This window comes from Bacillus crepusculi, assembly GCF_014764715.1.
Lineage (GTDB): Bacteria > Bacillota > Bacilli > Bacillales > Bacillaceae > Bacillus.
Genome location: NZ_JACXXE010000009.1, coordinates 57,672 through 98,242 on the forward strand (window position 1 = coordinate 57,672; position 40,571 = coordinate 98,242).

Below are 40,571 nucleotides of genomic sequence, written 5' to 3' on the forward strand. Positions count from 1 at the left end.
TCGTTCTGGTCTTATCATATCAAATGCTTTGCCGTTTTTCCTTCTTTACTATATGGAGGCGAGAAGCCCTGTATGTAATGGTGAAATAACATGTGCCGAAAAAGCATGTTATATCAATATGAAAAGTTGTAGGAATATCCCAAGCTTTCATTGAGTAAATCTGAAAGACATCAATTTTTCTTCGATCAATTTTGTCCAAATCGTCAGCGTTCGTCAAAATATTAGTGCTTTCGTCATGTTGACTGAAAATTCTGATGTTTTATAATGATGAAAAGGAGGCGAGATGATTGGGTAAAGGGAGAATTAGAGTGGAAGAACGTATTAAGGCCGAAACGGATGCTGAAATGTTTAAAGCGACTCTCCTTGATCAGGCTCAGAAGAAAAAGTAGTTTGCTGCCCGTCGATATGTCTCTAGCCAAAATTTCATAATTGAACAGCATGCCTCGGGATAGATCCCGAGGCTTTTTATGTAGAGGTCAGACATTTAAGAGAGGACATGAGCGAAGGTTATATTATAAACTAGAGAGGATTGTTTTAAAGGAGAGAGACAGACATGTTTACACAAAAATGGATGGATACATATTTTACAGTAGATATTGCGATCCAAATCGGTATTAGCCTTTGTATTTTATTGCTTTTTTTATTGCTTCGGAAAGTATTTACGAAGTACTTATTTCATCTTCTCTTTAGGCTAACGAACCGGTCTAAAACCGAGGTCATTAATCAAATTGTTGTGGCATTCGAAAAGCCAGCCAGATTGTTTTTTGTGGCACTTGGTTTATATTTTGCATTAAGACAGGCACCATACTTTGAGCATCATATGGATGTTATCATCAAGTTGTATAGATCCTCTATCATATTGTTGCTGACATGGGGGCTTTGTAATTTAACGGCTGCGTCTTCATTCTTATTTCAAAAGGTGAATTCGAAGTTTGAATTAGAAATGGATGATATTTTAGCGCCTTTTTTATCAAAGGTTCTCCGTTTCATGATTATTGCATTAAGTATTAGTGTCATTGCACAAGAATTTAATTATGATGTGAACGGGCTTGTAGCAGGACTTGGCCTAGGCGGTCTAGCCTTTGCGCTCGCTGCGCAGGATACAGTGGCGAACTTTTTTGGAGGGATTGTCATCATTACAGAGAAGCCGTTTACGATGGGCGACTTTGTGGAGACTCCAAGTGTACTTGGGACGGTAGAGGACATTACATTTAGAAGTACAAAGTTTAGAACACCTGCTGAAGCGGTAGTGACAGTTCCAAATTCCACGCTTTCAAAGGAGCCAATCACAAATTGGACGAGAATGAATAAACGCCAGATTACGTTCTCCGTTCGTGTGTCCTACAATACACCAAAGGAAAACATTGATCGGTGTATCAAACGGCTCAAACAAATGCTTCATGAGCATGATGGTGTTCATAAGGAAACCATTATGGTGAATCTTGATGTACTGGCAGACAGCTATTTGAACTTATTTTTCAACTTTTATACGAATACGACGTCTTGGGCTGAAAATCTCGATATTAAGCAAGATATTAACTATCGAATCATAGATATCTTCCATCAGGAAGGTGTAGAATTTGCTTTTCCTGGACAGACCATTTATATGAAACAAAAGGGTGAGAAACAGCTGGGGGAATAAAGGAGGAAGTGTGAGTGGATCAAACACAGGTGACAGCACTAAGAGAGAGATTAACGCAGGCCTCACATATTACAGTACTTTCGGGTGCTGGTATGAGCACAGAATCGGGAATTCCCGATTTTAGATCAACGGGTGGTTTGTGGACAGAAGATACCGCTCGTATGGAGGCGATGAGCCGGTCCTATTTTTTATCAAACCCTCATCAATTCTGGCCGAAATTCAAGGAATTGTTTCAGATGAAAATGAGTGGAGAGTATGAGCCAAATAGCGGACACACCTTTTTAGCCAGCCTTGAGAAACAAGGGAAGCATGTGGATATTTTCACTCAAAATATTGATGGCCTGCATAAAAAGGCGGGAAGCCAGCATGTTTATGAACTGCATGGGTCCATTCAAACAGCTACTTGCCCATCATGCCGAACGAAATATGAGCTGCCTTATTTATTAAAAGAAGAGGTGCCAATTTGTCAAAGGGTTTCCTCTGGCGGCCGCACGTGTGGACGTGTGCTGAAAACAGATGTTGTCCTTTTTGGAGATATGGTCAAGCATTTTGATCAAGTGGAGAGGTCGCTTCAGCAAACGGATCTGCTGCTCGTGATGGGAACTTCTCTAGAAGTGGCGCCAGCACGATACATTCCAGAAGATGCAGCTCATCATCCTACCATCTTTAAGGTGATGATGAACTTAAGTGAAACAGAATACGATCCACTTTTTGACCTTGTCTTTCACGAACGGATTGGCGATATCGTGAAAGCTCTATAAATCATCAAAAACCCCGCACTTTTTTAGATGCGGGGTTTTTCTTTATTGCTGCAGCGCCTTCATGGTTTCATCAAGGACTTCAAATGTATAGCCTTTGGCTTTTAGCTGTGTGATCAGACTGTTTAAATATTTTGCGGTGGCTGGCTGATCATGCATTAAAATGATTTTTGGTTCTTTCGGGTGCTTTGTCTCTAGCACTTGCAGCTGATTTAATACCTCTGGTACATATTTTGAGCTTTTATATTTCCAGTCAAGACTATCAATCGTCCAGTCCCAGTATACAAAGCCTTTTTGTTTTAAACGTGTCTTTTGCTGATCTGTTAAGTTTGGAGAACTGCCATAAGGTGTTCTCACAAGGTGTGTATATTCACCAGTGACAGAAGCCAATATGCGCTGATCTTCTTTCATCTCATTGACAGGAGAATCACTTTTTTGATAAAAGCGTTTCACATCATGAGTGATACCATGAAGTCCTAATTGATGCCCCTCTTGGTGAAGTCTTTTCACAGCTGCTGGGTGTTCTTTGATTTGCGGCCCAAGCATAAAAAAAGTGGCCTTCACTTGTTGCGTCTTTAGCACATCTAACAGCTGACTTGATGTAGCAGAAGGGCCGTCATCAAAGGTTAAAAAGATCGTTCGATCCGTTACATGTTTGTTTGGATTGATCTTAAAATGTGCATTTAGTGTTTTTGTAGAATCATCTTTTGCTTTCAGACTTGTGCTTGTGTCTCGGAATTGACTGCTCGCAGACATTTCAGCCGGCTGGTCTGCTGCCTGCATCTTGGTTTTGGACATATCCCAAATAAAAAAGAGGATCAGTGAAAGAATCACTAAACCAATCGCCTTTGAGAGCAGCATCGTGTTTGAAGGTATCTGTTTTTTCGTAACCCGTTGCATTACAATCGCTCCAATAAATCAAAAATTTGTGTCGAATCATGTAGTGGAATCTGTCTTTTTTCGCTGTTTTTTGTCGTGCTTATATGGAGTAAGTATACAGGAAAAAAGAGCCTATGAATATAGAAGATGCTAAAAAATTGGAATCTTTTTGGTTATGAATCTATATTTGTTAGAATGAAATGTTATCCTTTTATCATGATGTGAAATAATTCTGAATAATCATTGAAACGTACCCATTTATCCGCTAAGATAGCATCAGATTCAACCATTAATGCAAAGCGAAGGGGAGATTCCATATGAAAGTATTGTACAATGGAGATTTCATTGAAAAAAAGGATGCACATGTTGATATTGAGGACAGAGGCTATCAATTTGGCGACGGAGTCTATGAGGTCATCCGTGTATACAATGGTGCTTTATTTACATTAAAAGAGCATACAGAGCGTCTGTTCAAAAGTGCAAAGGAAATCGGTATTCATCTGCAAGGTACAGTATCAGATATGGAAGAAAAATTAAAACAGCTAGTTGCCCACAATCAATTAACAGATGGTGGTGTGTATATTCAAGTGACGCGAGGAGTCGCACCTCGTAAACATCAATATGCTGATTCCCTTACTCCTCAAATCACGGCCTATACATTCCAGGTGAAAAAGCCTGTTCAAGAGCAGACAAAGGGTGCAAAGGCCTTATTATCTGAGGACCTTCGCTGGTTAAGATGTGATATTAAAAGCTTAAATCTCTTATATAACGTCATGGAAAAGCAAAAAGCGTCTGAAGCCGGTGCGTTTGAAGCGATTCTCATTAGAGATGGTTTTGTAACCGAGGGTACTTCCTCGAATGTATATGCTGTCATAGAGGGTGTGATTCGCACTCACCCAGCAAACAATCTTATTTTAAACGGTATTACCCGTAGAAAGTTGCTAGAGGTATGCGAGGAAGAAGGATGCAGTGTCGAAGAAACCCGTATAACCAAAGAAGAGCTATTGCGTGCGCAGGAAATCTTCATCAGCTCGACAACTGCTGAAGTCATTCCAATTGTTGAGATAGATGGCCAGCGAGTAGGGGAAGGCGTTCCAGGAGAGATCACGAAGCGTGTACTAGAAGGCTTCCAGAAAAAAATTCTACATGAAAGTGAAGCGTCCATTTCTTCATAAAGAAAAAGGCTGTAAACCAACGTTTACAGCCTTTTTGATGCATTTATTTCACAATAAGCACAGGTATATCTGATTTTGATGATAGTTTTTCACTTACACTGCCAAATAGCATTTTTTTTAATCTGCTTTGGTCACGTGCTCCCATGACAATGAGGTCTGCTGATATCTCTTCCGCATATGCGATAATCGCTTCTGCTGGTTCTCCCTCAACAATTTCAATGGCAGCTTCAAACTGCTCCTCATTTAAAAGCATTCTCGCTTCCGCAACGACCTCTTCTGTATGGTCTTCAAAAATGATGGGACTTTGCTGTTCATCATGAGGTACATACACAGGGGGTGTTTGAAGATCTGCCGTGCCGCCGCCGATATAAGCCCCGCCAGTCATTGGGCGCGGTGCATCAAACACCTGTCTGCTTGATTTGCCATCATGTGCATAGGCAACGGTCAGCTTGGCATGCAAGGTTTTGGCCAAAGCGATTGCCTTTTTTAATGCCTTCTTACTGTCTTCATGTCCATCAAACGCAACGACCATCCGATCAGCTTGAAACAATGTCCTCATTCCTTTCAAAAGGAGTCTTTACATTCATGATATACCCGTTATCAAGAAAAGATACACATGAAGGCGATTGCCTTTTTGTTAGAAAATTTCATTTATTGAAAAATATTTATTGACAAAATGGTGACAGCCACTATAAGATAAAAAAAGATTCAAGAGCCAAAAGGAGGAAATGTCATGTGCAACATTGGAAGAATGAAATCAAACTGCATGAATGGGTTGATTCACGTGACAATTACACCTTCATTGGTCATTGAAAAGGAACTCGTATGTTCCAATTGATCGGATGAATCAAGGCGTATGTTGCGTATTTGTCAACATGCGCCTTTTTATCATGTATAAAAGAGGCGTACCAGTCAGCTGGTTGCCTCTTTTTTTGTTGTATTCATTTCGCATCTCGAAATAAAGGGATGGATATCAGCAAATAAATGAAGAGGAGTGAAAGCATGTGAACATGCCAAAAGCAAGACAAATGACAAAAGCTCAAAAGAAGAAACAAGGTGACAGCCAGGAAAATATAGAAAGCGGCTAGCTTTAAAAGGAGAGACAAACATGTTTTCAGTATTTGCGAAATTAGGCTGGTTCTTTAAACAAGAGTGGAGGCGTTATACGATCGCCATTACGCTCCTGCTCATTGTGAATGTGCTTGAAATGCTACCGCCAAGATATCTTGGGCAGGCAGTTGATGACATTCGTTCTGGTCAATTTACAACATCCAGTATTATGTTTTATGTGACTATTTTTTGTGTACTCGGTGTCTTGGTTTATACGCTGACGTATTTTTGGATGTATCAGTTATTTGGCGGAGCGAATGTCATGGAGCGTGTAATGCGCGGGAAACTGATGCGCCACTTACTTAAGATGACCCCCACCTTTTATGAAAAGAAAAAAACCGGTAACTTAATGGCTTTAGGTACTAACGATTTGAATGCTGTTGCCTTAACGACAGGTTTTGGCGTTTTGACATTGGTTGATTCCACTGCTTATATGCTGATGATCTTTTTTACGATGGGGCTGACGATTAGCTGGAAATTAACTTTAATGGCGATTATCCCTATGCCGCTGATGGCGCTCTTGATTGCGTTTTATGGCAGCAAGATTCATGAACGCTTTACAGTTGCTCAAGATGCATTTGGTGATATGAACGACCGCGTCCTAGAATCAGTTGCCGGTGTTCGCGTCATTCGGTCTTTTGTACAGGAAAAACAAGATGTCGAACGTTTTCGCCAAATGACAGATGATGTATTCCAAAAAAATATGCGAGTGGCGATCATTGATTCGTTGTTTGAACCGACAGTGAAATTGCTTGTCGGCGTCAGCTACTTAATTGGAATCGGTTACGGAGCATATCTCGTGTTCCAAAGTGATTTAACCATTGGTGAGCTTGTCGCATTTAACGTCTATCTTGGGATGATGATCTGGCCAATGTTTGCAATCGGTGAGTTAATTAATATTATGCAAAGAGGAAATGCGTCGCTAGATCGGTTGAATCGTACCCTCAGCTACAAGCCGGATGTAACAGATTCAGTTCAGCCAAAAACGTTACAAGAGCCTGGTGATATTCAATTTGATCATGTGACGTTCAGATACCCCACTTCGTCTAAAGATAATTTAGTCGATGTGTCCTTTACTGTGCGAAAAGGCCAGACGATTGGCATTACAGGAAAAACAGGAAGCGGCAAGACAACTATTGTGAAGCAGCTCCTGCGGCAGTACCCGCCAGGTGATGGGCAAATACTGCTATCAGGTGTTCCGATCCAGGAGATTGAATTGGATCAGCTATTTCAATGGATCGGTTATGTACCGCAAGACCATATCCTTTTCTCAAAAAGTGTAGAAGAGAATATGCGCTTTGGTCATATGGAAGCGAAACAAAATGAATTAGCACAAGCAATCAAAGACGCTTATTTTGAAAAGGATTTACGCCTGCTCCCAGAGGGCCTCGAAACCATGGTTGGGGAAAAGGGCGTGGCGCTGTCAGGCGGACAAAAGCAGCGAATTTCCATCGCACGTGCTTTATTAATTGATCCCGATATTTTGATTTTAGATGACTCGCTATCTGCGGTTGATGCGAAAACAGAAACCGCTATTTTAGAAAATTTAAGACAAAATCGGCATGGGAAAACGACGTTTATTACAACCCATCGCCTATCAGCTGTTGAGCATGCGGATCTCATTCTTGTCATGGAAGAAGGACGTATTGTTCAAAAGGGAACCCACCAGGAGCTTATTCAGCAAGATGGATGGTATAAAGAACAATTTCTTCGTCAGCAGCTGACAAATCAGCTGGAAGGAGGGGATGAGGCATGACAACAGGAAGAAGACTCCTTGCCTATGCACTCCTATATAAGAAAGTACTGTCTGTTGCCTTGATCTTTCTCATCATAGCGGTTGGTGCTGAGCTGACAGGTCCATTTATTGGGAAGAAAATGATTGATGATCATATCCTAGGTGTCGAAAAACCGTATGTCGAGGTTAATGAAGAATCAGATGAAACGGTTTATTACCAGGGAAATAACTATATACGAAGCGATCGATTAAAGAATAAAAATGAAGCCGGAAAACAAATTAATGTGGTGCAGGTCGGATTCGGTTACTACTTTGTAAATGAGCCAATTCGTTTTGATGGAAACCGGACGATATCGGGAAATCAGCTCACCATTGATAATGGGAATGAGCACGAAACTTATGATGTAAAGCGTTTATCTAAAGAGGAAATTTTCGCTTTTTATCAGCCTGAAATTAGCGGTTTGGTGCAGCTTGTTTTATTTTATCTAGGGCTGCTCGTCATTGCGATCTTCTTTCAGTATGGGCAGCATTATTTGCTCCAGCGGATTGCAAATCGTATTATCCAAAAAATGAGGGTAGACATATTTGAGCATATTCAAACGCTGCCCATCAAGTATTTTGATAATTTACCGGCTGGAAAAGTAGTGGCACGGATCACAAATGACACGGAAACCATCCGTGATTTATATGTGACAGTGCTTGCTAATTTCGTGACAAGTGCCATTTACATGATTGGAATTTATATCGCCATGTTTTTATTAAATGTGAAACTGGCACTCATTTGTTTGGTAGCTGTTCCAATTATTTTCCTATGGTCGATGACTTACCGAAAGTTCGCTTCGGTATACAATCACCGCATTCGTTCTATTATTAGTGAAATCAATGCGAAGCTAAATGAAGCAATTCAAGGGATGACAATTATTCAAGCGTTTCGCCATGAAAAAGCGACGAAAGAGGAATTTGATGAGTTGAATAACAATCACTTTCGATATCAGCGAAAGATGCTTCATTTAAATTCACTCCTTTCACATAACTTGGTGAACCTGCTGCGTAATTTAGCGTATGTTGCGCTCATTTGTTACTTTGGCGGCGCGTCATTAAGCACGTCTGGTATTGTATCTATTGGCGTACTCTATGCATTTGTCGATTATTTAAATCGATTGTTCCAGCCGATTACAGGCATTGTGAACCAATTTTCGAGATTGGAATTAGCAAGGGTTTCTTCTGAAAGAGTTTTCCGATTATTAGATGAGCCAGGCACAAAAGTAGAAGAACCTGATCAGAAGAAAATGGAGGGACACGTTCAATTTCAAGATGTTACCTTCGCTTATAATGAAGGGAATAACGTATTAAAGAACATTACGTTTGAAGCGAAAAAAGGTCAAACGGTTGCACTTGTAGGGCATACAGGTTCAGGAAAAAGCTCGATCATGAATTTGCTGCTGCGTTTTTATGACATCCAACAGGGAGATATTCTTATTGATGGAGAAAGTATTTATCATCAGTCGCGCCAAACGTTGCGTAAGCAAATGGGCATTGTTCTGCAAGATCCATATTTATTCTCTGGAACAATTGCATCCAATGTCAGCTTAGGGAATGAAGACATCAAAAGAGAAACGATCGAGTCCTCATTAAAGCAAGTAGGCGCAGCAGAGTTATTGAAGCACCTTCCAGAAGGCTTTGATGAACCAGTGGTTGAAAAGGGGAGTACTCTTTCATCTGGGGAACGTCAGTTGATTTCATTTGCTCGTGCACTGGCGTATGATCCAGCGATCTTAATTTTAGATGAAGCCACCGCCAACATTGATACAGAAACTGAAGCGATCATTCAGCGGGCGCTTGATGTAGTCAAAGAAGGACGAACGACCTTTGTTATTGCACACCGATTATCGACCATTAAGAAAGCCGATATGATTTTAGTGTTAGAAAAAGGTGAAATTGTCGAGCGAGGCAATCATGAACAACTCATGCAGCAAGATGGGCTGTATGCACAAATGTATGAACTGCAAAAAGGTGCTGTTGCAAGCAGCTAAACCGAAAGAAGTAGAAAAAGAGCCTCTTTCATATGAAAGAGGCTCTTTGGATTGGCATGAAAAAAGCCGAGAATTTATTTCATTACCTCGACTTTTTACCGGTTGTATATGGTTTGCACGGGCTACATGATTAATAAGCGATGCCGACGCGTTGATGCACAAATTCCTTTGAATTTAACTGTTGATATAAAAAATGTGCGGTATCTTCAACTGAAATTTTCTTTCCATCAATAGGGAGAAAATCTTTCTCATAGCGATATGACCGTGTCACTTCTCCATCTGGTAAATAGGTTGGACAAATAATGGTCCAATCTAGATCAGTCGATTGAAGGATTTCAAACGCTTTGGCGTGCTCTTTAGCTGCTCGGGAAGTGGTTCGCCTTGATTCATTTGTTTCAAAGCGATAAAGCTCGGGCTGCTGCCTTGCTTTTAAGATCCCTGCCGTGCCAATCGTAATAATTCTTGATGTATTTGTTTGCTTCATGGCTTGTACGATATGCTCCATTGAAACAGATAATGTATCATCTCCATCTGTAGATAGACAGCTCACAACAATATCTGCTCCTTTGATCGTTTCAAGTACATCTTCTTGATTTCTTGAATTACCGGTGACTTGAAACATACCCGCAAGCATTCCTTCCCGATTTGTCCGAATCAATGAACGAACCATGTAACGATCATCTACTTGAACGAAACGAAGAAATGCTTGTCCTACACGTCCATGAGCACCGAAAAGAGCTATTTTCATCTGTTCGATCCCTCCACTACATACTATAAGTGAAAAGAACCCAAATTGGTACAATTTTTATGTCATGCTTTTTTTGTAAAGGTGAAAGGACCGAATACTATGAGCATATTCACATAATAGAGAGATCCCTACAAATTGAAAAAGTTCAAAGTTCATACCGGAAATAATGTCCATGAAGATCCGCTCCTTTCTACTCCATGATATGAGCTGAAAAGGAGATTGGTGAGGGGTAAAAACAAAAGAAGACACCTTAAGAGGTGCCTTCTATCATCCAGATATGAAATTAAGCTTTTGTTCCGCCAAGGTTTTGTTGAGCGTAAGACACAAGACGTTTTGTGATTTCTCCACCAACTGAACCGTTAGCACGAGCTGTTGTTTCTGCTCCAAGGTTTACACCAAACTCAGAAGCGATTTCGTATTTCATTTGATCGACCGCTTGTGCAGCGCCTGGAACTAGTAATTGATTTGAACTGTTAGAATTTGCCATGATGTGAATCTCCTTTTTATATATGATTTGGTTTTTGGTTGGGTTTGCTGGAATCGCACCAGCGAAATGATCAAGTCATTTGCCACTTGGCGAAACCCAATGCAGTAACTGCTTTGTACTAAGTATTATGGTTATTTGTGAAGAAAACATACGAAAAAAGGACATGGTAAATGTTGCTTCAATCAACAAAACACCATCACCCAAAAATGAGTGATGGTGTTCAGTATCGTCTTATTCGGCTGAGCGAATGCGCAGCTCAGTATCAGTATCGAAGAAGTGTGCTTTGTTCATATCAATGGCAAGAGGTATAGACTGACCTGCCTGAATATCCGTCCGAGAATCAACACGTGCAATAAACGATTGACCTTCAAGAGAAGAATAAAGCATTGTTTCTGCTCCCATTAATTCAGCCACTTCTACGTTTGCAACAATTTTTGTTCCTTCAGACGCTTCTATAAACACAGGCTCATCATGGAAATCCTCTGGTCTGATGCCAAGAATGACATCCTTTCCGATATAGCCTTGACTTCGTAACACCTTCATCTTTCCTTCAGGTACACGGATGTGCGTTTTACCAACTGCAATGGCGCCGTCAGAGAGCTTTCCTGTAAAGAAATTCATCGCAGGAGAGCCAATGAATCCGCCTACAAACACATTCTCTGGGTTCTCATACACATCCTTTGGCGCACCCACCTGCTGGATAAAGCCATCCTTCATAACAACGAGTCGAGTAGCCATTGTCATGGCTTCAGTCTGATCATGTGTGACATAGATAAATGTCGTTTGCAAACGCTGGTGTAGCTTAGAAATTTCCGCACGCATCTGAACTCTGAGCTTTGCATCTAAATTTGAGAGCGGCTCATCTAAAAGAAAGACTTTTGCATCACGCACAATCGCTCTTCCAAGTGCAACACGCTGTCTTTGACCGCCAGACAATGCTTTTGGTTTTCTGTCTAAATATTGCTCAAGCCCTAATATTTTAGCGGCATTTCGAACCCGTTCATCAATTTCTGATTTAGGAAATTTTCTCAGCTTTAACCCAAAAGCCATATTATCGTACACATTCATGTGAGGATATAATGCGTAGTTTTGGAAAACCATCGCAATATCTCGGTCTTTTGGTGCTACATCATTCATCCGTTTACCGTCTAACAGAAAGTCTCCTTGTGAAATTTCTTCAAGACCCGCAATCATTCGAAGGGTTGTTGATTTTCCGCACCCTGAAGGACCAACAAACACAATAAATTCTTTATCTTCTATATGTAGATTAAAGTTGTCTACTGCTGTTACCTTGTTATCGTACACTTTATAAATTTGATTCAGCATCATTTCAGCCATTGATGATAGCCTCCCATTCCCCTTTTTGAAAGCGCTTTACTTGTAAATAAAGTGTATAAAATGGGGAAGGGTCTGTAAATGGACAACGTGCACAACATCTGATTTTTATTTTTGGGCAGGGTGCTCATGTCTCCGTTTTTTATGAAAGATCGAGAAGTGTCATCATCAAGTAGGCAGCTGATGCTTCTGAAAAATGTCGTATATCTAGACCTGTGCGTTCAATAAATTTATCGATCCGATATTGAAGACTGTTTCGGTGAACATATAAAGTTTTTGCTGCCTGCGATGCATTTAAGTTACATTGCATATAGGTCGTGAGGGTGCGGTAAACGTCCCGGTCAAAGACCGTTTCTTTAAATGCATCAGATATCGCATGAGAGAGGGCGGATGCATCATAACAAATGAGAGCTGGCAGGCATTGATAAAATGTGGCAACACCTGACCTAAGCTTGCCTTGCTGCATATGGTGCAAAAAGAGCTGCTGTTCATTTAACAATCTCATCTGTAAATGGTCATTTGGCAGATGCAACTGTCCCTGTAAAAAGACTGAGTCTGTTAAAAAATCACTTGTAATGGCCTGAGACAAATCATGTAGCTGATCTAATTGGCCATTTGCTGACGTGGCGTTTGTCTGAATGAGCATAGCTGTTTCAGCGCCTGTCCATATAAAATGAGTGCTTTCGAGGCTGCTATTCACAGCCTCTTTTATTTGCTGCCTTTGCTCTGCTTGATGGGCCATTTTAAAATAAGAAACACGGACTGGATGTTGGACGGTTAATGGTTTGTTTTCAAAAAGATAGTCGTACCATTTCTGTTCATCCTCCGTCTGCTGCGTATGAGTTAAATCAATGGGTGTAAGGAAAGAATTGAGAAGAAGTATTTCTCTTGCTGAAAGCTCCGTTTTGTCTACTCCAAATAATTCACCTTCGTCCGTTTGATACCAAAGAATCTGTTTGTCATTTGTAGGTGAACTGATGATATGTTGTCCGTAAACAAGCTTTAACTTTTCTAACATGGCGAGGCTCCTTAAACAGTTTAATCATAGACATGGAATAGCATTAATTCGTGGATTTCTTCTTTTATGGTTGGTTCGACTTCATGAGGCGGAAGCTGAGAGCCCCACTCAATATCACCCGTTTTGTGGTAGATGCCTTCATAATGCGCACCATTGTGAAAAAAGGATATTTTCCAGCCTGGCAATTGTGCTTTTTTAAAGAGGGGTTTCCATTGAAAATGAGAGATCATATCATCATTGCCTCCTTGCTTTTATTGATGAAACAATAAATAAACACGACAATACGGAAACAACCTTGAACTTGGTTTTATTGTATCTCATCTGATGTAAAGAGCATAGGAAAAGCACAGATTTTAGAACATCTTCACACGAAACGAAAAACAATCAGTAGACGTTCGCATGGTCTGTATTCGTGAGAGCGACTTGTGAAAGATAAGATGCGTAATCCACGATTCTTTTACCAATCAGCCATTCCGAGTTTTTCAAGGACGCATGCTGGAAAACCTCACGACCGGGGCGAGAATTCGCTTCAAACATCCAGATCTCATCTGTGTGGTCAATGCCTAAGTCAAAACCGATCTCACCGATGTGGCCGGGCATTTTTTCATCTATTACCTCGCTAAGCGTGATGGCAGTATGAGAAAGCTTTTGTAAAATCTGCAAACGTCTTTTCTCTTCGGGAAAGACATCATAGAGTGTTTTGACCGATCCTCCATGTAACTGATGGGTCGTGATTGTGTGATTTCCTGAGACTTTTGCCGCTGTTGCCGTGACTGTCCAATGACCGTACTTATTTTTATTCGTATGAACTCTGAAATCTAGCGGTTGATGATCGATATGCAAAAGCTCAATGCCTTGTTGGGCAATAAAGTCATGAATGACGCAATCTTTTCGCAGCTGTTTGACGAAATGATCTACTGAATCATATGAAATAGACTTCCCTTTATTTGATCGTACAGTGATTCCGTTTTCCGCATTCTTTAACTGATAAATGCCGTCCCCGTGACTTCCGTTTGTCGGTTTTAAGTAAATAACATGATGCAGATGGAGAAGTGTTTCTATTTTACTTAGAGCGTCCACAGGATCTAATTGAATGGAATGTGGCAGAAAGGACCTTGTTCTTTTATCTGTTAATAATTTTTCATGTATATGCCATTTATTAAAAAAATAAGGGTTGAACCAAGGGATTTCGTAGTCTTGAGTGAGTTTCCGCTGTGTTTCTTGAATGAATGCTGACTGAGCAGATTTTCTATTTGGAAGACGGTCGTAAACAACTGATGGCAGGGGCACTTCTTTTTTAATCCATCTGTGCTCTTGATAGAGCAGTCCTTCTACTGTGCCTTTTTCCCAATCAATAGAATGAGTACCAAAAAGATATGCAAAGCCACTATGCTGCTTGAAAGATTGCAGCAGCTTGATGAAAAAATCTGTTCTTGCTCCTAATGGCTGCGTACTATGTTCAAAACCTGCGGTGAAAATGCCGATGAGTGGCCCTATAAAAAGTGTATGGTCAACGATGATCACATCAGCTGTTGATTGGTAAGGAATCAGTAAATCTCTGTAGAGGTCATTTGATAATAAAATTTTATTTGTATGCTGATGATAGGAAATGGTGAAGCCCTCTACTAACCGAGACCCTAAAGCAAGAGAATAGAATGCATCCTGCTGTTTATAATGGGCGGGAAGATGAATTGTTTTTTCACTTGTGAGATGAGGGACGATGATGCAGCGATTTCTGTTCATCAGAAACCTCCTTCGGTTGAGCTCTTATAGATTTCGCATGTTCAAGAATAAATCGGATCAATTGATCTTCCTTTTCAGGATATGCCTTTAAAAGAGCCGATCGTCCTGGCTTTGATCTGATATTTGATATGAAAAGTCTGCCTTCACTTGTATGAAGTAGGTCTATAGCAAGCTCAAAGCATGGAGAAAAGGTTTTATCTACATATGCTGGGAGAGCTGACTGAATGGATGTAATATCATCTAAAAGGAGCTCTTTGACTTGCGGCTGCAATGAATGTAAGTAGTGGTCAAAGCCTACCACATGATTGGAATTTTGTGTATTGTTTAAAAGGCTATTTTCCGCAGGTGACTTTGTGAGAATCCCCATGCTATTCCATTGATTTTGTGAATCTTTCATAAGAAAAATCCTTATTTCATCGAATGAAAAATCTTTTTGGTCACTCGTGTTAAAAAATTGAAGGAAATATCGACCTACAAACTTTTTGCACCAGCGTTCAACCTCTGAGGGGCGATAAAATGTGATGACCTGCTTGGGACCTAGCTGAACAGTGAATGTTTTATCTACTAAGGAAATGAAGTAAGTAGATGTTGCATGCTGTTGAGAGAGCGGCTGCATTTTACAATATCCACCCCTTCTTACCATGTTGAGAAGGTCCGAAGGCTCTTTCAATAATGAGCAGACCGGCAAATATGGCTGTAAAGAGGGGAGGAGGCGAAGCTGTTCGAATAGCACCATTTTATTTGGGATTCCAGTATTCAAAAATTCTGTTTTTGGATACTTTTTTAGCCATTCCATGATCGGTTTTGCTTTTTTAGATTGTGCGTCATGCTGGTAAAGACATCGATCGTAAATCAAGTCTGGAATTTGAAATTCTCCGGCTACAAACCCTTGGTCAGTCGTATATGTTTGACCTTGTATCAAATTCGAAGCAGGCTTTAAATCAAGTGGTGTGAAACGAACAACCTCTAAATCAAAAGAAGAAGCAGCTTTGGCGATTTGATGTGTGAATGCCTCTTCATGCTGCGGAGAAAGGGTCACAATACCTAATGTTGCCGTCATGATAAAACACCTTCTTTTCAAGTTCATTTTTTACCTTCAGAAAAATACGTTTTCATGATTTTACAGAAACCTTACGCTCCTTTATCATTACGACAGATTGCTTGATCATATGTCTCGCTGCATGCTTCATTTGCTTGGGATCTTGCTAACCACTATAATACGTATAGATCAAAACAATAAACATCGGGTATTGTTTGAAAGGTAGATGACGACTTTGAATATATTCACAACGTTTATCTTTATGATTGTTATAGGAGCAGTCATAGGAGCAGCGACAAACCATCTTGCAATTAAAATGCTTTTTCGTCCTTATAAGCCATATTATTTATTTGGTAAACAGCTCCCATTTACACCAGGGCTCATTCCTAAAAGAAGAGACGAGGTAGCCAAGCAGGTTGGTGTCATGGTAATGGAGCATTTGCTTACGCCAGAAGGTATTCAAAAACGATTTGAATCATCTGAGGCAAAGCAAGAGATAATGCATGCCGTTCATCGATATATTGACAAAGGCGCTGAAATGGAGATCACGGTGCTATCCTTACTAGAAAGCTTCGGCGCATCACAGGCTGACGTAAAAGCAGATAAATGGCTCCATCAGTGGTCTGATCAAAAGCTCGATTCACTTCTTGAAAAATACGATCAGCAGACTTTATCTGAATTGCTCCCAACTGAAGTGGAAAATAAAATCTCCACAAAAATTCCAGATGCAGCAGATTATATTTTAAAGAGGGGGATCCATTACTTTGAAAGTGAAGAAGGTAAAGCAAGACTTGGCAATATGATTGATGATTTCTTAAAGGAACGAGGAATGCTTGGCAGTATGGTCCAAATGTTTCTTGGGAATACGAGCTTAATTGACCGTGTACATCCTGAAATCATCAAGTTTTTAAGAAATGCAGAAACCAAAAGGTTTTTGTCAGATTTGCTTGTTCAGGAATGGGACAAGGTAAAGCAGTTTTCACTTCATGAGCTTGATGAAAAATGGAATGTGAAAGAGCTTGTATTTAGTGTGAAAAGACAATTACTTTCCCATTTTTCTACAAAACTGATCTTAGACAGACCAGTTGGGGTTTATGTCAGTGCTGTAGCGGATGATCTCAAAACACAAATTGCGCCGGTATTGATTAATAAGGGAATCGAAGCGGCATCGAATGCTTTAGAGGGTCTGCTTGCCAAGCTTCAATTTGAAGAAATTATTCGTGAGCAAATTGAACTTTTCCCACTTGAAAAAATGGAGGAGCTTGTGGTCAGCATCTCTAATAAAGAGTTAAAGATGATCACCTTCCTAGGCGGCCTTTTAGGCGGAATGATTGGCGCGATCCAAGCTATTTTTGTCACGATATTTTAAGATCAGCTAGAGAAATTTTGATGAATTCATTGTATATATGTGAAACGAAAGCCATAGTTTGTTATAGTGGAGTGGTGTCCGCCGATCATATCGGTGATAACGGATAGAAAGGAGACATAACATGTCTGTAAATCTTTATGATGTTGCATATGACCTTGAAAAAGCACTGCGTCATAGCGAAGAATATTCAGCGTTAAGAAATCTTTATGATGAGGTAAACGGGGATGAGTCCTCTAAAAGAATGTTTGAGAACTTCCGTGACATTCAAGTAAACCTTCAACAAAAACAAATGACTGGTCAAGAGATTACACAAGAAGAAGTAGAGCAAGCGCAAAAAACGGTTGCACTTGTGCAGCAGCACGATAAAATCTCTCAGTTGATGGAAGCAGAGCAACGCGTGAGTGTTCTCATCGGCGAATTAAATAAAATTATCATGAAGCCTCTTGAAGAGCTTTATGGAAATACAGAAGAAAATTAATGGAAAGGGCGATAAAATTCGCCCTTTTTTTATTTCACATTTCCCCCGCATATCTTTTAAAAAAAGGTTGTCGAAGCTCATAAATTCTGCGATAATACTTATTGAAAGTGCTTTCAAAAGAGCACTCTCAAGGACAATTGGGTGCGTTTCACTTGGGATTTACGGCGGTGAGCCAAACGAGAGAGAAGCGCTTCTGGGAGAAACGCAAAGCATAAGGGGATCTGATATAAGCAATGCTTTGATGTGTGAAAGATAAGGGGATTATGGGGAGCTTCATCACTCCATTGTTACGCATCCAAACCATACATAAAAAAAAGCCTAGGGGTAGGCTTTTTTTATTTACCGTTGATTCATAAAGCAGGGATTGCAATCAACTGCATGTTCTAAAGCATCAAGCTAGGGCATATCCTCATCTTAAGTACAGTCATCAAGAAGGGGGATGCCTCAGTGTCAAAAAAACTACTTGCACTCAATATAGATGGAACATTACTTCGTTCCAATGGAAAAATCCATTCCGCTACAAAAGAAGCTGTGGAATATGTGAAGAAAAAAGGGGTTTACGTGACGGTTGTCACCAATCGGCATTTTCGGGCAGCTCAAAAAATTGCCAAGGCGTTGAAGATTCCAAATTCAACCCTTGTGACGCATAGTGGTGCTTTTATTGCTGATAAACTCGATGAGCCGCTTCATGTGAAGAAATTAACGGAAGAAAAAACATTCAATCTTGTGCAAATTCTTGAAAGTTTTGACTGTAATGTCCGCTTGTTGCATGAAAAATTCTCGATTGGCAATCGGAAAAAAACACAGTCTCAACTGATGGGAAAGACGTTGATTCATCCGTCTGATCCGATTTTTTATCCCGTTCAATTTGTAGAATCATTAAGTGATATGCTGATGGATGAACCGGTCAGCACACCAGTGATTGAAGTATATTCGACTGCAGAGCTTCAGCCTGAGATTCACAAGACCATTCAACAAGCATTCCCATCTGTCGATCTCATTAAGATCAGTGATGAGAAAATGAATATCGTATGCAAAGGGGTTTCTAAAGAAGCAGGACTTTCTCTTTTAACCTCGGCGCTAGGTTTTACTTTAGAGGATACGGTTGTCATCGGCCATGGACCAGATGACATCCCAATGCTGGAGTTAGCTGGCTTAGGCGTCGCTATGGGAAATGCACCTCATTCGGTCAAGCGTAAAGCCGATTGGGTGACGCGATCTAACGATGAACAGGGCGTCGCTTATATGATTAAAGAATACTTTAGAATGCAGCAAAGGGAAGGCTTTTTGCATCAATTCGATATTAAACGATAATATAGTGAAGGCCCTGTCCATCAAGAAATGGCAGGGTCTTCATCTGTTCCTTTCATTGCTTTTCCTAGATGAATTTTGTAAAATGAAACAAGTTTGAAGATAAAGGTGATACGATGCGAATTTTAATTAAAGGGCTATCAGATGAACGATTTCATCGCCCGCTTGTCAATATAGCAAACTTATTTGAAGAAGATAGTGAAGTGCTGTTTGATCCGGGTGAACGGGATGACGGTCTAGTGATGGTGTTTAGTTGGAAAGAAGAACGTGGAATGGTTGAAGCATCTGGCCACATCGCTGGTTCACACATCAACAGTCGTTTTACAAGAGATGTGCCAGAGGGCTTGAACGATAAGGAGCGCTGGAAGCAAATCAAAAACACAGTGCTGTCTGTTTATTTACACCTGCTTCAGGAGCATACAGGGATGACGCAAAAATGGGGGATTCTCACAGGGATACGCCCTACGAAATTACTTCATAAGATGCTAAGAGAAGGTATGACAAAGGAAGAAGCACATGCGGCGTTAAAGCGTGATTACTTGATTCATGAAGAAAAAATTGATTTGATGCAGGAGATTGTTGATCGCCAGCTTCAAGCAATTCCAGATCTGTATGACCTTCAGCAGGAAGTGAGTATTTATATAGGTATTCCTTTTTGCCCAACAAAATGTGCTTATTGCACGTTCCCTGCTTATGCCATTAAAGGACAAGCTAAAAGAGTGGGAACGTTTCTGTTTGGTCTGCATTATGAGATGCAAAAAATGGGTGCATGGTTAAAGGAACACGGGATCAAAGTGACGACCGTTTATTTTGGCGGAGGCACACCAACGAGTATCACAGCGGAAGAAATGGATTTGCTGTATGAAGAAATGTATCGCTCGTTCCCTGATGTGAAACATATTCGAGAGATTACGGTTGAAGCTGGACGTCCTGATACGATTTCGCCTGATAAGCTTGAGGTGCTAAATCGCTACAATATTGACCGGATTAGCATCAACCCGCAATCGTATGAGAATGAGACACTGAAAGCCATTGGCCGGCATCATAGTGTGGAAGAAACGATTGAAAAGTATCATTTATCAAGACAGTACGGCATGAATAATATTAACATGGACTTAATCATTGGTTTACCGGGTGAAGGACTAAAGGAATTTCAGCACTCCTTACAGAAGACGGAAGAGCTTAGACCAGAATCTTTAACCGTGCACACACTCTCCTTTAAAAGAGCGTCTGAGATGACGCGCAATAAAGAGAAATATCAAGTGGCAGACCGTGAAGAAATCATACGTATGATGGATGAAGCGGTCGCTTGGACGAAAAAACATGAATATCATCCATATTATTTATATAGACAAAAAAACATCTTAGGTAATCTTGAAAATGTCGGATATTCATTAGATGGACAGGAAAGTTTGTATAATATCATGATTATGGAAGAGGTCCAGACGATCATTGGCATTGGATGCGGCGCAGCCAGTAAATTCATTGATCCGCGAACAGGCAAAATAACGCAGTATGCCAATCCGAAAGATCCAAAATCGTATAATGATCGCTATGAGCACTATACGGAAGAAAAAATTCAATTCCTTGAATCATTATTTGTTTCTCATGTGTAAACACTGTGGTGACGCAGTGTTTTTTTCATTTATAAAAGGGTATATAGGTGATAAAAAGTTAAAGCAGGTGTACATATGATTGATGTGATCGGAATTGGGATTGGTCCCGCGAATTTAGGATTGGCCGCTTTATTAGAGGAGTATGAAGACGTCACATGCTGTTTTTTTGAACAGGAGGATGAGTTTGCTTGGCATCCTGGTATGCTGATCAAAGGAACGGATTTGCAAGTTTCCTTTCTAGCAGACCTTGTGACGATGGCGAATCCAAGAAGTAGGTATACATTTTTGAATTATTTACATGAATCAAACAGGCTTCACCGATTTTATACATTTGAACAATTTGATATACCTCGGAGAGAATTTAATGAGTATTTGTCATGGGTCGCAAATGAATTAGATAGTTGTCAGTTTGGAATGAAAGTAGAAGAAGTGACGGACTGTCAAGGTGGTTATCTTGTGAAAGTTCGGCGAATGAAAGACGGTTCGCTTTCTGAATATCGTGCAAAACATGTCGTACTTGGAACTGGAAGTAAGCCAATGATTCCTGTTGATGTGCCAGAAGCTGCATGGCCTTATGTGACCCATAGCAGCCGTTATTTAGATCAGCAGAAAGAACTTCACGAAGCTGAGTCGGTGACGGTAATCGGCTCCGGACAGAGTGCAGCCGAAATTTTCTTAGATCTCCTTCAGCATCAAAAGAAAGGACAGCAGCTTTCATGGTTTACGCGATCTAGTGAATTTAGAGAGCTGGAGACAGCAGAGCTTGGTCAGGAGCTATTTACGCCAAAGTATGTGGAATATTTTCATTCGCTTCCTTACGAAGAACGTATGAACACATTGCCTAGACTGACTGGATTAAGAAATGGCATAGATGCATCGACGCTCTCTCGCATTTATCAGGAATTGTACCATCGCTCTGTGTCAGGAGAAGAGCCATCTGTTGTTATTCAGCCGATGACCGAGCTTGAAGCGATTCATATGGAGAAGCATCAGCCTTTGGAGCTGCACCTTAGGCAGTGGCAGCTGAAGAAAGAAAAGAACATAACAGCAGATCATGTGGTATTGGCTACAGGATACACGCCGAATATTCCGGCATGGTTTAGCGCGTATGAACCTTTCATTGAATGGGAAAGTGATGAACATTTTAAAGTGACAGAAGATTTCAGGCTTGTGTTCAAAGACGAGCGCCCACATCATTTCTTTACATTCACGCACCTAGATCACTCTCACGGAACAGCGGCGACCAATTTAAAACTATCCATCTACCGAAACCAGAAAGTAATTCAAACCATTCGCGGGGTTAAAGAAGCGCCAGTGAAGCAAGAAACAGCATTTCAGCAATTTGAATAAGAAATGAAAAAGGGCCCCAGCATAGGGCCCTTTGCAATTAAACAGTTGTTTCTTTTTTCACTTTTGGTTTTTCTGTTTTCCATTTGAAGATTTTGTTTAGGATTTGATAGATTCGCTTAGATTCTTTCGTCACAAGGGGTCCTAGAATGGCAAGGATGAGGACGTACAGTGCAGCGAACGGCTTCAATGTAGCGGCAAGACCGCCTGCAATGCCAAGCTCGGCTACGATGATTGAAAATTCTCCTCTTGAGACGATGGTTAATCCAATATTAGAAGAGGCTTTATGAGAAAAGCCAGCTCTCCTTCCGGCAAACATCCCGGCAGTGAAGTTCCCAATTAAGGTGAGGATTACAGCGCCGATTGCAAGCCAAAAGGCATCCCCTAATGTAAATGGATCAATACTTAGACCGAAGCTGAAGAAGAACATCGCCCCAAAGAAATCTCTAAATGGAACAACGAGATGTTCGATGCGGTCTGAATGCTCTGTTTCTGAGAAAACGAGGCCAAGTAAGAGAGCGCCAATTGCTTCTGCTACATGGATCGTCTCTGAGAAACCAGCAACGAAGAACAAAGCGGCAAAAATCACAATGATGAACACTTCGTTCGAACGGATATCGAACAGCTTATTTAATAGTTTTGGCAGCCTACGCGCGATGATAAAGAAAAGCATCATATAACCAAAAGCGATTAAAATAGATAATAAGGCACCGCCAACGGATGTGGCATCTCCAAGGACAAGACCTGATACGACGGATAAATAAACGGCGAGGAAAATATCCTCGAACATAATAATCCCAAGAATTAACTCTGTTTCAGGGTTCGCTGTCCGTTTCAAATCGACAAGGACTTTGGCTACAATAGCGCTGGATGAAATGGTAATAACACCTGCCATAATGAGAACCTCAAGGAATCCAAATCCTGTGATAAAACCGTAAAGCAGTCCTAAGCTAAAGTTAATCAAAATATAAATAGATCCGCCGACTGCAATGGATTTACCCGATTTAATGAGTTTTCCGACAGAGAACTCAAGTCCAAGGTAGAAAAGGAGGAACAAGACACCCATTCGACCAAAAAACGAAATAATTTCGGTGCTTTCGATAAATTTCAAATCAATGATCCCGATGGTTGGAGCATGCGGCCCAACAATCATTCCAAGGACAATGAGAAAAGGGATGATAGAGAATTTAATTTTATTGGCGATTAAGCTGGCGATGGCAATGAGAATGAGCGCCGTCCCAACTTCAAAGACTAAATGATCCATTCATCACTCTCCCCCTCTAGAAAGAAAATCACGTATCAATCGCTTCAAGTGTTTTCTTTCGCCCGAAATGACCATCGTATCATTTGCTTGAATAATCGAATCGGCACCAGGGTTGAGTAATTTTTCATTTGTATGTTTAATGATCGCAATCACGGTGACTTCATAATTTTGTCTCACATCTAAATCACCGAGTGTATGTCCAACCGCTTTTGCACCTTTTTCCACCTTAAACCATTCAATGATCAAGTCATTGAAGGCCATTTCAATGGTTTCAAGTGCCTGAGGTTTATACACCATACCGCCGATAATAGCAGCGATTTGCCGGGATTCAGCATCATCGAGAGAAATCGTGGACAGAACTTCATCTGGATCATCATCGTCAAAGCGATAAATCTCCCGTCTGCCATCATCATGAATCACAATCGTCATCTTTTCTCTATTTCTCGTTTCAATTTCAAATTTCTTTCCGATCCCAGGAAGATCATTTTCTTTAATATTCATTTTATCCCTCCGAATATGATAGGTTGTGTTTTTTCATATAGTGAATATGGATGAAATAAAATGAATCAGTAGAGGTAATTTGATTGACACATAATGGGGATCGCACACTTCATTTCCAAAAAACATAGATCAATGGATAACGCAGCTAATGGAGCAAGCTTTGAAAGAAAAGCTTTTGAATCAACCATTGATATTCTGTCCTTTAACAAAATAGAGGAGGCATGTTTTTTTGAAAATGGAGGTATCTTCACGGCGTTTATTTCTTCATCATAGATAGATGGAGAAATAAGGCTGGGTGTGCTCGCTTCTGCCTGTGAAGCAAAAACGACATTTGAAAAGGGAGAAAACATGACGATGAAGCTAACCAATATGAGCATGGAACACCTTATCAAAAATCCTCCCCCTTTCAAAATGTTTTTCTTTCTTATTTTACTATATAAAAATATATTTCTTGTTTCAACAATTATGCTTATTTTAGTATCAATTGATCTTGAAAATTTTCATTCAGAGGAAAAGGAATTATTCGGGCGGAAAGGGAAGTAAGTCATGAGCTTTAAATGAAAAGGGGGATGGATGATGACATATATCAATTGTCAGTTAGACGGGGATGTTTTTGAAATCGTTTTCAATAGGCCAGAAGCTTATAATTCATTTCATGTGGACATGTTTGCTGAATTCAAAGAGGCGTGTGATACCGCGGGGGAAAGCGATGCAAAAATCGTTGTGATCAAGGGAATGGGAAAAGGGTTTTCAGCAGGCGGAGATATTGGAATGATGCTTAAGCAGGAAGGGGAAGAAGAGTTCCATCGTGTGATGGATTTAATCGAGGGAATTACACTTTCTCTAGCCAGTATGAAAAAAGTGACGATTGCCCTTGTCCACGGATCAGCAGCAGGCCTTGCTTTTAGCTTTGCTTTAAGCTGTGACTATTTATTTATGCATCAGGATGCAAAACTCGCTATGAATTTTAATGGAATAGGGTTAATTCCAGATGGCGGAGGGCATTTTTTCCTCACAAAAAGAGTCAGTGAACAAACTGCCAAACAATTGATTTGGAGCGGACAAAAGCTGCCGGCTGAAGAAGCGCTAAAGCTACGCCTCGCAGATGGTGTATTTCAAGATGAGGTCGATACGTATCAAAAAGTGTGTGTGAAGCCGTTTATCAACATGCCGCTTCAAGCATTTATTGAAACAAAGATGATCTATTTCCAGCAGTCAGAACCTCAGCTGCTAGCAGTTCTTCAAAAGGAGAGGGCAGCACAGGCAAGACTGAGGAAAAGTCATGATCATAAGGAAGGCATTCAGGCATTTTTAGAAAAAAGACGTCCTGTGTTTCAGCAAGTATAAGCGAATGTGAGGCCGGCTAGCGCCGGCTTTTTTAACGTTCAAATAAAAGGAGATTGCCTGCATCATCCACAAGCCGATGAGAGTGCTTTGTGTATTGTTGTTCGGTTAAGCGGTGACGCCCTAATTCCTTCGCCTTTTCATCACTATCTGCTGTGATTTTTTCATTTAATAAGGTCTCACCTGACCGGTCAAAGACGGTTAAAAAGTATACCTTCTCCATTTCTCATCTTCCTTTCCTCTGTTTTTTAATGTAATTAAACAAAGGATAAGACAAAACCTCTTTTTTAGTCCTTAAAAATGTGTTTTTTAGAATGAGAGCGATAGAACGTGCATTCGTAAAAATGACGTGATAAAATATGGACAATAACAGTATCGGACAAGGAGATAGACGTTTGACAAAGCTGACCTTTATTCATGCCGCAGATCTTCATTTAGACAGTCCATTTGCGGGAATGTCAAATTTACCAAGCCAAATATTTAAGCGGCTTAAAGAAAGCACATTTCAAAGTGCCAAGAACATGTTTGATCTTGCCATTGATCGAGCAGTAGACTTTGTGCTGCTGAGCGGAGATTTATTTGATGAATCAAATCGTAGCCTGAAAGCACAGCTTTTTTTAAGAAATCAGTTTCTAAAGCTGCAAACACACGGGATTGAAGTCTTTATGATTTACGGTAATCATGATCATTTAAGCGGTGAATGGACACCGATTGAGTGGCCAGAGAATGTGCACGTTTTTTCAAGCAGTACGCCAAGTGAGCAATCCTATTATAGAGGGGAGCAGTTTGTCGCAAGTATTTATGGATTTAGCTACAAAGAGCGGGCTGTCTATGAAAATATGACAGCTCATTATGTCAAAACGACAGATGCAGCCTATCACATTGCGATGCTTCACGGTACATTAGCCGGACAAGAAGGTCATGATGCGTATGCGCCATTTCAGCTTCAGCAGCTCCTTTCGCGAGATTTTGATTATTGGGCGCTCGGGCATATACATAAGAGAGCCCTTCTCCATGAAGCCCCATTTATTATTTACCCTGGCAACTTGCAGGGCAGACATATAAAAGAAACGGGAGAGAAAGGCTGTTACTTTGTTCACCTCTCCGGAGATTTTGAGACAGCGGAGTTTATTGGCTGTGCAGATGTCATTTTTGAGACATTGGCAATAGACATCACAGAAACGCTGCATATGACAGACCTTGTGACACTTGTAGAAAGAAAGATGAGTGAACTGAAAGGTCAGGGAGTTCCTCATTTTGTGAAAATTGAATTGACTGGTGACGCCCCTGCTTACTTTGAGGGCACGCAGCTTGAGGTGCTCGAGGAGCTGATGGCTGTCCTTCATGAGCAAGAAGAAGATGAAGATGTGTTCGTTTGGGTGACGTCGATTGACTGCCGCACAAACGAGGGTGTCGTCTATCCAGAAGATTCTTTTTTGAAGGAATTAACATCAGAAATTGCACAGTTTGAGGCATATGAAGAGCTGCTATCACCGATCAAGCGTCACCCCACCTATAGGAAGTCAGGGAAAACTTTCACAAAAGAGGATGAAATGGATATAAAAGAAGAAGCTCAAAGACTGCTGACAGAACAGCTGAAGCAATTATGAGAAAAGGAGAGGCAAAATGAAAATACGTTCACTCCATATAGCCAATTTCGGAAAGTTTTCAAATCGAACCTTTCACTTTTCTGATGACGGTTTTCAGCTAGTTTATGGCCTGAATGAATCGGGGAAAACGACATTAAAGGCGTTTATCGAATCGATGTTATTTGGTTTTTCGAAAAACAAGGTGTACAAGCCGAAACAGGGATCTTTTTATGGCGGCTCCCTCACTTGTGTAGATGAGGAGCTAGGCGTCATTCACATTGAAAGAACGTCTGATCGAGGCGGTCAAGCACAGGTGGCTTTACCGAATGGTGATGTGAAAGACGAAGCTTTTTTACGCACCATTTTAAAGGGAACGGACCGCAGATTATTCCAATCGATTTATTCATTTGATGTGTTTGGACTGCAAAATGTCCAAGCCTTAAACCAAGATCAAATCGGCGAATTTCTACTTTTCTCAAGTTTATTTGGCTCAGATGCGGCCTCAAAGATGGATAGCAGACTGCTAAAGCAGCAGGAGCAGCTATTTAAACCAAATGGACGCAAGCCAGAGCTAAACCAGCAGCTTGATCGTTTAAAAGAGCTGACAGGCCAGCTGAAACAAGCCAAATTGGTAGAAGGCCGTTATGCCGAAAAAAAACGGGAGCATTCTGAATTAACGGAGAGTATAGAGCAGCTTCAACATGAAATGAAACTTCTAGAAGAAAATATTCAACAGCTAACAGAACACATTCGCCTGTACCCCATGATAGAGAGCAAGGTGGAGCTAAAAATGGAATTGGCGCATTATCCAGAACGAGTCAAACGGTTTAAACAAGAAACCGTGCACGAACTTGATAAACTAGAATCACACCTTCACCCAAAACAGGCGCAATTGACGGCACTGAAGCAGAAATTAGATCACTTGCAAACCTCGCTGGCACAAGTTCAACCACTTTATAAAAATGACATGTTCATAGAGATGAAGCGTATCGTGGACGAATCAACTAAGGCTGAGCTTGTGATGAAACGCTTAGCGGAAGGTCAAGCAGAGCGTGATTCCTTGAAACAAAAGATAGAAGAAGCGACAGCGAAGCTGAGATGGCAGCGCCCAATGAAGCTGGATCAAATTGATGACTCACTTGATTTTGAGTGGAAATTAAAGGAGGCTGTCAGCCAATACGTTCGTCTCATGGAAAGAAAAGCGCAGCTCGATGATCGATTTGATCATGCAAGACATGAGCTAGAAGAAGCGGAAGCCGCTCTAAAAGGATTAAAGGAACAGCAGGCTAAGGAGCATGGCGCAGAGGAAGCCAGAGGAACAAGAACGAAAGAGAAGCAGGTTCATTCCCAGGCGTGGTTATTCCCTGCCATATTTATGTTTGATGCTGTGATCTTACTCGTATTATTCTTTTTAGCAGAGTGGTGGGTGACAGTACTCTTTGCAGGTTTTTCTGTTTTTGTCTTCATTGCCATTTATCCATTCATTCAACATTCTCAAATGAAGCAAGGAAATAGCGGAGAGACTGCTGATTCCTTTCAGATTCAAGCAGCTTCAGCTGAAACGCTTCTGAGGCAAAAGGAGCTTCTGTATGAAAGAATCATTCGGCAATATGAAGATTGGGAGCTAGAGCTAGAACCGGTCCAACAGCAAGTAGAGGAAATGAAAAGACAGCTGGGCTTATCCTCAGAGCTTTCTTTCCTCGTAGAAGCCTTCCATATTCTGAAACAATTAAAAACGAATACAGCGGCGTATGAGGAGCTTACCCGGGAAATAGGTGTGCTTGAAGGCCAGCAATCAATTTACGAGCGTAGAGTATTCGCGTTAAGCAACTTACTTCAAAGAAATGAAGGAACCATTCAAGAGAACATCTCTGCCTTTCAAGAGATATTGAAAGAGGAGGCTACAAGGGAACAAGAACGTCAGGCATTGAATGTATCTATTCAACATGTGGAGCAGCAGCTGACAACACTTGAAGGGGAAATTCAATATTACGAAAAACAAATTGGTCAGCTTTTTCGTCAAGTAGAAGCTGAGTCAAAAGAAGATTACCACGTTCTTTCTCATTTATCTAAAGAATACCGGGAGAGGCTGTACAAATTGCAGCAGCTGAACCAAGAGCTAAGCAGAAGCGGCAGTGTTCATAAGGAAGAGGGGCTTGTTCGGAAAGGATTACGCCTCCTTGAGGAGGAATGCGAAGAAGCGAAGAAGCATCTACAGGATAATCAACTGAACTTGAGGAAGATGGAAAAACGTTTAGCAGAACTATCAGTGGACATCCGTCAAATAGAAGCCTCAGGTACAGTGTCTGATTTGACTCATCAGCTTTCGATAGAGCAGGAGCATGCAAAGCGCCTTGCGAAAAAGTGGGCGGCAATTCAGCTTGTTCGCTCCGTTATTCGAGAAAAATTAAATGAACATAAAGAAACAAGGCTGCCAGCTCTCCTTCAAACTGCTTCGCGTTTTATTCAGCCATTAACCAATGATCGATATGAAGCCATTTTATTTTCATCGGAAGATGACCGGCTCATTGTAAAAAGGATGGATGGACGAATATTTCGCCCAGAGGAGCTTTCGCAGGCAACATGTGAACAAATCTATCTCGCGATTCGATTTGCGCTTGCATTGTCTCATCAGCAAGAATGTCAGCTTCCGTTTATGATGGATGACAGCTTTGTTCATTTTGATCATGTCCGTCTAGGAAGAGTGCTGGAGATGATGAATGAAATGACTCGTTTTGAGACGCAGCTGTTTTATTTCACCTGTCATCATCATATGAAGCAAGCAGCAGAAGATCGTCAGATTACGAGTTTAGCAGTTGAGTGATTGACAAATAATGACTTATGTTATACTTATATGAGCAGAAATATGGAAGGAGCTTTTATTGAATGGCTAAAGGGATCATGACCTATGATGTCGGCGAACAAGTTGACCTGCATTTATTAATTAAATCATCTACTAAAGGTATTGCGAGTAATGGCAAACCATTTTTAACATTAATTCTTCAAGATCAAAGTGGGGATATTGAGGCGAAGCTATGGGATGCAAAGCAGAATGATGAACTCACCTATGCTGCGCAAACCATCGTGAAGGTAGTAGGTGACATTCATCATTACCGCGGGAGGAATCAGCTGAAGCTTAGGAATATACGCCCTGTTGCTGAAAACGAGCAAATTCGAATTGATGATTTTCTCGAAACAGCTCCTATTCCAAAACACGATATGATGGATACGATCATGCAATATATCTTTGATATGAAAAACCCTAATATTCAGCGTGTCACAAGGCATTTGCTGAAGAAATACGGACAGGAATTTGCCGATTATCCAGCAGCGACAAAAAATCATCATGAATTTGTCTCTGGTCTCGCTTATCACGTTGTGTCCATGCTGCATTTAGGTAAATCAATTGTTGACCTATACCCATCACTCGATCGAGATCTTTTATATTCTGGCATCATTCTTCATGATTTAGGGAAGGTAAAAGAGCTTTCAGGTCCAGTCTCAACCACCTATACGGTGGAAGGGAACTTAATTGGACATATTTCCATTATGGTGACAGAAATTGCGAAAGCTGCAGAAGAGCTTGGCATTGATTCAGAAGAAATACTGATTCTACAGCACTTAGTACTAAGTCATCACGGAAAAGGAGAGTGGGGTAGCCCTAAACCACCAATGGTGAAGGAAGCCGAAATTCTCCACTATATTGATAATTTAGACGCGAAGATGAACATGATGGATCGTGCGCTTGAGCATGTGAAGCCAGGAGAATATACAGAACGTATTTTTGCACTAGAGAATCGTTCGTTTTATAAACCAACCTTTCATGATAAATAACCAATGTTAAAACGTCCGTTTCATGCGGGCGTTTTTTTCATAACTTGTCTTCTTTTCGCATAAGCATATAACACAAAGGAAGAGAGGCATGTTCTGAAAAAAGGAGGCGATGAAAAAATGTTGTTTTTTCCATGGTGGGTGTATGCATGCATCATTGGTATTATTTTCTGTGCATATAAATTAATGACGACAGCCAAAGAGGAGCAAGAGATTGATCAATCCTTTATTGAAAAGGAAGGAGAAATCTTTATTGAGCGAATGGAACAGGAAAGAGAGCGCAGACGTCACGATCAGCAAATGAAAAGATCTCAGGAAACAGCGAAACAGGAGGATCATTCGATTGCTTAAATATCTCTTCATACAAAAACCCCCTCTGCACGTTCAGCAGAGGGGGTTTTTGTGATTATTGGTTTTGGTTTTGATTCGTTGTGGTTTGCTCAGATTTTTCTTTGAACGTGTTTTCAAGCTCTTTGTCTTTTACTTTTACATCAGCGTCTTTTACTAATTTATTTAAGATCGTTTGGATTTCATTTGTGTCTGCTTGTTTTTGATCAAGTAGTTCTTTTTTCAAGTCCGCTTTCATGTCATCGTATTTACCGCGTTCTTCGGTCTTTTTGATGATATGGTAGCCGAATTGTGATTTCACTGGTTTGCTGATTTCATTTACTTTTAGTTTGAATGCAGCTTTGCTGAAGTTCTCGTCCATTTGGCCTTTTTTTGCGAACCAGCCTACATCGCCGCCTTGTGCTGCTGAAGCCGTGTCAGTTGAATATTCAGACACAAGGGCATCCCATTTTTCACCTTTATCTAATTTCTTTTCCACTTCTTCAGCCGTTTTCTTATCAGCGACTAAAATGTGGCTTGCGCGGATTTTCCCTTTGAGGTCATCGTAATACGCTTTTACTTCTTTATCAGTGATTTTGATGTTAGCTTTGGCAGCCTTTTGAGTCAGCAGCTCATATTTCACTTGATCTTTAATGTAATCTTTTCCGAATTCATCTTGAAGCTGTTTTAAACGATCTTCACCAAGTGTCTTTTTATATTCTTCCATTTTCTTATCAATTTCTTTATCTGATACTTTGTATTTGTCAGCAAGGACCTTTTGTTGAACAAGTAGGTTTAAAGCATCTCCACCTGCTTGTTTCTTAAGAGTTGTATAAAGCTCATCTTTTGTGACATCCCCTGATTTTGTTGTTGCAATTACTTCTTTATCACCGCTACTGCATGCGCCAAGAGTTAAAACACTTACTGCTGTTACAGCTGCTAAAGCCATTTTTTTCATTCAAAAAACACTCCTAATCTTTCCAATTTATTTATCATTGCTTGTATCATAACATATTGTGACATGCTGTAAAAAGAATTGCAAATGGGAGGGCATTTGTCTAGTCAAAAATTTGCGCGCTACATACACATATATTGATCACAAAAAGGAGGCTGAATTATATGGGAGCAGGATATTCTAATGGGTTTGCTTTATTGGTCGTGCTATTCATTTTGCTGATCATCGTTGGTGCAGCATACCTTTACTAATTAAATCGCTGTGACAGAAAAGAGCCGTCCTGCCATGCGTGCAGGCGGTTCTTTTTTCAAACGATGACAGGTGCCTAGACGTTTTCAATTTTTCTGCATACACTGAGCTTAGAACAGAGGAAGAACTGGCAGGAGGTGTTTTCATATGGGAGGAGAAGTCTTTGCTGGCGGTTTTGCACTAGTCGTCGTGTTATTCATCTTATTGATCATTATCGGTGCATCTTGGATTTACTAATAGATAATAAAACACAAAAAGCTGCCCTCAAACCGGCAGCTTTTGCTTTGATCTTAAATAGAAATGGTAATTTCAACAAATGATGAGATCAGTAAGATCAGTATCGATACATTGATAAAGCGAAACACCTTATCTTGCCGTTCTTCAGGAATCTCTCTGACAAGGCATAATGTATTAGTAAGCCTGTTTATTGAATACACAATAAACGCGGCAAAGACGATGAAGTAAAATAAAACTATCGGAGATCCCCCCTCTCTATGCTATTCCCATACTACATTACCAAATTTTTTATGAAAAAGATAGAAGTTGGCTTTAAAAACCTCATGATGAGGATGTTTGGTCAACTAAAATATCAAACTCGTCTTGGGCTTGATCGATGATACAGGATTTTGGTGCTTTCAGCAGTTTCCATGCAAATAAAAAGTCAGGCAAACAATAGCCTGCATGAATACTTGCGATGATGATAAAATAGTGTGCGTACATTGGAAACGCCACGCCTAAAACAAAGTAAACAGGGGAGATAACACAAAACGGGCTGAGTAGTGAGAAAATCATCACTCTCTTTGGCACGCGCTGCCAGCAATTTCGTTTAAATAACGTCATTTTTTTCTTGTTTTTCATTACTGGGATCAAGTGAACCAAACGGTGGACAAGCAATGTTGCAAGTAAAAGCACAGCAAAAAGAGGTGCATTGTGACTGCTTAGTCTCGTTTCAGGATGAGTCAGTTGAAAACATAAAAATGCCATAATGAAAAAAAGTATAGCAAGACTTATTGCTGAAATCATCATTCTTGTATAACCATAATCCTTTTCAAGATTAATGGTCTTCCAACAATTCATTTTTCATCCTTCCAATCTACAATTCTAATTGAATATCTCAAGATAATTTACTCTTCCTGAGGATAAAAATCAATGGTTTTGGTGAAAAAAAATAAAATGTTACATTCATACGGAATAAAGAGAGGAAACTTTGGGTTTTTCAAGAAAAAAAGACATAAGGGGAGGTTCGTCTCTTTCGTCAATGAGTAATTTCGGCTAAAATAGAAAGACTAAGAGAAAGAGGGAACGTACATGAGTATTGAGGAACGAATGAGCCAGCTTGAATATTATATGGAACTTTTACTGACGGTAACTGATATGAGCCGTTATCCATATTATGCGCTATTGATCCGGCAGCGTGTATCGAAAGAAGAGGCCAAGGACATTGAGCGTATTTGTGCTGAGCTTTCAGATGAAATGGACAAGCAAAAAGCACAAGGTTATGTCATGTTTGACGAGCTCCTTGCGCTTTTTGCGGGACAGTTAATTGAAAAGCTGGATGTTCATGAGACCATATTTGCTTTACATGATCAAGGGCTGTTTCAGCCGTTAATGAATGAATTTATAAAGATCATTAAACAATTTGATTTGATTTAGTCGCTTTTTCTGCTGAGTCTTCAAGCTCCTCAGGCTTTTTCGTGACTTTTCCTTGCTCATTCAAAAAGTCTCTCTCAATGTTTGAAAACGATTTCTCAAAAATCTCCATGAAATCCTCGCCATAAATATTTCGGATAATACACATCATTTCTAAAATTTCAGGAAACTTTCCGTAAATGTCATGAAGCGGCTGCGCGCCTTTGACAATACCAGTTCGAGCCGGGTCATAATCTTCGAGTAGTTTATGGAATGTCTCTTCGCCTTTTGGCGTTAGCTCAATATACGTATTGCGTTTATCGTTTAACTTTTTAGAAAATTTTAAAAATCCTCTTTCCTCCAGTTTTTTAGAGAAGTTAAACGCCGTTGATACATGCATGACGCCAAACTTTGCAATTTCTGATATTGAAGCTCCTTTTAGTTGATACGCAATCCACAAAATATGATGTTCATTAATATTCAGGTTATACGGTTTGATCCACTGTTGCCAGTCTTTCTCAATGGATTTCCAAAGAGCCTTGCTCAATTGGGCCATTCTTTGACTGAATAAAAGTGCTTCTTTTACATCGAAAGGCTGTTCCGAATGATTCATCCATTTCACCTACTTCTCTTTTTCTTGTAATTCTATTATGCCAATAAAATAAAGATTAATAAAGCTGAAAATTCAAGAATTTTTAAAAGTCATGAAAAACATTGACAAAATAACCTTTTTTCAACAAAAAAAGTGCGGGATACGCACCCCGCACACTTTTGTAAACGAATATTTATTTGTGAGTATATTAGTTTTGTAAGGTTTTCTCCAGTTGTTTGAGCTTTTCCTCAATTTCCTGAATTTCCTTTTGTAAGTCCTGCTGATGAGGTTTTATTTCCTCGCGCCATTGCTGAATCGATGTTTGCAATTCAGTCCCGACTTCTTTAATGACCTCTGCACTTTCTTTTGCCGTTTCAACAATTTGCTCTTTTAAAGCTTGTCCATCTCTTTTTAATCTTGTCAGTGTATCTTCGAATTTGTCATAGCTGTCTTTCATCTTTCCGCGTACATCTCTACCAGAAGAGGGAGTCGTCAGGAGCACTGCCGCACCTCCGAGGAGACCGCCTACAAATAATCCTGTTAATAAAGAACGTCCACTAGCCATTCAAATCACCTCTAGTCAAATTTTACACATTCGCATGTTCTCTCTGAGCTAACGATCAGCTTCATTGAACTTCCATACATAGCTTGCTTTATTTTAGCATACTTTTGAAGAAAAGGGAGGGGAGAAGGTTGTCTGTCTTTCTGTTCGTTTTTACGTGTATCGGTGTCGTTTTCACAGGTGGTTCCATTCATTATGCAAGACAGCTTGGGTATGCAGGGTCTTATCCGCCAAAACATGTATTAAAGCAAAAAGCACTTGTGTGTGCGGCAGGTGCAGGGATTTCGCTCCTCATTTTACTGTTAACCCTTTTTCTTTTATAAAAGCATGAAAAAAACCTCTTCATCTAACATGAAGAGGTTCGTTATTCGTTAAGCAACTTCTATCATTCTTGCACGCCTCAGAATGGACTGAGCAATCGGGAAGACAAATACCATGGCGATGGTATTAATAACGGCTGCTGGCAGGACAACGCCTACAAGTAGTGCCGGTAATGCAGCTGGCAGTCCAGTGATCAATAAAGCGGCAGATAGGAAAATCACGCCGGATACGATGGTTCCAATCGCAGTTAACGCAGCGGTCAGCACAACCTTGTTCTTAATCTTCTGGCAAGATAAGAAAAGGGCTAGGAAGATAAAGGCTGTCACTGGTTTATCAATCATATTTGGAATTTGTCCGCCTGGGAAACCCGTTGTTAATGCAGAAATGACCCCAGTCACTAGCGCAATAACAACTACATGCTGTACCTTTGGAAAAAGGATGATGCTTAAAAACATCATGACCAGCATCATATCAGGTTTCATACCGAAAAAGATGGGCGGGAAAATCGTATGCAACACAGCTCCCATTGCTGCAAGCAATGACATAATCACTAATTCTTTTGTTTTCATTTCTATGCTCTCCTCTGCTAAGCTCTTATAGGACTCTCCAATAATATGGCTCATCATTTATTGCAAGAGTCATGACTTTATTATTCTCGTTATTATAACAAATTTATTTCTCGATAGAAAAGCCTTTTTACTCATTTTCTTGCTGGAACTTTTTCATAAAGTCCGCAAGCTTTTGGCAGTCTTCAATTGAAACCGCATTGTAAATAGAGGCTCTACATCCGCCGACAGAGCGGTGTCCTGCAAGTCCTACCATCTGTTCTTGTTTGGCTTTCTCCACAAAGGACGCAGTGAGTGCATCATCACGAAGGGTAAACGTGACATTCATATGCGAACGGCTGTCTGCGCGTGCATGTCCTTTGTAAAAACCGCCGCTTTGGTCAATCGTATCATAAAGAAGCGCTGCTTTTTGTTCATTGCGTTTTTCCGCTGCTTCTACGCCGCCAGCATTTTTCACATGCTCAAGGACAAGAGACAGCATATAAATCGCAAACGTCGGTGGTGTGTGATAAAGAGAATTGGCTTTTGCATGTGTTGTATATTTTAATATTTTAGGTGTGCTGCTTTTTTCTTTCTCTAATAAACGTTTGCGCGCGATCACAATCGTGATACCAGAAGGCCCTAGATTTTTTTGTGCCCCGGCATAAATGAAATCAAATGAAGAAACGTCTATTTTTTTGCTGAGAATATCACTGGACATATCCGCAATGAGCGGGATTGGTGTGTCTGGGAACGTTTTCCACTGTGTGCCGAAGATCGTATTGTTTGATGTGATGTGCAAGTAAGCTCCGTCTGTTAAACCTGAAGCATTTACATCTGGAATATACGAATAATTATCATCTTCACTTGAGGCAAACACAGATGTTTCACCAAAGCCTTTTGCTTCTGACAAGGCTTTTTCTGACCAAGCGCCTGTTTGAATGAAATGAGCCGTTTCGCCTTCATGTAAGAAGTTCATCGGTATCATCGCAAATTGAAGACTCGCTCCGCCTTGTAAAAAGAGGACTTCATAATCTTCTGGAATGTCCATCAGCTCCACCAAAAGCGCTTTTGCTTTATTGTGGACTTCTTCATATTCACCGCTGCGATGAGAAAGCTCCATCACAGACATCCCGGTTTGTTTAAAATCAACAAGTTCTTCCTGTGCTTTTTGAAGCACTTCTAGCGGCAGTGCCGCCGGACCAGCATTAAAATTCGTCGTTCGCTTCATCACAATCTCTCCCTATTTCTCGCGTTAATGGATCAAAAGATAAAACCATCCTATCACAAATTTGAAGCATTTGGACAAAAAATTTGAATCGTTCTAAATATCTTACTATTCAGTGGGCAAGCACCTGAAAAGGGGCAGAAATAAGAAAAAACCTCATCTATTAAGATGAGGTAAGCCGCGTGTGGATAGCAGAAGAAATGTCTGTTAAATCCTCTGACGTATATTGATCTTGATGTGACTTCCATACGGCACCAAAGCCATCGCCTTTGCCGTAGCGCGGAATGATATGCATATGATAATGGAACACAGATTGTCCGGCTTTTTCACCGTTGTTGTTCAGGAGGTTTAAGCCAATTGGTTCAAATTCCTGTTTGATTGCCCTTGCAATTTTCGGAATCGCTTGGAAGTAGTGATTAGACACTTCTGGTGTCATCTCATAGATGTTTTCTTTATGTATTTTTGGGATGACAAGAGTATGTCCTTTTGTTACTTGGCTTATATCAAGAAAAGCCAATACATGCTCGTCCTCATATACTTTTGCGCATGGAATGTCTCCATCAATGATCTTGCAAAAAATGCAGTCGCTCACGCCATGTCACTCCTCATTATTTTTCCTTTATCGTATCACAAAAAGAAGCAAAAAAGAAAACAGGACAAGCGAACTCCTTTGGTCGCTCATCCTGCTCCTGTAGAAGAAATGCAGATGCTTTCATACGTTACGCCTTTTGAATTCTCTATTTACTGGAATAAAGAATTCATATGCCTGCTATTTCTGCCGTAAACACCTCATTTGACGTTTTGGTTTGTCGTATACATATTGTATAGGACACAAAAATCAAGAATCAGTGAAGCAAAACAGAAGCTAAGGTTTTGAGATGAAAAACCAACTTGTCATGCGGTTCTTTGCCTTTAACAAACACCTCATTTACTTATTGGTCATCAAGTTCATTTCTTCTACATACATTATGATGACCAAGGTGCCTATTTTTTATTCATGACTAGTCTATAGGTAAACATTTCAAATTATCGTTCGTTTTTGTTACTATAAAGGAAAAAAGAAAGAAAGGAACGAATTTATGTCCCTTCTCACTGTAAAAGATGTAACGGGTGGATATACAAAGAATCCCGTTCTGAAAAATATTTCATTTGAATTAGAAAGAAATCAAATCGTCGGTCTCATTGGTTTAAATGGAGCGGGTAAAAGCACAACCATTCGTCATATCATCGGTTTGATGAAACCGCATAAAGGTGTCATTGAGCTGAATGGACGAACCCTTCAAGACGATCAAGAGGCGTATCGCTCGCAATTTACCTTTATTCCAGAAACACCTGTTTTATATGAAGAGTTAACATTAAAAGAGCATTTAGAGCTGACAGCGATGGCTTATGGTCTTTCAAAGGAACAACTAGAAGAACGTCTGCCCTCATTGCTGAAAGAATTTAGAATGGAGAAACGGTTGAAATGGTTCCCTGCTCATTTTTCTAAGGGAATGAAGCAGAAGGTCATGATTATGTGTGCGTTCCTTGTTGAGCCAGAGCTGTATATCATCGATGAACCGTTTTTAGGGCTTGATCCTCTTGCGATAAATGCCCTTTTGGAACGAATGAATGCTGCAAAGAAAAGCGGCGCTAGTGTGCTGATGTCAACGCATATTTTGGCGACAGCTGAACGTTATTGTGATTCCTTTATTATTTTGCATGAAGGCGAAATCAGAGCGAAAGGAACACTGACAGAGCTAAGAGAACAGTTCAGCATGAGAGATGCGACACTCGATGATCTTTATTTGGAATTAACAAAGGAAGAAAGCTATGAGTAAAACAACGCAAACCATTTGGAAATCTCGATTAGAGGAACATGTGCAAGACACAAGAAAATATTTAAAATACATGTTCAATGATCATCTTGTTATTGTACTTATTTTTTTCCTTGCAGGAGGAGCGAGCTGGTACAGTAATTGGCTTAAACATATTCCGCCTCACTTCCCATCATACTGGGTCATGGCAGTTGTTTTCTCATTGGTGTTGACAAGCTCTTACGTACGTACGTTGATCAAAGAGGCAGATCTCGTGTTTTTGCTTCCTTTGGAAGGGAAGATGGAGCCTTATTTAAAAAACGCCTTTAACTTTAGCTTCCTTTCGCAGCTGTTTCCTTTGATTGCCGTATCGATTATTGCACTACCCCTTTATTCGGCTGTGTCTTCAGGAGACCTTATTCTTTATGTGTTGATTTTGGCGCAAATGATTTTGGTCAAGGGCCTGAATACAGCGATTCAGTGGAGAATCACTTATTTTCAAGGAAAACACGTCAGATGGCTTGATGCAGTGTGTCGTTTTTTATTGAATATGTTTCTAATGTATACCGTTTTACAGGCAGCCTATGCGATTGCGATTGTTTTTTATCTTTTATATGCCGTTTATCTCATTTACTTAACAAATGCAGTGAAAAAACAACCTTTTCAATGGGAATTGCATATTTCAGATGAATTAAAACGGAAACAGCGCTTTTATCGTTTGGCGAACTTATTTACAGATGTTCCTCATTTAAAGAAACAGGTGAAAAGAAGAGCGTACATGGACTGGATCTTGCAGTTTGTTCCTTATGAGCAGCGTAAAACTTTTTCTTACATGTATGTAAGGGCGTTTTTACGTTCCAATGACTATTTTGGTCTTGTGTTTAGATTAACGGTCGTGTTTGTGCTGATTATTTTGTATACAGGTGCAGCAGGATGGGTGGGCGCGTTACTTGTTTTGTTCACCGTATTTATTACAGGTGTACAGCTTGTCCCGTTAACGAAGCACTTTGCCCATCTTTCGTTACAGGCACTTTATCCGGTTGCTCAGCAAGAAAAGGATCGAAGCTTCTTTGTTCTCGTCCGTAATGTACTCATCATCCAATCGATTTTGCTGAGCTGTGCGGCATTCAGAGCAGGAGGATGGCAGGGAAGTGGACTTGCCCTTCTCATTTCCTTGGCATTTGTGCTTGTCCTCTTCAAGCCTTACGTCCATAGTCGATTAAAAAAGATGAGATAAGTGGAGATATGTTCTATGCAGCGAGCGTATGATGACATCAAGGAGGGAACCGGATGAATGCAGCTGAGCGGGAATTGTATGAAGAAGCCATTCTTTTTCAAACACGTTTTTTGAGAAAGCCTTCAAAGCTCGAACGGTTTTCAAAAGGAGTTCAGCAGCAGGTGAACCGCCGAATTCCTGCTCGATTTCATCAAGTCATCACAAGTGCGGTCAAGTCAATGGTCGAATCCACCGTATCGGGGACGCACTTCACTTCATTTTCAGTCATCGATGAACAATTAACGATCGTCGAACGAAATGAGCTGGCAAAGGAGAAAGTGAAGTATTATCAAAAGGCAGCGGCGCTAGAAGGGATTGGAACAGGTGCAGGTGGTTTATTCCTTGGAATGGCAGACTTTCCGCTGCTGCTTAGCATTAAGATGAAATGTCTTTATGAACTGGCTTGTATTTATGGCTTTGATTTGTCTCAAAAAGAGGAACGGCTCTTTTTGCTCTGTATCTTTCAACTTGCCTTTTCCAGCAGTGCACATCGTCAAAAGATGATGAAGGTCATCGATCATTGGGAAAGTAGCCGGGAGGAAATGGATTGGTACAGCTTTCAGCAGGAGTATCGAGATTACATTGACCTTGTGAAGCTGTTTCAATTAATGCCGGTCGTCGGTGCGGCTGTTGGCGGGGTGGCGAATCATCAGCTGACAGGACAGCTCGGAGATGTTGCACGCCATGTGTTTCACTTGCGCGTGTTGAAAGAATTGACATAGAAAAGCCGCTGGCGGGC

The 40,571-nt window shown here is 40.5% G+C and carries 43 protein-coding genes; 23 read left to right on the plus strand and 20 right to left on the minus strand.

The window, feature by feature from the left end:
* Window positions 1–287: 287 nt before the first annotated feature.
* The 3 genes from IEE86_RS15080 (at window position 288) to IEE86_RS15090 (ending at window position 2,403) form a co-directional block, all read left to right on the plus strand.
* A complete protein-coding gene (locus IEE86_RS15080) occupies window positions 288–389 on the plus strand; it encodes a YhdX family protein (RefSeq protein WP_017360338.1) in 102 nt (33 codons plus the stop codon).
* 164 nt (window positions 390–553) lie between these two features.
* Entirely contained in the window at window positions 554–1,642 is a 1,089-nt protein-coding gene (locus IEE86_RS15085) for a mechanosensitive ion channel family protein (RefSeq protein ID WP_191097952.1), read from the plus strand.
* Window positions 1,643–1,671: 29 nt separating this feature from the next.
* A complete protein-coding gene (locus IEE86_RS15090) occupies window positions 1,672–2,403 on the plus strand; it encodes an NAD-dependent protein deacylase (protein WP_411955705.1) in 732 nt (243 codons plus the stop codon).
* 42 nt (window positions 2,404–2,445) lie between these two features.
* Here IEE86_RS15090 and IEE86_RS15095 read toward each other — a convergent pair whose 3' ends face one another.
* On the minus strand, window positions 2,446–3,300 hold the full coding sequence (locus tag IEE86_RS15095) for a polysaccharide deacetylase family protein (protein WP_191097954.1): 855 nt from the start codon (window positions 3,298–3,300) through the stop codon (window positions 2,446–2,448).
* Window positions 3,301–3,596: 296 nt separating this feature from the next.
* On the opposite strand from IEE86_RS15095, the gene dat reads away from it, so the two are divergent.
* Window positions 3,597–4,454, plus strand: coding sequence for a D-amino-acid transaminase (gene dat, locus IEE86_RS15100; RefSeq protein WP_191097955.1), 858 nt, complete (start codon window positions 3,597–3,599; stop codon window positions 4,452–4,454).
* A gap of 43 nt (window positions 4,455–4,497) precedes the next feature.
* Here dat and IEE86_RS15105 read toward each other — a convergent pair whose 3' ends face one another.
* Window positions 4,498–5,004 carry a universal stress protein gene (locus IEE86_RS15105; RefSeq protein ID WP_191097956.1) on the minus strand — a complete coding sequence of 169 codons (507 nt, stop codon included), beginning with the start codon at window positions 5,002–5,004 and terminating at the stop codon, window positions 4,498–4,500.
* A gap of 558 nt (window positions 5,005–5,562) precedes the next feature.
* On the opposite strand from IEE86_RS15105, the gene bmrC reads away from it, so the two are divergent.
* On the plus strand, window positions 5,563–7,320 hold the full coding sequence (bmrC, locus tag IEE86_RS15110; RefSeq protein WP_191097957.1) for a multidrug ABC transporter ATP-binding protein BmrC: 1,758 nt from the start codon (window positions 5,563–5,565) through the stop codon (window positions 7,318–7,320).
* Window positions 7,317–9,332 carry an ABC transporter ATP-binding protein gene (locus IEE86_RS15115; RefSeq protein ID WP_191097958.1) on the plus strand — a complete coding sequence of 672 codons (2,016 nt, stop codon included), beginning with the start codon at window positions 7,317–7,319 and terminating at the stop codon, window positions 9,330–9,332. Before bmrC ends, IEE86_RS15115 begins: the two co-directional genes overlap by 4 nt.
* Before the next feature lie 130 nt (window positions 9,333–9,462).
* Here IEE86_RS15115 and IEE86_RS15120 read toward each other — a convergent pair whose 3' ends face one another.
* The 7 genes from IEE86_RS15120 to IEE86_RS15150 form a co-directional block, all read right to left on the minus strand.
* Window positions 9,463–10,080, minus strand: coding sequence for an NAD(P)-dependent oxidoreductase (locus tag IEE86_RS15120; protein ID WP_191097959.1), 618 nt, complete (start codon window positions 10,078–10,080; stop codon window positions 9,463–9,465).
* 283 nt (window positions 10,081–10,363) lie between these two features.
* Window positions 10,364–10,567: an alpha/beta-type small acid-soluble spore protein gene (locus IEE86_RS15125; protein ID WP_191097960.1), complete on the minus strand. Its 204-nt coding sequence runs from the start codon at window positions 10,565–10,567 to the stop codon at window positions 10,364–10,366.
* Between the two features lie 231 nt (window positions 10,568–10,798).
* Window positions 10,799–11,905, minus strand: coding sequence for an ABC transporter ATP-binding protein (locus tag IEE86_RS15130; protein ID WP_191097961.1), 1,107 nt, complete (start codon window positions 11,903–11,905; stop codon window positions 10,799–10,801).
* Window positions 11,906–12,044: 139 nt separating this feature from the next.
* Entirely contained in the window at window positions 12,045–12,920 is an 876-nt protein-coding gene (locus IEE86_RS15135) for a helix-turn-helix domain-containing protein (protein ID WP_191097962.1), read from the minus strand.
* A 20-nt stretch (window positions 12,921–12,940) separates the two neighbouring features.
* Window positions 12,941–13,150, minus strand: a complete 210-nt coding sequence (locus IEE86_RS15140) for a YheE family protein (RefSeq protein ID WP_191097963.1) — start codon at window positions 13,148–13,150, stop codon at window positions 12,941–12,943.
* Window positions 13,151–13,304: 154 nt separating this feature from the next.
* Window positions 13,305–14,663 carry a YheC/YheD family endospore coat-associated protein gene (locus tag IEE86_RS15145; RefSeq protein WP_191097964.1) on the minus strand — a complete coding sequence of 453 codons (1,359 nt, stop codon included), beginning with the start codon at window positions 14,661–14,663 and terminating at the stop codon, window positions 13,305–13,307.
* A complete protein-coding gene (locus tag IEE86_RS15150) occupies window positions 14,620–15,723 on the minus strand; it encodes a YheC/YheD family protein (RefSeq protein ID WP_191097965.1) in 1,104 nt (367 codons plus the stop codon). The genes IEE86_RS15145 and IEE86_RS15150 overlap by 44 nt, the downstream gene beginning before the upstream one ends.
* A gap of 214 nt (window positions 15,724–15,937) precedes the next feature.
* Between IEE86_RS15150 and IEE86_RS15155 the strand changes: the two genes are divergently transcribed.
* The 5 genes from IEE86_RS15155 to IEE86_RS15175 all read left to right on the plus strand — a co-directional run bounded on the left by IEE86_RS15155 (window position 15,938) and on the right by IEE86_RS15175 (window position 21,826).
* Window positions 15,938–17,071, plus strand: a complete 1,134-nt coding sequence (locus IEE86_RS15155; protein WP_191097966.1) for a DUF445 domain-containing protein — start codon at window positions 15,938–15,940, stop codon at window positions 17,069–17,071.
* A gap of 121 nt (window positions 17,072–17,192) precedes the next feature.
* Window positions 17,193–17,549 (plus strand): YlbF/YmcA family competence regulator, encoded by a 357-nt coding sequence (locus tag IEE86_RS15160; protein WP_008348927.1) that lies wholly within the window; start codon window positions 17,193–17,195, stop codon window positions 17,547–17,549.
* A gap of 447 nt (window positions 17,550–17,996) precedes the next feature.
* Window positions 17,997–18,863 carry a Cof-type HAD-IIB family hydrolase gene (locus IEE86_RS15165; RefSeq protein ID WP_191097967.1) on the plus strand — a complete coding sequence of 289 codons (867 nt, stop codon included), beginning with the start codon at window positions 17,997–17,999 and terminating at the stop codon, window positions 18,861–18,863.
* 113 nt (window positions 18,864–18,976) lie between these two features.
* A complete protein-coding gene (locus IEE86_RS15170) occupies window positions 18,977–20,476 on the plus strand; it encodes a coproporphyrinogen III oxidase (RefSeq protein WP_191097968.1) in 1,500 nt (499 codons plus the stop codon).
* A 75-nt stretch (window positions 20,477–20,551) separates the two neighbouring features.
* Complete coding sequence (locus tag IEE86_RS15175) at window positions 20,552–21,826, plus strand: lysine N(6)-hydroxylase/L-ornithine N(5)-oxygenase family protein (protein ID WP_191097969.1); 1,275 nt, start codon at window positions 20,552–20,554, stop codon at window positions 21,824–21,826.
* 37 nt (window positions 21,827–21,863) lie between these two features.
* Here the strand turns inward: IEE86_RS15175 and IEE86_RS15180 are convergent, their stop codons facing one another.
* Together IEE86_RS15180 and IEE86_RS15185 are read right to left on the minus strand one after the other, a co-directional pair.
* Complete coding sequence (locus IEE86_RS15180; RefSeq protein WP_191097970.1) at window positions 21,864–23,087, minus strand: cation:proton antiporter; 1,224 nt, start codon at window positions 23,085–23,087, stop codon at window positions 21,864–21,866.
* Between the two features lie 3 nt (window positions 23,088–23,090).
* The gene (locus tag IEE86_RS15185) at window positions 23,091–23,588 is read right to left on the minus strand and encodes a cation:proton antiporter regulatory subunit (protein WP_048238384.1); all 498 of its coding nucleotides are present in this window, start codon (window positions 23,586–23,588) and stop codon (window positions 23,091–23,093) included.
* A 573-nt stretch (window positions 23,589–24,161) separates the two neighbouring features.
* Here IEE86_RS15185 and IEE86_RS15190 point away from each other — a divergent pair.
* The gene (locus IEE86_RS15190) at window positions 24,162–24,935 is read left to right on the plus strand and encodes an enoyl-CoA hydratase (RefSeq protein ID WP_191097971.1); all 774 of its coding nucleotides are present in this window, start codon (window positions 24,162–24,164) and stop codon (window positions 24,933–24,935) included.
* A 31-nt stretch (window positions 24,936–24,966) separates the two neighbouring features.
* Here the strand turns inward: IEE86_RS15190 and IEE86_RS15195 are convergent, their stop codons facing one another.
* The gene (locus IEE86_RS15195; protein WP_191097972.1) at window positions 24,967–25,155 is read right to left on the minus strand and encodes a YhzD family protein; all 189 of its coding nucleotides are present in this window, start codon (window positions 25,153–25,155) and stop codon (window positions 24,967–24,969) included.
* A 172-nt stretch (window positions 25,156–25,327) separates the two neighbouring features.
* Here IEE86_RS15195 and IEE86_RS15200 point away from each other — a divergent pair, with 172 nt between their 5' ends.
* From IEE86_RS15200 to IEE86_RS15215, 4 genes are all read left to right on the plus strand, one after another.
* Entirely contained in the window at window positions 25,328–26,542 is a 1,215-nt protein-coding gene (locus IEE86_RS15200; protein WP_191097973.1) for a metallophosphoesterase family protein, read from the plus strand.
* Window positions 26,543–26,558: 16 nt separating this feature from the next.
* Window positions 26,559–29,345 carry an ATP-binding protein gene (locus IEE86_RS15205; RefSeq protein ID WP_191097974.1) on the plus strand — a complete coding sequence of 929 codons (2,787 nt, stop codon included), beginning with the start codon at window positions 26,559–26,561 and terminating at the stop codon, window positions 29,343–29,345.
* 62 nt (window positions 29,346–29,407) lie between these two features.
* The gene (gene yhaM, locus IEE86_RS15210; protein WP_191097975.1) at window positions 29,408–30,355 is read left to right on the plus strand and encodes a 3'-5' exoribonuclease YhaM; all 948 of its coding nucleotides are present in this window, start codon (window positions 29,408–29,410) and stop codon (window positions 30,353–30,355) included.
* Window positions 30,356–30,472: 117 nt separating this feature from the next.
* The gene (locus IEE86_RS15215; protein ID WP_191097976.1) at window positions 30,473–30,703 is read left to right on the plus strand and encodes a sporulation YhaL family protein; all 231 of its coding nucleotides are present in this window, start codon (window positions 30,473–30,475) and stop codon (window positions 30,701–30,703) included.
* A gap of 55 nt (window positions 30,704–30,758) precedes the next feature.
* Here the strand turns inward: IEE86_RS15215 and IEE86_RS15220 are convergent, their stop codons facing one another.
* The gene (locus IEE86_RS15220; protein WP_191097977.1) at window positions 30,759–31,637 is read right to left on the minus strand and encodes a peptidylprolyl isomerase; all 879 of its coding nucleotides are present in this window, start codon (window positions 31,635–31,637) and stop codon (window positions 30,759–30,761) included.
* Window positions 31,638–31,798: 161 nt separating this feature from the next.
* Between IEE86_RS15220 and IEE86_RS15225 the strand changes: the two genes are divergently transcribed.
* Entirely contained in the window at window positions 31,799–31,885 is an 87-nt protein-coding gene (locus IEE86_RS15225; protein WP_008361129.1) for a YjcZ family sporulation protein, read from the plus strand.
* A gap of 145 nt (window positions 31,886–32,030) precedes the next feature.
* Window positions 32,031–32,120 carry a YjcZ family sporulation protein gene (locus IEE86_RS15230; protein WP_034647786.1) on the plus strand — a complete coding sequence of 30 codons (90 nt, stop codon included), beginning with the start codon at window positions 32,031–32,033 and terminating at the stop codon, window positions 32,118–32,120.
* Window positions 32,121–32,173: 53 nt separating this feature from the next.
* Here the strand turns inward: IEE86_RS15230 and IEE86_RS19405 are convergent, their stop codons facing one another.
* Complete coding sequence (locus IEE86_RS19405) at window positions 32,174–32,359, minus strand: hypothetical protein (RefSeq protein WP_072368131.1); 186 nt, start codon at window positions 32,357–32,359, stop codon at window positions 32,174–32,176.
* A gap of 82 nt (window positions 32,360–32,441) precedes the next feature.
* Entirely contained in the window at window positions 32,442–32,960 is a 519-nt protein-coding gene (locus IEE86_RS15235; RefSeq protein ID WP_191097978.1) for a DUF3267 domain-containing protein, read from the minus strand.
* 231 nt (window positions 32,961–33,191) lie between these two features.
* Between IEE86_RS15235 and IEE86_RS15240 the strand changes: the two genes are divergently transcribed.
* Window positions 33,192–33,536: a YhaI family protein gene (locus tag IEE86_RS15240; RefSeq protein WP_191097979.1), complete on the plus strand. Its 345-nt coding sequence runs from the start codon at window positions 33,192–33,194 to the stop codon at window positions 33,534–33,536.
* Here the strand turns inward: IEE86_RS15240 and IEE86_RS15245 are convergent.
* Window positions 33,514–34,125, minus strand: coding sequence for an HTH-type transcriptional regulator Hpr (locus tag IEE86_RS15245; protein WP_191097980.1), 612 nt, complete (start codon window positions 34,123–34,125; stop codon window positions 33,514–33,516). The genes IEE86_RS15240 and IEE86_RS15245 overlap by 23 nt on opposite strands.
* Window positions 34,126–34,312: 187 nt before the next feature.
* On the minus strand, window positions 34,313–34,669 hold the full coding sequence (locus IEE86_RS15250) for a YtxH domain-containing protein (protein WP_191097981.1): 357 nt from the start codon (window positions 34,667–34,669) through the stop codon (window positions 34,313–34,315).
* Between the two features lie 128 nt (window positions 34,670–34,797).
* Here IEE86_RS15250 and yhzF point away from each other — a divergent pair, with 128 nt between their 5' ends.
* Window positions 34,798–34,989, plus strand: coding sequence for a membrane protein YhzF (gene yhzF / locus IEE86_RS15255; RefSeq protein ID WP_003211362.1), 192 nt, complete (start codon window positions 34,798–34,800; stop codon window positions 34,987–34,989).
* A 48-nt stretch (window positions 34,990–35,037) separates the two neighbouring features.
* Here the strand turns inward: yhzF and IEE86_RS15260 are convergent, their stop codons facing one another.
* The 3 genes from IEE86_RS15260 to IEE86_RS15270 form a co-directional block, all read right to left on the minus strand.
* Complete coding sequence (locus IEE86_RS15260; protein ID WP_191097982.1) at window positions 35,038–35,556, minus strand: tryptophan transporter; 519 nt, start codon at window positions 35,554–35,556, stop codon at window positions 35,038–35,040.
* Between the two features lie 127 nt (window positions 35,557–35,683).
* A complete protein-coding gene (serC, locus tag IEE86_RS15265; RefSeq protein ID WP_191097983.1) occupies window positions 35,684–36,763 on the minus strand; it encodes a 3-phosphoserine/phosphohydroxythreonine transaminase in 1,080 nt (359 codons plus the stop codon).
* A 160-nt stretch (window positions 36,764–36,923) separates the two neighbouring features.
* Window positions 36,924–37,352: an HIT family protein gene (locus IEE86_RS15270; protein WP_191097984.1), complete on the minus strand. Its 429-nt coding sequence runs from the start codon at window positions 37,350–37,352 to the stop codon at window positions 36,924–36,926.
* Between the two features lie 487 nt (window positions 37,353–37,839).
* Between IEE86_RS15270 and IEE86_RS15275 the strand changes: the two genes are divergently transcribed.
* From IEE86_RS15275 to IEE86_RS15285, 3 genes are read left to right on the plus strand one after another with little or no spacing between them, the layout of a single operon-like run.
* On the plus strand, window positions 37,840–38,580 hold the full coding sequence (locus tag IEE86_RS15275; RefSeq protein ID WP_191097985.1) for an ABC transporter ATP-binding protein: 741 nt from the start codon (window positions 37,840–37,842) through the stop codon (window positions 38,578–38,580).
* Window positions 38,573–39,793 carry an ABC transporter permease gene (locus IEE86_RS15280; RefSeq protein WP_191097986.1) on the plus strand — a complete coding sequence of 407 codons (1,221 nt, stop codon included), beginning with the start codon at window positions 38,573–38,575 and terminating at the stop codon, window positions 39,791–39,793. The genes IEE86_RS15275 and IEE86_RS15280 overlap by 8 nt, the downstream gene beginning before the upstream one ends.
* A gap of 53 nt (window positions 39,794–39,846) precedes the next feature.
* Complete coding sequence (locus tag IEE86_RS15285; RefSeq protein WP_191097987.1) at window positions 39,847–40,554, plus strand: EcsC family protein; 708 nt, start codon at window positions 39,847–39,849, stop codon at window positions 40,552–40,554.
* Window positions 40,555–40,571 lie beyond the last annotated feature (17 nt).

Excerpts from the sequence above, each read along its gene's own strand:
- IEE86_RS15085 (WP_191097952.1), top strand. The coding sequence starts at position 554 with ATGTTTACACAAAAATGGATGGATACATATTTTACAGTAGATATTGCG.
- IEE86_RS15095 (WP_191097954.1), bottom strand. The coding sequence starts at position 3,300 with ATGCAACGGGTTACGAAAAAACAGATACCTTCAAACACGATGCTGCTC.
- dat (WP_191097955.1), top strand. The coding sequence starts at position 3,597 with ATGAAAGTATTGTACAATGGAGATTTCATTGAAAAAAAGGATGCACAT.
- bmrC (WP_191097957.1), top strand. The coding sequence starts at position 5,563 with ATGTTTTCAGTATTTGCGAAATTAGGCTGGTTCTTTAAACAAGAGTGG.
- IEE86_RS15115 (WP_191097958.1), top strand. The coding sequence starts at position 7,317 with ATGACAACAGGAAGAAGACTCCTTGCCTATGCACTCCTATATAAGAAA.
- IEE86_RS15120 (WP_191097959.1), bottom strand. The coding sequence starts at position 10,080 with ATGAAAATAGCTCTTTTCGGTGCTCATGGACGTGTAGGACAAGCATTT.
- IEE86_RS15125 (WP_191097960.1), bottom strand. The coding sequence starts at position 10,567 with ATGGCAAATTCTAACAGTTCAAATCAATTACTAGTTCCAGGCGCTGCA.
- IEE86_RS15130 (WP_191097961.1), bottom strand. The coding sequence starts at position 11,905 with ATGGCTGAAATGATGCTGAATCAAATTTATAAAGTGTACGATAACAAG.
- IEE86_RS15135 (WP_191097962.1), bottom strand. The coding sequence starts at position 12,920 with ATGTTAGAAAAGTTAAAGCTTGTTTACGGACAACATATCATCAGTTCA.
- IEE86_RS15140 (WP_191097963.1), bottom strand. The coding sequence starts at position 13,150 with ATGATCTCTCATTTTCAATGGAAACCCCTCTTTAAAAAAGCACAATTG.
- IEE86_RS15145 (WP_191097964.1), bottom strand. The coding sequence starts at position 14,663 with ATGAACAGAAATCGCTGCATCATCGTCCCTCATCTCACAAGTGAAAAA.
- IEE86_RS15150 (WP_191097965.1), bottom strand. The coding sequence starts at position 15,723 with ATGACGGCAACATTAGGTATTGTGACCCTTTCTCCGCAGCATGAAGAG.
- IEE86_RS15160 (WP_008348927.1), top strand. The coding sequence starts at position 17,193 with ATGTCTGTAAATCTTTATGATGTTGCATATGACCTTGAAAAAGCACTG.
- IEE86_RS15170 (WP_191097968.1), top strand. The coding sequence starts at position 18,977 with ATGCGAATTTTAATTAAAGGGCTATCAGATGAACGATTTCATCGCCCG.
- IEE86_RS15175 (WP_191097969.1), top strand. The coding sequence starts at position 20,552 with ATGATTGATGTGATCGGAATTGGGATTGGTCCCGCGAATTTAGGATTG.
- IEE86_RS15180 (WP_191097970.1), bottom strand. The coding sequence starts at position 23,087 with ATGGATCATTTAGTCTTTGAAGTTGGGACGGCGCTCATTCTCATTGCC.
- IEE86_RS15185 (WP_048238384.1), bottom strand. The coding sequence starts at position 23,588 with ATGAATATTAAAGAAAATGATCTTCCTGGGATCGGAAAGAAATTTGAA.
- IEE86_RS15190 (WP_191097971.1), top strand. The coding sequence starts at position 24,162 with ATGATGACATATATCAATTGTCAGTTAGACGGGGATGTTTTTGAAATC.
- IEE86_RS15195 (WP_191097972.1), bottom strand. The coding sequence starts at position 25,155 with ATGGAGAAGGTATACTTTTTAACCGTCTTTGACCGGTCAGGTGAGACC.
- IEE86_RS15205 (WP_191097974.1), top strand. The coding sequence starts at position 26,559 with ATGAAAATACGTTCACTCCATATAGCCAATTTCGGAAAGTTTTCAAAT.
- yhaM (WP_191097975.1), top strand. The coding sequence starts at position 29,408 with ATGGCTAAAGGGATCATGACCTATGATGTCGGCGAACAAGTTGACCTG.
- IEE86_RS15215 (WP_191097976.1), top strand. The coding sequence starts at position 30,473 with ATGTTGTTTTTTCCATGGTGGGTGTATGCATGCATCATTGGTATTATT.
- IEE86_RS15220 (WP_191097977.1), bottom strand. The coding sequence starts at position 31,637 with ATGAAAAAAATGGCTTTAGCAGCTGTAACAGCAGTAAGTGTTTTAACT.
- IEE86_RS15225 (WP_008361129.1), top strand. The coding sequence starts at position 31,799 with ATGGGAGCAGGATATTCTAATGGGTTTGCTTTATTGGTCGTGCTATTC.
- IEE86_RS15230 (WP_034647786.1), top strand. The coding sequence starts at position 32,031 with ATGGGAGGAGAAGTCTTTGCTGGCGGTTTTGCACTAGTCGTCGTGTTA.
- IEE86_RS15235 (WP_191097978.1), bottom strand. The coding sequence starts at position 32,960 with ATGAATTGTTGGAAGACCATTAATCTTGAAAAGGATTATGGTTATACA.
- IEE86_RS15240 (WP_191097979.1), top strand. The coding sequence starts at position 33,192 with ATGAGTATTGAGGAACGAATGAGCCAGCTTGAATATTATATGGAACTT.
- IEE86_RS15245 (WP_191097980.1), bottom strand. The coding sequence starts at position 34,125 with ATGAATCATTCGGAACAGCCTTTCGATGTAAAAGAAGCACTTTTATTC.
- IEE86_RS15250 (WP_191097981.1), bottom strand. The coding sequence starts at position 34,669 with ATGGCTAGTGGACGTTCTTTATTAACAGGATTATTTGTAGGCGGTCTC.
- IEE86_RS15260 (WP_191097982.1), bottom strand. The coding sequence starts at position 35,556 with ATGAAAACAAAAGAATTAGTGATTATGTCATTGCTTGCAGCAATGGGA.
- serC (WP_191097983.1), bottom strand. The coding sequence starts at position 36,763 with ATGAAGCGAACGACGAATTTTAATGCTGGTCCGGCGGCACTGCCGCTA.
- IEE86_RS15275 (WP_191097985.1), top strand. The coding sequence starts at position 37,840 with ATGTCCCTTCTCACTGTAAAAGATGTAACGGGTGGATATACAAAGAAT.
- IEE86_RS15280 (WP_191097986.1), top strand. The coding sequence starts at position 38,573 with ATGAGTAAAACAACGCAAACCATTTGGAAATCTCGATTAGAGGAACAT.
- IEE86_RS15285 (WP_191097987.1), top strand. The coding sequence starts at position 39,847 with ATGAATGCAGCTGAGCGGGAATTGTATGAAGAAGCCATTCTTTTTCAA.